Source organism: Streptomyces spongiicola (genome assembly GCF_003122365.1).
Classification (GTDB): domain Bacteria; phylum Actinomycetota; class Actinomycetes; order Streptomycetales; family Streptomycetaceae; genus Streptomyces; species Streptomyces spongiicola.
In genome coordinates, this window is sequence record NZ_CP029254.1 from 1,255,001 (window position 1) to 1,309,990 (window position 54,990).

The 54,990-nt window shown below is 73.0% G+C and carries 58 protein-coding genes (2 of these 58 only partly in view); 27 read left to right on the forward strand and 31 right to left on the reverse strand.

The features are described 5' to 3' along the window. From DDQ41_RS05385 to DDQ41_RS05395, 3 genes are all read left to right on the forward strand, one after another. On the forward strand, window positions 1-560 hold the 3' portion of the coding sequence (locus DDQ41_RS05385; RefSeq protein ID WP_109293443.1) for a sporulation protein. It extends 223 nt beyond the left edge of the window; 560 of the gene's 783 nt are visible here — the last part of the coding sequence; its start codon lies off the left edge, out of view; its stop codon occupies window positions 558-560. Window positions 561-627: 67 nt separating this feature from the next. Continuing rightward, the gene (locus tag DDQ41_RS05390) at window positions 628-1,161 is read left to right on the forward strand and encodes a YbhB/YbcL family Raf kinase inhibitor-like protein (RefSeq protein WP_109293444.1); all 534 of its coding nucleotides are present in this window, start codon (window positions 628-630) and stop codon (window positions 1,159-1,161) included. A gap of 174 nt (window positions 1,162-1,335) precedes the next feature. Further along, window positions 1,336-1,878, forward strand: coding sequence for an HNH endonuclease (locus tag DDQ41_RS05395; protein WP_109293445.1), 543 nt, complete (start codon window positions 1,336-1,338; stop codon window positions 1,876-1,878). Window positions 1,879-2,033: 155 nt separating this feature from the next. Here DDQ41_RS05395 and DDQ41_RS05400 read toward each other — a convergent pair whose 3' ends face one another. The 4 genes from DDQ41_RS05400 to DDQ41_RS05415 form a co-directional block, all read right to left on the reverse strand. Continuing rightward, on the reverse strand, window positions 2,034-2,804 hold the full coding sequence (locus DDQ41_RS05400; protein ID WP_109293446.1) for a sulfite exporter TauE/SafE family protein: 771 nt from the start codon (window positions 2,802-2,804) through the stop codon (window positions 2,034-2,036). A gap of 85 nt (window positions 2,805-2,889) precedes the next feature. Next, window positions 2,890-3,870 (reverse strand): SPFH domain-containing protein, encoded by a 981-nt coding sequence (locus DDQ41_RS05405; RefSeq protein ID WP_109293447.1) that lies wholly within the window; start codon window positions 3,868-3,870, stop codon window positions 2,890-2,892. A gap of 115 nt (window positions 3,871-3,985) precedes the next feature. After that, entirely contained in the window at window positions 3,986-4,414 is a 429-nt protein-coding gene (locus DDQ41_RS05410) for an NfeD family protein (protein ID WP_109293448.1), read from the reverse strand. A gap of 55 nt (window positions 4,415-4,469) precedes the next feature. Next, window positions 4,470-5,261, reverse strand: coding sequence for an ABC transporter ATP-binding protein (locus tag DDQ41_RS05415; RefSeq protein WP_109293449.1), 792 nt, complete (start codon window positions 5,259-5,261; stop codon window positions 4,470-4,472). A gap of 127 nt (window positions 5,262-5,388) precedes the next feature. Between DDQ41_RS05415 and DDQ41_RS05420 the strand changes: the two genes are divergently transcribed. Beyond that, window positions 5,389-6,186, forward strand: a complete 798-nt coding sequence (locus DDQ41_RS05420; RefSeq protein WP_109293450.1) for a hypothetical protein — start codon at window positions 5,389-5,391, stop codon at window positions 6,184-6,186. Between the two features lie 175 nt (window positions 6,187-6,361). Here DDQ41_RS05420 and DDQ41_RS05425 read toward each other — a convergent pair whose 3' ends face one another. From DDQ41_RS05425 to DDQ41_RS05435, 3 genes are all read right to left on the reverse strand, one after another. Further along, window positions 6,362-6,604: a chaplin gene (locus DDQ41_RS05425; RefSeq protein ID WP_109293451.1), complete on the reverse strand. Its 243-nt coding sequence runs from the start codon at window positions 6,602-6,604 to the stop codon at window positions 6,362-6,364. 209 nt (window positions 6,605-6,813) lie between these two features. After that, window positions 6,814-7,512, reverse strand: coding sequence for a response regulator (locus DDQ41_RS05430; RefSeq protein WP_394342125.1), 699 nt, complete (start codon window positions 7,510-7,512; stop codon window positions 6,814-6,816). After that, on the reverse strand, window positions 7,505-8,650 hold the full coding sequence (locus tag DDQ41_RS05435; RefSeq protein ID WP_109297552.1) for a GAF domain-containing sensor histidine kinase: 1,146 nt from the start codon (window positions 8,648-8,650) through the stop codon (window positions 7,505-7,507). Before DDQ41_RS05435 ends, DDQ41_RS05430 begins: the two co-directional genes overlap by 8 nt. 205 nt (window positions 8,651-8,855) lie before the next feature. Between DDQ41_RS05435 and DDQ41_RS05440 the strand changes: the two genes are divergently transcribed. From DDQ41_RS05440 to DDQ41_RS05450, 3 genes are all read left to right on the forward strand, one after another. Then, a complete protein-coding gene (locus DDQ41_RS05440) occupies window positions 8,856-9,554 on the forward strand; it encodes an SDR family NAD(P)-dependent oxidoreductase (protein WP_109293452.1) in 699 nt (232 codons plus the stop codon). After that, the gene (locus DDQ41_RS05445) at window positions 9,551-10,702 is read left to right on the forward strand and encodes an S-adenosylmethionine:tRNA ribosyltransferase-isomerase (RefSeq protein ID WP_109293453.1); all 1,152 of its coding nucleotides are present in this window, start codon (window positions 9,551-9,553) and stop codon (window positions 10,700-10,702) included. Before DDQ41_RS05440 ends, DDQ41_RS05445 begins: the two co-directional genes overlap by 4 nt. 298 nt (window positions 10,703-11,000) lie before the next feature. Then, window positions 11,001-11,753, forward strand: a complete 753-nt coding sequence (locus DDQ41_RS05450) for a transglycosylase SLT domain-containing protein (protein WP_109293454.1) — start codon at window positions 11,001-11,003, stop codon at window positions 11,751-11,753. A 280-nt stretch (window positions 11,754-12,033) separates the two neighbouring features. Here the strand turns inward: DDQ41_RS05450 and DDQ41_RS05455 are convergent, their stop codons facing one another. Together DDQ41_RS05455 and DDQ41_RS05460 are read right to left on the reverse strand one after the other, a co-directional pair. After that, window positions 12,034-14,634 (reverse strand): FHA domain-containing protein, encoded by a 2,601-nt coding sequence (locus DDQ41_RS05455; RefSeq protein WP_174720260.1) that lies wholly within the window; start codon window positions 14,632-14,634, stop codon window positions 12,034-12,036. Between the two features lie 74 nt (window positions 14,635-14,708). Further along, entirely contained in the window at window positions 14,709-15,410 is a 702-nt protein-coding gene (locus tag DDQ41_RS05460; protein WP_109293456.1) for a helix-turn-helix domain-containing protein, read from the reverse strand. A gap of 96 nt (window positions 15,411-15,506) precedes the next feature. Between DDQ41_RS05460 and DDQ41_RS05465 the strand changes: the two genes are divergently transcribed. Both DDQ41_RS05465 and serB read left to right on the forward strand, forming a co-directional pair. Beyond that, window positions 15,507-16,925: an MFS transporter gene (locus DDQ41_RS05465; RefSeq protein ID WP_109293457.1), complete on the forward strand. Its 1,419-nt coding sequence runs from the start codon at window positions 15,507-15,509 to the stop codon at window positions 16,923-16,925. Between the two features lie 525 nt (window positions 16,926-17,450). After that, window positions 17,451-18,665, forward strand: coding sequence for a phosphoserine phosphatase SerB (gene serB, locus DDQ41_RS05470; protein ID WP_109293458.1), 1,215 nt, complete (start codon window positions 17,451-17,453; stop codon window positions 18,663-18,665). 243 nt (window positions 18,666-18,908) lie between these two features. On the opposite strand, the gene DDQ41_RS05475 is transcribed toward serB, so the two are convergent. From DDQ41_RS05475 to DDQ41_RS05500, 7 genes are all read right to left on the reverse strand, one after another. Then, window positions 18,909-19,427, reverse strand: a complete 519-nt coding sequence (locus tag DDQ41_RS05475; RefSeq protein ID WP_109293459.1) for a SixA phosphatase family protein — start codon at window positions 19,425-19,427, stop codon at window positions 18,909-18,911. 108 nt (window positions 19,428-19,535) lie between these two features. Beyond that, entirely contained in the window at window positions 19,536-19,949 is a 414-nt protein-coding gene (locus DDQ41_RS05480) for a hypothetical protein (protein ID WP_109293460.1), read from the reverse strand. 173 nt (window positions 19,950-20,122) lie between these two features. Continuing rightward, window positions 20,123-20,239: an SGM_5486 family transporter-associated protein gene (locus DDQ41_RS32260; protein ID WP_262508362.1), complete on the reverse strand. Its 117-nt coding sequence runs from the start codon at window positions 20,237-20,239 to the stop codon at window positions 20,123-20,125. A 164-nt stretch (window positions 20,240-20,403) separates the two neighbouring features. Beyond that, window positions 20,404-20,736 carry a hypothetical protein gene (locus tag DDQ41_RS05485; RefSeq protein ID WP_109293461.1) on the reverse strand — a complete coding sequence of 111 codons (333 nt, stop codon included), beginning with the start codon at window positions 20,734-20,736 and terminating at the stop codon, window positions 20,404-20,406. A gap of 206 nt (window positions 20,737-20,942) precedes the next feature. Beyond that, window positions 20,943-21,713, reverse strand: coding sequence for an enoyl-ACP reductase FabI (gene fabI, locus DDQ41_RS05490; RefSeq protein ID WP_109293462.1), 771 nt, complete (start codon window positions 21,711-21,713; stop codon window positions 20,943-20,945). Between the two features lie 4 nt (window positions 21,714-21,717). Continuing rightward, entirely contained in the window at window positions 21,718-22,437 is a 720-nt protein-coding gene (gene fabG / locus DDQ41_RS05495) for a 3-oxoacyl-[acyl-carrier-protein] reductase (protein ID WP_109293463.1), read from the reverse strand. A gap of 178 nt (window positions 22,438-22,615) precedes the next feature. After that, the gene (locus tag DDQ41_RS05500; RefSeq protein ID WP_109293464.1) at window positions 22,616-23,059 is read right to left on the reverse strand and encodes an ATP-binding protein; all 444 of its coding nucleotides are present in this window, start codon (window positions 23,057-23,059) and stop codon (window positions 22,616-22,618) included. A gap of 207 nt (window positions 23,060-23,266) precedes the next feature. On the opposite strand from DDQ41_RS05500, the gene DDQ41_RS05505 reads away from it, so the two are divergent. From DDQ41_RS05505 to tyrS, 6 genes are all read left to right on the forward strand, one after another. Continuing rightward, window positions 23,267-24,124 carry a helix-turn-helix domain-containing protein gene (locus tag DDQ41_RS05505; protein WP_109293465.1) on the forward strand — a complete coding sequence of 286 codons (858 nt, stop codon included), beginning with the start codon at window positions 23,267-23,269 and terminating at the stop codon, window positions 24,122-24,124. Further along, complete coding sequence (locus DDQ41_RS05510) at window positions 24,121-24,321, forward strand: DUF397 domain-containing protein (RefSeq protein ID WP_109293466.1); 201 nt, start codon at window positions 24,121-24,123, stop codon at window positions 24,319-24,321. The genes DDQ41_RS05505 and DDQ41_RS05510 overlap by 4 nt, the downstream gene beginning before the upstream one ends. 25 nt (window positions 24,322-24,346) lie before the next feature. Beyond that, complete coding sequence (locus tag DDQ41_RS05515; protein ID WP_109293467.1) at window positions 24,347-24,541, forward strand: DUF397 domain-containing protein; 195 nt, start codon at window positions 24,347-24,349, stop codon at window positions 24,539-24,541. A gap of 181 nt (window positions 24,542-24,722) precedes the next feature. Continuing rightward, the gene (locus DDQ41_RS05520; protein ID WP_109293468.1) at window positions 24,723-26,246 is read left to right on the forward strand and encodes a TldD/PmbA family protein; all 1,524 of its coding nucleotides are present in this window, start codon (window positions 24,723-24,725) and stop codon (window positions 26,244-26,246) included. Next, a complete protein-coding gene (locus tag DDQ41_RS05525) occupies window positions 26,243-27,634 on the forward strand; it encodes a metallopeptidase TldD-related protein (protein ID WP_109293469.1) in 1,392 nt (463 codons plus the stop codon). Before DDQ41_RS05520 ends, DDQ41_RS05525 begins: the two co-directional genes overlap by 4 nt. 271 nt (window positions 27,635-27,905) lie before the next feature. Beyond that, window positions 27,906-29,174: a tyrosine--tRNA ligase gene (gene tyrS, locus DDQ41_RS05530; protein WP_109293470.1), complete on the forward strand. Its 1,269-nt coding sequence runs from the start codon at window positions 27,906-27,908 to the stop codon at window positions 29,172-29,174. A 127-nt stretch (window positions 29,175-29,301) separates the two neighbouring features. On the opposite strand, the gene DDQ41_RS05535 is transcribed toward tyrS, so the two are convergent. Further along, window positions 29,302-29,577, reverse strand: coding sequence for a GlsB/YeaQ/YmgE family stress response membrane protein (locus tag DDQ41_RS05535; RefSeq protein WP_109293471.1), 276 nt, complete (start codon window positions 29,575-29,577; stop codon window positions 29,302-29,304). Between the two features lie 221 nt (window positions 29,578-29,798). Here DDQ41_RS05535 and DDQ41_RS05540 point away from each other — a divergent pair, with 221 nt between their 5' ends. Continuing rightward, window positions 29,799-30,221: a DUF3099 domain-containing protein gene (locus DDQ41_RS05540; RefSeq protein WP_109293472.1), complete on the forward strand. Its 423-nt coding sequence runs from the start codon at window positions 29,799-29,801 to the stop codon at window positions 30,219-30,221. Between the two features lie 268 nt (window positions 30,222-30,489). After that, window positions 30,490-30,750 carry a hypothetical protein gene (locus DDQ41_RS05545; RefSeq protein WP_109293473.1) on the forward strand — a complete coding sequence of 87 codons (261 nt, stop codon included), beginning with the start codon at window positions 30,490-30,492 and terminating at the stop codon, window positions 30,748-30,750. Here DDQ41_RS05545 and moaA read toward each other — a convergent pair. The 3 genes from moaA to DDQ41_RS05560 all read right to left on the reverse strand — a co-directional run bounded on the left by moaA (window position 30,733) and on the right by DDQ41_RS05560 (window position 33,905). Continuing rightward, window positions 30,733-31,722, reverse strand: a complete 990-nt coding sequence (gene moaA / locus DDQ41_RS05550) for a GTP 3',8-cyclase MoaA (protein ID WP_109293474.1) — start codon at window positions 31,720-31,722, stop codon at window positions 30,733-30,735. The genes DDQ41_RS05545 and moaA overlap by 18 nt on opposite strands. A gap of 186 nt (window positions 31,723-31,908) precedes the next feature. Further along, window positions 31,909-33,543: a solute symporter family protein gene (locus DDQ41_RS05555; protein ID WP_109293475.1), complete on the reverse strand. Its 1,635-nt coding sequence runs from the start codon at window positions 33,541-33,543 to the stop codon at window positions 31,909-31,911. Beyond that, window positions 33,540-33,905, reverse strand: coding sequence for a DUF485 domain-containing protein (locus DDQ41_RS05560; protein WP_109293476.1), 366 nt, complete (start codon window positions 33,903-33,905; stop codon window positions 33,540-33,542). Before DDQ41_RS05560 ends, DDQ41_RS05555 begins: the two co-directional genes overlap by 4 nt. Before the next feature lie 386 nt (window positions 33,906-34,291). Between DDQ41_RS05560 and DDQ41_RS05565 the strand changes: the two genes are divergently transcribed. Beyond that, entirely contained in the window at window positions 34,292-35,830 is a 1,539-nt protein-coding gene (locus tag DDQ41_RS05565; RefSeq protein WP_109293477.1) for a S8 family peptidase, read from the forward strand. A 150-nt stretch (window positions 35,831-35,980) separates the two neighbouring features. Here DDQ41_RS05565 and DDQ41_RS05570 read toward each other — a convergent pair whose 3' ends face one another. Next, window positions 35,981-36,415: a MarR family winged helix-turn-helix transcriptional regulator gene (locus DDQ41_RS05570; protein ID WP_394342126.1), complete on the reverse strand. Its 435-nt coding sequence runs from the start codon at window positions 36,413-36,415 to the stop codon at window positions 35,981-35,983. A gap of 113 nt (window positions 36,416-36,528) precedes the next feature. Here DDQ41_RS05570 and DDQ41_RS05575 point away from each other — a divergent pair, with 113 nt between their 5' ends. Beyond that, the gene (locus DDQ41_RS05575; protein ID WP_109293478.1) at window positions 36,529-37,653 is read left to right on the forward strand and encodes an NADH:flavin oxidoreductase; all 1,125 of its coding nucleotides are present in this window, start codon (window positions 36,529-36,531) and stop codon (window positions 37,651-37,653) included. A gap of 872 nt (window positions 37,654-38,525) precedes the next feature. On the opposite strand, the gene DDQ41_RS05580 is transcribed toward DDQ41_RS05575, so the two are convergent. Then, window positions 38,526-39,197 (reverse strand): VIT1/CCC1 transporter family protein, encoded by a 672-nt coding sequence (locus tag DDQ41_RS05580; RefSeq protein ID WP_109293479.1) that lies wholly within the window; start codon window positions 39,195-39,197, stop codon window positions 38,526-38,528. A 210-nt stretch (window positions 39,198-39,407) separates the two neighbouring features. Here DDQ41_RS05580 and DDQ41_RS05585 point away from each other — a divergent pair, with 210 nt between their 5' ends. From DDQ41_RS05585 to DDQ41_RS05615, 7 genes are all read left to right on the forward strand, one after another. Continuing rightward, window positions 39,408-40,034 carry a TetR/AcrR family transcriptional regulator gene (locus DDQ41_RS05585; RefSeq protein WP_109293480.1) on the forward strand — a complete coding sequence of 209 codons (627 nt, stop codon included), beginning with the start codon at window positions 39,408-39,410 and terminating at the stop codon, window positions 40,032-40,034. A gap of 198 nt (window positions 40,035-40,232) precedes the next feature. Then, window positions 40,233-41,216 (forward strand): DEDDh family exonuclease, encoded by a 984-nt coding sequence (locus tag DDQ41_RS05590; protein WP_109293481.1) that lies wholly within the window; start codon window positions 40,233-40,235, stop codon window positions 41,214-41,216. Window positions 41,217-41,517: 301 nt separating this feature from the next. Next, complete coding sequence (locus tag DDQ41_RS05595; protein WP_109293482.1) at window positions 41,518-42,330, forward strand: SURF1 family cytochrome oxidase biogenesis protein; 813 nt, start codon at window positions 41,518-41,520, stop codon at window positions 42,328-42,330. A gap of 185 nt (window positions 42,331-42,515) precedes the next feature. Further along, the gene (locus DDQ41_RS05600) at window positions 42,516-44,312 is read left to right on the forward strand and encodes a glycoside hydrolase family 15 protein (RefSeq protein WP_109293483.1); all 1,797 of its coding nucleotides are present in this window, start codon (window positions 42,516-42,518) and stop codon (window positions 44,310-44,312) included. A gap of 4 nt (window positions 44,313-44,316) precedes the next feature. After that, window positions 44,317-45,072, forward strand: coding sequence for an SDR family oxidoreductase (locus tag DDQ41_RS05605; protein ID WP_109293484.1), 756 nt, complete (start codon window positions 44,317-44,319; stop codon window positions 45,070-45,072). A gap of 526 nt (window positions 45,073-45,598) precedes the next feature. Then, a complete protein-coding gene (locus tag DDQ41_RS05610; protein ID WP_245991251.1) occupies window positions 45,599-46,501 on the forward strand; it encodes a universal stress protein in 903 nt (300 codons plus the stop codon). Between the two features lie 242 nt (window positions 46,502-46,743). Then, window positions 46,744-47,397, forward strand: a complete 654-nt coding sequence (locus DDQ41_RS05615) for a universal stress protein (RefSeq protein ID WP_109293486.1) — start codon at window positions 46,744-46,746, stop codon at window positions 47,395-47,397. 231 nt (window positions 47,398-47,628) lie between these two features. Here the strand turns inward: DDQ41_RS05615 and DDQ41_RS05620 are convergent, their stop codons facing one another. The 6 genes from DDQ41_RS05620 to DDQ41_RS05645 all read right to left on the reverse strand — a co-directional run bounded on the left by DDQ41_RS05620 (window position 47,629) and on the right by DDQ41_RS05645 (window position 50,552). Beyond that, window positions 47,629-47,820 carry a DUF6381 family protein gene (locus DDQ41_RS05620; RefSeq protein WP_026165441.1) on the reverse strand — a complete coding sequence of 64 codons (192 nt, stop codon included), beginning with the start codon at window positions 47,818-47,820 and terminating at the stop codon, window positions 47,629-47,631. Between the two features lie 352 nt (window positions 47,821-48,172). Continuing rightward, window positions 48,173-48,751, reverse strand: a complete 579-nt coding sequence (gene amaP / locus DDQ41_RS05625; protein WP_109293487.1) for an alkaline shock response membrane anchor protein AmaP — start codon at window positions 48,749-48,751, stop codon at window positions 48,173-48,175. 5 nt (window positions 48,752-48,756) lie between these two features. Further along, on the reverse strand, window positions 48,757-49,431 hold the full coding sequence (locus DDQ41_RS05630) for a DUF6286 domain-containing protein (RefSeq protein WP_109293488.1): 675 nt from the start codon (window positions 49,429-49,431) through the stop codon (window positions 48,757-48,759). After that, window positions 49,428-49,871: a hypothetical protein gene (locus DDQ41_RS05635; RefSeq protein ID WP_394342127.1), complete on the reverse strand. Its 444-nt coding sequence runs from the start codon at window positions 49,869-49,871 to the stop codon at window positions 49,428-49,430. Before DDQ41_RS05635 ends, DDQ41_RS05630 begins: the two co-directional genes overlap by 4 nt. A gap of 6 nt (window positions 49,872-49,877) precedes the next feature. After that, window positions 49,878-50,069: a hypothetical protein gene (locus DDQ41_RS05640; protein ID WP_109293490.1), complete on the reverse strand. Its 192-nt coding sequence runs from the start codon at window positions 50,067-50,069 to the stop codon at window positions 49,878-49,880. Window positions 50,070-50,093: 24 nt separating this feature from the next. Further along, window positions 50,094-50,552, reverse strand: a complete 459-nt coding sequence (locus DDQ41_RS05645) for an Asp23/Gls24 family envelope stress response protein (RefSeq protein WP_109293491.1) — start codon at window positions 50,550-50,552, stop codon at window positions 50,094-50,096. Between the two features lie 113 nt (window positions 50,553-50,665). On the opposite strand from DDQ41_RS05645, the gene DDQ41_RS05650 reads away from it, so the two are divergent. Beyond that, window positions 50,666-51,727 carry a hypothetical protein gene (locus DDQ41_RS05650; RefSeq protein WP_109293492.1) on the forward strand — a complete coding sequence of 354 codons (1,062 nt, stop codon included), beginning with the start codon at window positions 50,666-50,668 and terminating at the stop codon, window positions 51,725-51,727. Window positions 51,728-51,963: 236 nt separating this feature from the next. Here the strand turns inward: DDQ41_RS05650 and DDQ41_RS05655 are convergent, their stop codons facing one another. The 3 genes from DDQ41_RS05655 to DDQ41_RS05665 form a co-directional block, all read right to left on the reverse strand. Continuing rightward, window positions 51,964-52,755: an enoyl-CoA hydratase/isomerase family protein gene (locus tag DDQ41_RS05655; RefSeq protein ID WP_109293493.1), complete on the reverse strand. Its 792-nt coding sequence runs from the start codon at window positions 52,753-52,755 to the stop codon at window positions 51,964-51,966. Window positions 52,756-52,894: 139 nt separating this feature from the next. Further along, window positions 52,895-53,116: a helix-turn-helix domain-containing protein gene (locus DDQ41_RS05660; RefSeq protein ID WP_017948860.1), complete on the reverse strand. Its 222-nt coding sequence runs from the start codon at window positions 53,114-53,116 to the stop codon at window positions 52,895-52,897. A gap of 602 nt (window positions 53,117-53,718) precedes the next feature. Continuing rightward, window positions 53,719-54,990: the 3' portion of an ABC-F family ATP-binding cassette domain-containing protein gene (locus DDQ41_RS05665; protein ID WP_109293494.1), read on the reverse strand. Its footprint extends 327 nt past the window's final position; only the last 1,272 of its 1,599 coding nucleotides appear in the window; its start codon lies beyond the right edge, outside the window; it ends in the stop codon at window positions 53,719-53,721.

The window sequence follows — 54,990 nt, forward strand, 5'->3', positions numbered from 1 at the left end:
GGCAGCGGCTCGGAGGCGCCTTCGAGGTGCAGGCCGGCGCCGTGCACGTGGTGCCGTTCGGGCTGGAGATCCCCTGGGAGACGCCGATCACGTCGATCGCCGGCCAGCGGCTGCGCGGTATGGACATCGGCGTGACGACCGAACTGGAGATCGCACGCGCCGTGGACTCGGGCGACCTGGACCCGATCCACGTGCACCCGCTGCCGGCGCAGCAGGCCGTTCTCGACGCGTTCATCCAGCTGGGCTTCCGCTTCAAGAGCGCGGACATGGAGCGCGGCCACATCCGCGGGACGCGCCAGCGGCTGCCCTTCTACCAGGAGATCGAGTTCTTCGCGCCGCAGCAGTACCGGGGGCTCAACCAGGTCGAGGTCACCTTCATCGCCGACGACCGCGAGATGGACGTCGTGCTCGAGATGGACAAGAAGCCGGGACTGTTCAGCGAGGGCAGCGACTCGTACCGGGCGTTCACGGTGGACCTGCACGACTTCCGGGGGACGGACCACGCCGCCTACCTCAACCAGTGGCTCGCTGAGGTCGGCGGCCGCCGCAACTGGCTGTAGGGCTCTAGTCTCGGAACCGCAAGCGCGCGATCGCAAGCGCAGGACTCCCGAGTACGGAGGTTCAGACGTGTCCGAGGCGAAGAGGGCTCCGCTGCCTCATGACTTCCATCCGCAGGTGCCGTCGTTCACCGTGACGAGTGCCGACGTCGAGGACGGCGGTGTCCTGCGGGACGCCCAGGTGCACTCGGCGGGCGACACGTCCCCGCAACTGCGGTGGGAGGGCTTCCCGGCGGAGACGAAGAGCTTCGCCGTGACGTGCTTCGACCCCGACGCCCCGACGGGCAGCGGGTTCTGGCACTGGGTGCTGTTCGACATCCCGGCGTCGGTGACCGAGCTGCCGGCCGGTGCGGGGAGCGGGAAGTTCGAGGGTCTGCCCGAGGGCGCCGTGCACGTCCGCAACGACTACGGGACGAGGGACTTCGGCGGCGCGGCCCCGCCGCCCGGTGACGGTCCGCACCGCTATGTGTTCACCGTGTACGCGGTGGACTCCGGGAAGCTGGGTCCCGGTGAGGACGCGTCGCCCGCGGTGGTGGGCTTCAATCTGCGGTTCCACACACTGGCCCGTGCCCAGCTGATCGGCGAGTACGAGAACTGCGGCTAGGGCCGCGTCGGCGTCAGCCCGTTGTTTGCCCGCTCCCGGTCTTGGAGAGATCAGGAGCGGGCATCTTTCGTGATGCGCGGATATTGCGTTGTCCGTCACGGGGCGTCCGGCCAGAGTTGGTCCAGGCCCAGCGCCCGGCACAAGGGCCGGCCGGCACACGGGAGGTGGGGCACCATGCGGGACACACTGGTACTGAACGCGAGCTTCGAGCCGCTGTCGACGGTGACGCTGAACCGGGCGGTGGTGCTGGTCCTGCAGGACAAGGCCGTCGTCGAGCAGTCCCACCCCGCGCTGCGGGTGCGCGCGGCCGCGGTGGAGCTACCGGTGCCGCGGGTGATCAGGCTCTGCAGATACGTACGGGTGCCGTTCCGAAGACAGGCTCCGTGGTCGAGACGGGGTGTGCTGGTACGGGACCAGCACCGGTGCGCCTACTGCGGGAGGCGGGCGACGACCGTGGACCATCTGGTGCCGCGGTCGCGGGGCGGTGCGGACAACTGGCTGAACACGGTCGCCTCCTGCGCCGAGGACAATCACCGCAAGGCGGACCGCACCCCGGAGCAGGCCGGGATGCCGCTGCTGCACGAGCCGTTCGTGCCGACGCCGGCGGACGCGATGCTGCTCGCGCTCCGGGCGGGTGAGCGGTCGTCGCTGCCGGAGTGGCTCGGGCTGCACGGCGGTCACGCGGCAGAGCGGCCCCCGCTGACGTCGGCGGCCTGAGACGGCACCCCTGAGAGGGCGCCCGGGCCGGTACCCGGAACGGCGGGAGAGCCGGCTCGGACAGCACCGGGGGCCGGGCGCGGAGGCCACCCGGCCCCGGGTGGCTCACCGGTGAGCGGGAAGCCCGCCTCCTCGTGGCGGGCGTCCGTGCGCCCTCAGCGGAGGACGAGCTGGACGACGGCCGCCGTCCCCACGATCACGATGAAGGTCCGCAGTGCCACGGGCGGGAGCCGGCGGCCGATCCTCGCGCCGACCTGGCCGCCGATGGCGGAACCGACCGCGATGAGCAGGACGGCGGTCCAGTCGAAGTGGGCGACGAAGAGGAAGAAGAGCGCGGCCACGGAGTTGACGATCGCCGCGAGGACGTTCTTGGTGGCGTTGATCCGCTGCAGGCTGTCGTCGATCAGGATGCCCATGAGGGAGAGGTAGATGATCCCCTGGGCGGCGGTGAAGTAGCCGCCGTAGACGCTGGCGGCCAGCAGGGCGGTGAGGAGGAGGGGGCCGCCGTCGGAGTGCGGTGCACCGGTTCCGCGGCGTTCACGGCGGCGCTGGACGGCGGCGGAGATCCGGGGCTGGAGCACGACGAGCACCAGGGCGAGCGTCACGAGGACCGGGACGACGGTCTCGAAGGCCGTCGGCGGCAGCAGGGTCAGCAGCATCGCGCCCGCGAGACCGCCGGCCAGGGCGGCGAGGCCGAGGCGGAGGATGCGGCGCCGCTGGCCGGCGAGTTCGGCGCGGTAGCCGATGGCTCCGCTGATCGACCCCGGTATCAGGCCGAGGGCGTTCGAGACGGTGGCCGTGACGGGCGGGAGCCCGGTGGCCAGGAGTACCGGGAACGTGATGAGGGTTCCGGAGCCGACGATCGTGTTGATCGTGCCCGCCGCCGTGCCCGCCACGAAGATCGCGACCGCTTCCCAGATGGACAAGGCCGTCTCCTCACATGTTCGGTGCGTCGCCTCCCCGCCGTCGAGGTCGAGGGGCCGCACCGATCATGCACGACCGGCCGGGCGGTCAGTCGATCGGGGGCTGCTCGCGCCGCTCCGTGCCACCGCTCTGGCGGGGGAGGCCGCTGCCGCCGGTGCCTGCCGCGCCGTTGCCGCCGCCGTTGCCGGAGAGGGGTCCGCCGAAGCTGCCGATGGCGCCGGAGAGGCCCTTGAGCGCGTCGCCGATCTCGCTGGGCACGATCCAGAGCTTGTTGGCGTCGCCCTCCGCGATCTTCGGGAGCATCTGGAGGTATTGGTACGACAGCAGCTTCTGGTCCGGGTCCCCGGCGTGGATGGACTCGAAGACCGTGCGGATCGCCTGGGCCTCGCCCTCGGCGCGCAGGGCAGCGGCCTTGGCCTCGCCCTCGGCGCGGAGGATGGCGGACTGCTTCTCGCCCTCGGCGGTGAGGATCTGCGACTGGCGGATGCCCTCGGCGGTGAGGATGGCGGCGCGCTTGTCGCGGTCCGCGCGCATCTGCTTCTCCATCGAGTCCTGGATGGAGGTGGGGGGTTCGATGGCCTTGAGTTCCACGCGGTTGACTCGGATGCCCCACTTGCCGGTGGCCTCGTCGAGGACGCCGCGGAGGGCGGCGTTGATCTCCTCGCGGGAGGTGAGGGTGCGCTCGAGGTCCATGCCGCCGATGATGTTGCGGAGGGTGGTGACGGTCAGCTGCTCGATCGCCTGGATGTAGCTGGCCACCTCGTAGGTCGCCGCGCGGGCGTCGGTCACCTGGTAGTAGATGACGGTGTCGATGTTGACGACGAGGTTGTCCTGGGTGATCACCGGCTGGGGCGGGAACGGGACCACCTGTTCACGCAGGTCGATCCGGTTGCGGATCGAGTCGATGAACGGCACCACGATGTTCAGCCCCGCGTTGAGGGTGCGCGTGTAGCGGCCGAACCGCTCCACGATGGCGGCACTGGCCTGGGGGATGACCTGGATCGTCTTGATCAGGGCGATGAAGACCAGCACCACCAGAATGACCAGAACGATGATGATCGATGGCATCGTGCTTCCCGTGCCCTTCGCTGCCGGATGAGTCTCTGATGATCGAGTTTCCCAGACCGCTGGCGGTCATGGGTGAGGTTACGTCACATGATCATGATGAACCGTCACCCGGGTGTCACATCACCACGGCCGTCGCACCGTCGATCTCGACCACGTCCACCTGCTCCCCCGGCTCGAAGGCCCGGGAGGCGTCGAGGGCCCTCGCCGACCAGATCTCGCCGGCGAGCTTGATCCGGCCGCCGTCTCCGTCCACCCGTTCCAGCACGACCGCCTGACGGCCTCTCAGCGCGTCGACCCCGCTGGCGAGATGGGGGCGCTGTTTGCCGTGGCGTGCGGCGATGGGCCGTACGACGGCGATGAGCGCGACCGAGACGGCCGCGAACACCACCACCTGCGCCACCACGCCGAAGCCGAGGCCGGCGGTGACGGCTCCCGCGACCGCGCCGACGGAGAGCATCCCGAGTTCCGGCATGGCGGTGATCACGAGGGGGATACCGAGCCCGACCGCCGCGACGAGCCACCACACCCATGCGTCGATGTCCACGGGGCCATGGTAAAGGGGCGAACGCCGCCCCGACAGGGCGCTGTCGGGGCGCCTGTCAGGAGAGCGGCAGCCCCCGGGCGGTCCAGCGCTCGTCGTTGCGCTCGACGAGGAGCGGGAGCCCGAAGCAGAGGGAGAGGTTGCGGGAGGTCAGCTCGGTCTCCATCGGGCCCGCGGTGAGCACCCTCCCCTGACGGATCATCAGAACGTGGGTGAAGCCCGGCGCGATCTCCTCGACGTGGTGGGTCACCATGATCATGGAGGGGGCGTACGGATCGCGGGCGAGCCGGCCGAGGCGGCGGACCAGGTCCTCGCGGCCGCCGAGGTCGAGGCCGGCGGCGGGCTCGTCGAGCAGCAGCAGTTCGGGATCGATCATCATCGCGCGGGCGATGAGCGTGCGCTTGCGCTCGCCCTCGGACAGGGTGCCGAACGTGCGGTCCAGGTAACCGGACATGCCGAGGCGGTCGAGGAAGGCCCGGGCGCGCTGCTCGTCGACGGCGTCGTAGTCCTCGTGCCAGGTGGCGGTCATGCCGTACGCGGCGGTGAGGACGGTCTGCAGGACGGTCTGGCGCTTGGGGAGCTTGTCGGCCATGGCGATGCCGGCCATGCCGATGCGGGGGCGGAGCTCGAAGACGTCGACGCCGCCGAGCCGGTCGCCGAGGATGGTGGCGGTGCCGGTGGTGGGGAACAGGTAACTGGAGGCGAGGTTGAGGAGGGTGGTCTTGCCGGCGCCGTTCGGGCCGAGGATCACCCAGCGCTCGCCCTCCTTGACCGACCAGGAGACGTCGTCCACCAGAGCACGTCCTCCGCGGACCACGGATACGTCCACCAGCTCCAGTACATCGCTCATGAGCGCGTTGTCTCCCCATTCGGTCGTCGGGTCTCGGGCTCTGCCCGCCTGTGGGCACGGCTCCCCAGGTAAACCTACGCCACCCGCCCGGTGCTCCTGCCCCGGGTCCGGTACCTAGGCTGGGTCCATGCTCTCGGAACCACGTTCAGGACGCCTGGCCGCCTGGGGTAACGCCCTCTCGGCCGGATTCGTATCGCCGGACGACGCAGCGACCGCGATCGTCGGGGAGGACGCGGTGCACCGCGTGGCGGGACTCCCCGGCGAGAACGGACCGGTGGGGCTCACGCTGGCGCTGGGGCGGCTGCGCGCGGCCGGGGTGCGGGGGTTCCGGGTGGCCCTGCCCGCGCCCGGGCATCCGCTGGGGCTGAGCGGGCCGCCGGAGTTCAACGCGCGGGCGCTGGAGGCGCGGGAGGCGGTGGTCTGCCACGGGGCGGCGTACGGCCTGGTGCCCGAGGTGCGCGAGGCCGGTCCGGACGGCGATGTGCACGCCGATGTCGTCTGGCACTGCCTGCCGGTGCGGGAGGCCCCGCCCGCCGACGTCCCCTCCCTCGGCGAGGCGGAACGGGAGCTCGCGGAAGGGCTGCGGGAGGCTGCGGAGGTGCTGTCGCGGCTGGACGTGGCGGCCTCCGGGCCGGTGGCCGAGGCGGCGCTCGGCGCGTACCGGGCGCGGGCCGAGCCGCGGGCTGCCCGCGAGGTACTCGCGCCCGGGTACCCGTCCCGGGCGGCGCGTGTGCTGGAACTGGCCGAGCGGATCGGTCTACTGCTGTCCCTGGCGTACGGCAACGGTCACGGCGGGGCGATGAGCGCGTCGGAGATGTCGGCCCGGGGGGCGGCTCTGCGTCCGGTGGAGCGGGTGGCGCGGCGCGCGCGGGTGGCGGCGTACAACGCCTATGTGGAGGACCTGGAGCGCCGGGCGGATCGCTGACGGAAGCGGCCGGAAGCCGCTGGAAGCCGCCGGGTGTGCTCCCGGTCCGGGAGCGGCGCGGCGGGGCCCGGCGCGATGGCGGCCCGTTGGCGGGGCGCGGCGGGGCCGGGCGCCCGACGGACCCCGGGCACGGTCCGGGGTCCGTCGGGCGCTGCCGGAGAGCCGGGCGGCGCGCTCAGCCGTTGACGCCCGTGTTGCCGAAGGCCGGGTTCAGGACGCCGATGACGTTGACCGTGTTGCCGACGGCGTTGACCGGGACGTGGATCGGCGCCTGGATCAGGTTGCCGGAGCCGACGCCCGGGGAGTGCGTGGCGTGGCCGTCCGCGTGCGCGCTGGTGGCGGACGCGACTCCGGCGCCTGCGGCGACGATGCCGCCGGCGACCACGGAGACGGCGAGGGCCTTCTTCAGGTTCTTCACTTCGGGATCCTCCTAGGCGTCACCGCGGCGGGACCGCCGCGGCTCGCCCTGGAGAACGCCCGGGACGCGTCCGGGATACGCCGTGTGGGCGACATACACACGACGGTATGAATCTCACACCGGAGGGCACCGGACCGGTTCCCCGCTCGGACGCCCCGTCGAGCGACCCGGCCGGGTGACCTGCCGAAACGTTCCGATCAGCCCGGTTCTCAGCCGGAGAGGCCATGCCGGACGGCCCAGAGCGCCGCCTGGGTGCGGTCCACGAGATCGAGCTTCATCAGGATGTTCGACACATGGGTCTTCACCGTCTTCTCGGACAGGACCAGGGTCCGGGCGATCTCCCGGTTGGAGCGGCCGTCGGCGATGAGCCCGAGCACCTCCCGCTCCCGCTCGGTGAGCGAGGTGCCCCTCCCCTGCCCGCCGCCCGGCTCGTCCTGGGCCAGCAGCACGCCCGCCACCTCCGGCTGGAGGAGCACATGCCCCGCGTGCACGGAGCGGATCGCCGCGGCGAGCGCGTCGGGGTCGACGTCCTTGTACACATAGCCCGAGGCGCCGGCGCGCAGCGCGGGCACGACCGTGCGCCGCTCGGTGAAACTCGTGACGACCAGCACCTTCGCGGCGCTGTCGAGCGCGCGCAGCTTGCGCAGCGCCTCGATCCCGTCGGTGCCGGGCATCCGCACGTCCATCAGCACGACGTCGGGCAGCAGTTCCCCGGCGCGGGCCACTCCCTCGTCCCCGTCCCCCGCCTCGCCGACGACCTCAATGCCGTCCTGCACCTCGAGGAAGGTGCGCAGCCCCCTGCGCACCACCTGGTGGTCGTCCACCAGCAGCACGCGGATCGCCCGCCCCTCCGCCGGCGCCGCCCCGCCGCCCGGACGCGCCGGGTCTCCGCTCTCCCGCTCAGCCACCGGGGACCTCCATCTCGACCGTGGTGCCCATGCCGGGCGCCGATTCCACCGTGAGTCTTCCGCCGACCCCGCTCGCCCGGTCGCGCATGGAGACCAGGCCGAGGTGGCGACCGGCCGTGCGGACCGCCCCGGGCTCGAAGCCGCTGCCGTCGTCGGTGACGCTGAGGACCGCGCCCCGGCCGCGGCGGGCGAGGCTGACCGCGACCCGTGGCGCGCCCGAGTGCCGCAGCGCGTTGTGCAGGGCCTCCTGGGCGACCCGGAGCAGGGCCTCCTCCTGGGCGGCGGGCAGGGCGCGGACCCCGCGGCTGTCGAAGGTGACATGGGCGCTGTGGGCGCGGTCGAGTACCTGGACCTGGGTGCGGAGGGTCTCGGCCAGGCCGTCCTCGTCCAGGGCGGCGGGGCGCAGTTCGACGACCGCGGCACGCAGTTCGTCGGCGGCCTCGGCGGCGAGCGCGGCCACCTGCTGCAGCTCGCCCTTGGCCCGGCCCGGGTCGCGGTCCACCAGGCGGGCCGCGGCCTGTGCGGTCAGCCGGAGGGAGAACAGCTTCTGGCTGACGGCGTCGTGGAGTTCGTGCGCGAGGCGGGAGCGCTCCTCGGCGATGGTGAGTTCACGGCTGCGCTCGTACAGCCGGGCGTTGGTGAGGGCGATGGCCGCGTGCTGCGCGAGGATCGACAGCAACTCCTCGTCCTCCTCGGTGAACCCGCACACGCCCTCGGGCTTGGGGCACCGCTTGTTGGCGAGGAAAAGCGCTCCGATCGTCTCGTCGCCGTCCCTGACGGGCAGGCCCAGGAAGTCGGCCATCTCGGGATGGGCGGCGGGCCAGCCCCCGAAGCGGGGGTCCTTGCGCACGTCCGCGAGCCGCTCGGTCCCGGCGTCCCTCAGCATCGCGGCGAGGATGCCGTGCTGGCGCGGGAGCGGCCCGATCGCCCGCCACTGCTCGTCGCTGACGCCGTCGACGACGAACTGGGCGAAGCCCCCGTGGTCGTCCGGGACGCCGAGCGCCGCGTACTCCGCGCCGAGCAGCTCGCGAGCCGACGCGACGATCGTCTTGAGGACGTCGCGGACCTCGAGGTGCCTGCTCATCGCGAGCAGCGCGGTGCTCACGGCGGCCAGGCCGGAACTCGGTCGATGGCTCATGGGATCACCGTACCGGGGTGCCGTGACGGTGCGTATCGGCCTGTGGACGGCGGCGGGACCGGTCCCGGGGCCTAGGTCGAAGTGCCCGGGGCGGTAGGGGCGCGGGAACGAGGCGCCGGAGCCGGTGGCCGGGACAGCCTGGACGGCATACGGAAGGTCGGCGCGGTGTCGGTAACGGCGCCGCGGGACGAGTGAGGGGTGTGCCATGCCGGTCGCGATCATCACGGGGGCTTCGAAGGGGCTCGGGTACGCGCTGGGGGCCGCGCTCGCGCGGCGCGGCTGGGATCTGGTGCTGGACGCGCGGACGGCACCGGTCCTGGAGGCGTCGGCCGGGGAGCTGCGCCGGTACGGGACGCGGGTGGCGGCGGTGCCCGGGGACGTCACCGACCCGGGGCACCGCGCCGGGCTGGTGTCCGCGGCCCGCGAACTGGGCGGTTCCCTCGATCTGCTGGTCAGCAACGCCAGTGCGCTGGGTGCCGAGCCGCTGGTGCGGCTGGAGGAGTTGCGGCTGGACGCTCTGCGGGCGGCCCTGGAGACCAATGCGGTGGCGGCGCTGGGGCTGGTACAGGAGGCGCTTCCGCTGCTGCGTGCCGGTGCGCCGGGCGCGGTGGTCGCGGTCTCGTCGGACGCCGCGACCGGTGCGTACGAGACCTGGGGCGGTTACGGGGCGTCGAAGGCCGCGCTCGACCGGCTTGCGGCCGTGCTGGCGGTGGAGGAGCCGGAGCTGCGGGTGTGGGCGGTCGACCCGGGCGACATGCGCACGGATCTGTACGCGGCGGCGGTGCCGGGCGACGACGGCCCGAGGCCCGCGCCGGACGAGGTGGTGCCGGGGTTCCTCCGGCTGCTGGACGAGCGGCCGCCGAGCGGCCGCTACTCCGCCGCGGTGCCGGCGGCCGGGCGATGAACGTGCTGGAGGCCCTGCGGGTGCCGGACGGGCTGTCGGCGCGGGTCCCGGCGGAGGAGCGCGGGGCGGGACGGGACGACGTGCGGCTGATGGTGTCGCGCGGCACGGCCGTGGCGCACCACGCGTTCCGCGAGCTGCCCGGGCTGCTGCGGGCCGGGGACGTGCTGGTGGTGAACACCTCGGCGACCCTGCCCGCGGCGGTGAACGCGCGGCTGGGCGGGGAGCGCCTGGTCGTCCACTTCTCCACGCGGGGTGACGCGGGGCCCTCCGGGGCGGCCTCGGAGGGCGGGCTGTGGGCGGTGGAGCTGCGGTCGCCGGACGGGGCGGGCAGCACGCTGCCGAGGGCGGGAGGCCCGGCGGGGGCGCGCATACGGCTGCCCGGGGGCGGGGTGCTCGTGCCGCGGGAGCCGCTGGTCGAGGGCTCACCCCGGCTGTGGTGGGCGGTGGTGTCGGTGGACGTGCCCACGCTGCTGGCACGCTACGGCCGGCCGATCCGGTACCGCTACACCGAGCGGGACCAGCCGCTCTCCGCGTATCGGACGGTGTTCGCCCTGCCGGCGCCGGACGGGTCCGGCTCGGCCGAGATGCCGAGCGCGGCGCGCCCCTTCACCGAGGGCCTGGTGGCGGAGCTGGTGCGGCGGGGGGTGCGGTTCGCCCCGGTCACGCTGCACACGGGGGTGGCTTCGGCGGAGGCGCACGAGCCGCCCTACCCGGAGCGCTTCGAGGTGCCGGCGGCCACGGCGTGGCTGGTGAACGCGGCCCGTGCGGGCCGGCGGGCCGACGGGGGCGCGGGCAGGGGCGGAGACGGGAGCGGGGGCCGGGACGGGTGCGAGGGCGGGGGCGGTCGGATCGTGGCGGTCGGCACGACGGCGGTGCGTGCGCTGGAGTCGGCGGCCGGGCCGGACGGCGCGGTGCGTGCGGCGGCGGGCTGGACGGATCTCGTCGTCACACCCGCGCGGGGGGTTCGCGTGGTGGAGGGCCTGCTGACCGGCCTGCACGAGCCCGCGGCCTCCCATCTGCTGATGCTCGAGGCGGTCGCCGGACGCGAGGCGCTCACCCGCAGCTACACGGAGGCGCTGCGGCACCGCTACCTCTGGCACGAGTTCGGCGACGTCCATCTCCTCCTCCCGAGCGAGGACACTCACTGAACGCATTGCGGAAGCAACGGATGGTGAGAGTGCCGGGGGTGCGGTGTGACCCCGCACATAGGACCCACATCACTTACGAAGCACGCTAGTGGCTACATAAAGGACATGTGAGCAGGCCAGAGTGTGCAGACTGCGCAACTTGTCCGATTTTGGGTCTTCCAGCTCCACTACCCGGGGTCGTACGTCACACCGTTGCCACAGGATTTTGCTGCCGCTAAGAATTGCGTCCGTCGCCGCCGAGCAGGCGCTGCGCCGCCCGGCCGAAGCGACTTCCGCTATTCGAAGAGGTACGTCTCGCATGTCCGCGTCCCGCACCCCCGGCTCCCGCCGCATGTCCAAGACCCACAAGTTCTCGATCGCCGGTATCGCCGCCGCAGGCGCCTCCGCCCTCGCGTTCTCGCTCGTCCCGGGCAGCGCCGTCGCCGGTACCGGGACGCAGGCCGCACCGGCCTCCGAGGTCACCTGGTCCGCGGCCGTCGACCCCGCCAAGGCCGCCGCTCTGCAGACCGGCATCGCCGAGCAGAACGCCTTCACCGCGGCCCAGGCCAAGGCGGTCGCCGCCAAGGCCAAGGCGGTCGCCGCCGAGGCCGAGGCCGCCGCGAACGCCAAGACCGCCCAGGTCAAGGCCGCCGCCCAGGCGAAGGCGGTCGCCGCCAAGGCCGAGGCCGCCGCCAAGGGGCGCGCCCTGGAGCAGGCCGCCAGCCGCGCCGCCGCCCGCAAGCCGGTCTACGCCAACAACCTGGACGGCTGGATCCGCGAGGCCCTGGACATCATGAAGAAGCACAACATCCCGGGCACCTACCACGGCATCTACAAGAACGTGATGCGTGAGTCGAGCGGCAACCCCCGCGCGATCAACAACTGGGACATCAACGCCGCCAACGGTGTCCCGTCGAAGGGCCTGCTCCAGGTCATCAAGCCGACCTTCGACGCCTACCACGTCCCCGGCACCGCCAAGGACCAGTACGACCCGGTGGCCAACATCGTCGCCGCCTGCAACTACGCGGCCGACCGCTACGGCTCGATCGACAACGTCAACAGCGCCTACTGACGGACGCGGGCCGGGCCGCACCCGCGCCACCGATACGCCGGAGGGCGGCACCCGCTGCGGGTGCCGCCCTCCGGCGTCGTCCCTGCCCTGCGCGCCCCGGTAAAGCCCGGTGAAGCCCGCGCCGCCGGCGCCGCGCATCCCGCGCGGGACCACCGGTCCCGCCACACCGCCGGTCCCGCGCGGGACCACCGGTCCCGCCACACCGCCGGCACCGCCACGCATTCCACCGCCGCCACGCGTTCCACCGGTGCGGCGTGGACACCCGGGCCGCGGGAGCCCGCTACTTGCGCATGACCTCCGGCTCATGGCGGCGCAGGAAGCGGGCCACGAGGAAGCCGCACAGCGCGCCGAGCGCCAGCAGCGCCGCCATGTCCAGGCCCCAGGCCCCGGCCTCGTGGTCCCAGAGCGGGTCGGTGTTGCCGGGGTCGTCCTGGTCGGGCCTGATCCTGTTGAGGTCCAGGGTGGCGCCGGCCGCGGCGACCGCCCAGCGGGACGGCATCAGATACGAGAACTCGTTCACGCCGATGGTGCCGTTGAGGGTGAACAGGCAGCCGGTGAACACGAGCTGGACGACCGCGAACATCACCAGCAGCGGCATGGCCTTCTCGGCGGTCTTCACCAGCGCCGAGATGACCAGGCCGAACATCATCGAGGCGAAGCCGAGCGCCATGATCGGCAGCGAGAGTTCCAGGAGCGTGGCCGAGCCGAGGACCAGCCCCTCCTCGGGGATCTCCCGGGCGGCGAAGCCGATGGCGCCGACCAGGGCGCCCTGGAACACGGTGATCATGCCGAGGACGATCACCTTGGACATCAGATACGCGGAGCGTGACAGGCCGGTCGCCCGCTCCCGCTCGTAGATCACCCGTTCCTTGATCAGCTCGCGGATCGAGTTGGCGGCGCCGGCGAAGCAGGCGCCGGCCGCGAGGATCAGCAGCACCGTGGTGGCCGTGCCGTTCGGGACGATCCTGCCGGTCTGCGGGTTCACGCCGTTGGGCAGCATCCCCTTGTCCAGATCGATGAGCAGGCTCACCGCGCCGATGACCGAGGGCACGAGCACCGACAGCGCGAGGAAGCCCCGGTCGGAGGAGATCACCGAGACATAGCGCCGCATCAGGGTGCCGAGCTGGGAGAACCACCCCTGGGGCTTCGGCGGCCGCATCGCCTGGGGAGGCGGCATGTGCACCGACTGGGCGGCGACGGCGTCGATGTCCGCGGCGTACACCTGGAAGTGCTGCGAGCCCTTCCAGCGGCCCGCCCAGTCGTAGTCGCGGTAGTTCTCGAAGGCGGAGAACACATCGGCCCAGGTCTCGTAGCCGAAGAAGTTCAGCGCCTCCTCCGGCGGCCCGAAGTACGCCACCGAGCCGCCCGGCGCCATCACCAGCAGCTTGTCGCACAGTGCCAGCTCGGCCACCGAGTGGGTGACCACCAGGACGGTGCGTCCGTCGTCGGCGAGGCCGCGCAGCAACTGCATGACGTCGCGGTCCATGCCCGGGTCGAGGCCGGAGGTCGGCTCGTCCAGGAAGATCAGCGACGGCTTGGTCAGCAGTTCCAGGGCGACGGAGACGCGCTTGCGCTGGCCCCCGGAGAGGGAGGTGACCTTCTTGCCCTTGTGGAGGTCGAGCTTCAGCTCGCGCAGGACCTCGTCGACGCGGGCCTCGCGCTCGGCCGCCGTGGTGTCCGCCGGGAATCGCAGCTTGGCCGCGTAGGTGAGGGCCTTCATGACGGTCAGCTCCTTGTGCAGGATGTCGTCCTGCGGGACCAGACCGATGCGCTGGCGCAGCTCGGCGAAGTGCTTGTACAGGTTCCGGTTGTCGTAGAGCACATCGCCCCGGTCGGCGGGGCGGTAGCCGGTGAGGGCCTTGAGCAGGGTCGACTTCCCGGACCCGGAGGGGCCGATGACCGCGATGAGCGACTTCTCCGGGACGCCGAAGGAGACGTCCCCGAGGATCTCCTTGCCGCCGTCGACCGTGACGGTGAGATGACGGGCGGAGAAGGTCACCTCGCCGGTGTCGACGAACTCCTCCAGGCGGTCGCCGACGAGGCGGAACGTGGAGTGGCCGACGCCGACGGTGTCGTTCGGGCCGATGAGCGCGGTGCCGGACTTGGCGAGCGGCTGGCCGTTGACGTAGGTGCCGTTGTGCGAGCCGAGGTCGCGGATCTCGAAACGGCCGTCGGGCGTCACGTGGAACTCGGCGTGGTGGCGGGAGACCTGGAGGTCGGAGACCACCAGGTCGTTCTCCAGCGCACGGCCGATGCGCACCACCCGGCCAAGGGACAGCTGGTGGAACGTGGTGGGGCTGCGGTCGCCGTGCGCCGGCGGGGCTCCCGCGGGGCCGGACGGCGCTTCACGGGCCTGGTGGCCGCGGGGACCCTGCTGGTGCGGCACCTCGGCGGCGGACGGCCGCCGCCGCTGCGCCTGCTGCGCCTGCTGCGCCTGCTGCCGAGCCCAGCCCTGGTGGGCGGGGTCCTGGTGGGCGGGGTCCTGGTGGGCGGGGTCCTGGTAGGCGGGGTGGGCGGGGCCCTGCTGCCCCGACGGGGCGGTACCGGCCTGCTGCGGAGCGGCTCCGTGTGCGCTGTACGCGCCGGCCTCGACGCCGGACAGGCTCAGCCGCGGGCCGTCGGTGGCGTTGCCGAGGTGCACCGCGGAGCCGGGGCCGAGCTCCAGCCGGTGGACACGCCGGCCCTGCACATACGTGCCGTTGGTGCTGCCGTGGTCTTCGAGGAACCAACTCCGTCCGCTCCGGCTGATCGTGGCGTGCCGCCACGACACCCGGGCGTCGTCGATCACCACGTCACCCTGAGGGTCCCGCCCCAGGGTGTACGACCTGGACGGATCGAGGGTCCAAGTCCTTCCGTTCAATTCCAGTACGAGTTCCGGCACTCCATGCCCCACCTAGTTGTCCCCCGAGCTGCCCCCGTCGACGGGCATCCGGGGATGGCGAACGTCGTGAGGAACTATTCCAGGGACGGTCCCGTATCCGAAAACCGGGCCTGGTGAAGGCGGCCCTCGTCCTCCGGGCCGTGGGGCGCCGGCGTGGACGGTCCGGCGCGCATGACGGCCTGGTCTCCTCGCGGACCGAACAGGTGCAGGATCTCCACGCTGGTCGCGTCCGCGGGGCCGAACCAGTGGGGCTCGGTGGTGTCGAACTCGGCCACTTCGCCGGGCCGCAGTGTGAACTCCTCGGACCCGAGGATGAGGCGCAGCCGACCGGCGAGGACGTAGAGCCATTCGTATCCCTCGTGGACGACCGGTTCCGGCGGGCGGGGGGCCAGTACCTGCTTGAAGACCTGCACTCGGCCCGGGTACTGCGTCAGGGGCACGAGGACGCTCCCGCGCTCCCGGTGAAGGGGCCGCAGGTGCACCCGGGGGTCACCGCTGGGCGGTGCCGCCACCAGCTGGTCGAGTGCGACGCGGTGCGCCCGTGCCAGCGGGATGAGCAGGTCCAGAGTCGGGCGCCGCTTGCCCGACTCCACCCGGGACAGCGTGCTGACCGAGATGCCGGTCGTCGCGGCGAGTGCCTCGAGCGTGAGCCCCCGTTCCCGGCGCAGCCCGCGCAACCGGGGCCCGATGCCGTCGAGAATCCGCGCCAGCTCCGTTCCGTCCCCCTGCCGGCCTTCCCCGTGCCCGTGCCCGCCGTCCCTGGATCCCGTGGTCATGGATGAAGTTTTGCAGTCCCCGCAAAGTCGGTGGGCGGCGGCCGTCGCCCGGGCCGATCCTTGCCGGGCCCTGTCCCCGCACGTCAGAGGAAGACCGTGACCGCGACGACACACCCCGTCCGTACCGTGCCGAGTGCGCGCAGACGCTGGACCGTACTGGCCGTCTGCTGCCTGAGCATGTTCCTGGTGGGCCTGGACACCACCATCGTCAATGTGGGGCTGCCGGCCATCGGGCGCGGCCTGGACGTCGGCACCCGCGGTCTCGAATGGATCGTGGACGCCTACACCCTCGTCCTGGCCGGTCTGCTGATCTCCTCCGGCGCACTGGCGGACCGCTTCGGACGCCGCCGGGTGTTCCAGTGCGGGCTGGCCGTGTTCGGCGCGGCCTCACTGCTGTGCGCGCTCGCCCCGTCGGCGGGAGTGCTCGTCGCGGCCCGCGCCCTGCAGGGCGTCGGAGCCTCGATGCTCAGCCCCGTGGCGCTCGCGATCGTGGTGAACGCGATGCCGGACCCCAGGGAACGGGCGCAGGCGATCGGCATCTGGGCGTCGGTGTTCGGGCTGAGCCTGGCGGCCGGTCCCGTGACGGGCGGCGCGCTGCTCGCAGCGCTCGACTGGCGGGCGCTGTTCTGGATCAACGCGCCCGTCATCGCGGCCGCCCTGCTGCTCAGCGCGGTGTTCGTGCCGGAGTCCCGGGCACCGCGGGCCCGGCGGCTCGACCTGCCGGGCCAGGTCCTGCTGGCCGTGGTCCTCGCCGTCACGGTCGGCGTCCTGATCGAAGGGCCGCGCATCGGCTGGACGTCGCCCGCGGCACTGGCGGGGTACGCATGCGCTGCCGTGGCGACAGCCGGATTCGTGTGGGTCGAGTCGCGCCGGCGCGAGCCGCTGATGGATCTGCGGCTCTTCGGGAACCCGGCGTTCAGCGGTGCCGTCGTGGGCGCGGTGTCGGTCTTCGTCGCCCTCGGCACGACACTGCTGCTCAGCACCCTCTACCTGCAGCAGACCCGGCAGTGGACGCCGCTGGCCGCCGGATCGGCGACCTTGCCCCTGGCCGTCGGCGCGACCGTCTGCGCCCCCTGGTCCGGCCGGATGGTCGGCCGCACGGGCCCGAGGCTGCCGCTGCTCCTCGCCGGTGGATTCCTCACGGCCGGCGGGCTCTGCCTGGTCGGGCTCACCCCGCACACCGACGTGCGCGTGCTGCTGGCCGCGTACGCGCTCATCGGCATCGGGTTCGGATTCGCCAACGCCCCGATCACCAACGCCGCGGTCAACGGACTGCCACCCGCCCGTGCCGGGGTGGCCGGGGCGATCACCTCCACCGCGCGGCAGCTCGGCTCCGCCCTCGGCATCGCTCTCGCCGGCGGCCTGGTCACGGCCGCCGGGCCGGCGGAGCTGGCACACGCGTCCCGCCCCGGCTGGATCCTCGTCGCCACCTGCGGCGTGGTGCTCCTCCTCGTCGCCCAGGTGTCGCGGCCGAAGGACGCCGCCGCGGGCCGCGCCTCCCACCGGCCCCGGTGAGCCGCGTGACGCGCCTCACGCACAGCGACGCACAGCGGTCCGGGGAGCGGTCCGGGGAGCGGCGCCTCCGCCGCGTCGAGCACTGCCGAACCCGCGGGCCCGTGTGGTCACGTCAGCCCGTGTGGTCACGTCGACCCGTGTGGTCACGTCAGCCCGTGTGGTCACGTCGCCGCTGGGACGGGCGTCTCCCGGGCCCGCGGGTCGAAGGAGGTGGACCGATGACGCAGATCGGCCGGGCCGTGCCCCATGGGGCACGGCGCTCCCGCGGGCGGGAGGTGACCGCTCGGGCAGCCGCCGGGCGTTCGTCGCGCCAGCGTGCTCACACCCGCCGTCCCCTGTGCCCTCATACCCGCCGCCCCCCGTCCCCCCGTCCTCCGTCCCCCCGTACGGCGGCCGTCGGGCCGTCGGCCACTCGGCGACCCCGGCGCCGCCCGCGCCCCGCCTCGGCCGGGAGGGCCGCCGGCTGTCCGGTACGCGGGACGGGGCGGCGCATGGCACGGAGTGCCCGATACCGTGGGGAGCACCATGAGCGCATCGCAGCCCCCGCAGACGTCCGAGGTCCCCACCCTGCTGGTGAAGATCTTCGGAAAGGACCGCCCCGGCATCACCGCCGGGCTCTTCGACACCCTCGCCGCCTTCTCCGTCGACGTGGTCGACATCGAGCAGGTCGTCACACGGGGGCGCATCACCCTGTGCGCACTCGTCACCGAGCCGGCCCCCGGCACCGAGGGCGAGTTGCGGGCCACCGTGCACGGCTGGGCGGATTCGCTGAAACTCCAGGCCGAGATCATCTCGGGCCTCGGCGACAACCGGCCGCGTGGCAGCGGCCGCTCGCATGTGACCGTGCTCGGGCATCCGCTGACCGCGGAGTGCACGGCCGCCATAGCGGCCAGGATCACCGGGACGGGCGGCAACATCGACCGTATCCACCGGCTCGCCAAGTACCCGGTGACCGCCGTGGAGTTCGCGGTGTCGGGCTGTGAGACGGAGCCGCTGCGGACCGCGCTGGCGACCGAGGCGGCGGAGATCGGGGTGGACGTCGCGGTCGTCTCGGCCGGACTGCACCGCCGGGCGCAGCGCCTGGTGGTGATGGACGTCGACTCCACGTTGATCACCGACGAGGTCATCGAGCTGTTCGCGGCCCACGCGGGCTGCGAGGCCGAGGTCGCCGGGGTCACGGCCGCCGCGATGCGGGGAGAGCTGGACTTCGAGCAGTCGCTGCACGCCCGGGTCGCACTGCTGGCGGGCCTGGACGCGTCGGTGGTGGACAAGGTGCGCACGGAGGTACGGCTCACCCCGGGCGCGCGCACGCTGATCCGTACGCTGAAGCGGCTGGGCTTCCAAGTCGGTGTGGTCTCGGGCGGGTTCACCCAGGTCACCGACGACCTGAAGGAGCGCCTGGGCCTCGACTTCGCCTCGGCCAACACCCTGGAGATCGTGGACGGCAGGCTCACCGGCCGCGTCACCGGCGAGATCGTGGACCGGGCGGGGAAGGCCCGGCTGCTGCGGCGCTTCGCGGCGGAGGCGGGGGTGCCGCTCGCGCAGACCGTGGCGATCGGGGACGGGGCCAACGACCTGGACATGCTGAACGCGGCCGGGCTGGGGGTGGCCTTCAACGCCAAGCCCGTGGTGCGCAGGGCCGCCGACACGGCCGTCAACGTGCCCTTCCTGGACGCGGTGCTCTATCTGCTCGGGATCACCCGCGAGGAGGTCGAGACCGCGGACGCCCACGAGGGCTGAGCGGGCGGACGGCGGCATCCTCCGCGGTCTGGGCCCGTCGGATGGCGCGCAACGCCTGCGCCCGGAGCGTCGGACGGCACGCCCGTGCCGTCGGGTGGGGCGGCACGGGCGGTGGCCCGCCGGGTGGGCAGGCCGCCGGGTGGGCAGGCCGCCGGGTGGGCAGGCCCGGTGCGCGCCGGGCCTGCCGGCCGGGCGCACCGGGGACACCGGGGGCACCGGGCCGCTCCCGGCGGCGAAGGCCGGTCAGTCGTGCGGGGCCCAGTAGTCGAGGAGCGTGCCCACGCCGTGCTCGACGGACTTCCAGGAACCGGAGAAGCCGATCACGGCATACGCCGCGGTCGGGAAGCCGCCGCGGCTCATCCGCCGCAGGGTGTCGCCCTCCCCCCGGTCCGAGAGGGCGTCGGCGAGGGCGTGCATCCCGGGGTTGTGACCGATGAGCAGCAGGTCGCCGACCTCGTCCGGGGTCTCGTTGAGCAGCGCGAGAAGGTCTCCGAGGGATGCCTCGTAGAGCCGCTCCTCGTACACGGTCCTGGGCCGCTCGGGCAACTCCTGCACCGCGAGCTTCCAGGTCTCGCGGGTCCTCGTGGCGGTCGAGCACAGGGCGAGGTCGAAGGGGATGCCGGTGTCGGCGAGCTTGCGGCCGGCGACGGGGGCGTCCATGCGGCCCCGGTCGGCGAGCGGCCGCTCGTGGTCGGACACCTGAGGCCAGTCGGCCTTCGCATGGCGGAGTAGGGCGATCCTTCGCGGTGTATCGGCGCTCATGCTCCCCAGCTTCGCATGAAATCAGCCACCGGTCGCCGGGTGTTGAGGGGTGACCGTACGAAGGGGGAGCAGATCGCGGGGCCCGGCGGGGCGGGCGAGGCGCCCGGTTCAGAAACCGCTCAGGGCCAGCTGGATCCAGCCGAGGAAGGACAGCGGTGAGGGGGGAGCGGCCGCCTGCGCCTGCCCCGCCCCGGTCATGAGCAGGAACAGTACGGAGAAGCCGACCACCGGCAGGACGACGGACCACCACCGCAGTCCGGTGCCGCCTGCCCTCGGTCCGCCCGATCTCAATCCGGCAGCCCTCAGCCCGCCTGACCTCGGTCCGCCCGGCCTCGGTCCGGCAGCCGCACCCGGCGGCAGGGTGGCCACGGCCGTCGGCCCGGTGGTCACGGTCCTCGGCACGGTGGCCGCACCACGAGGCACGGTGGCCACGGCCCTCGGTCCGCCACCGTCGCTCCTCGCCCCGGCGTCGCCGCCGATGGCGTCCGGAGCGTGCTGCCGGGGGTGCGTACGGGCCGACATGGCCGCCTCCGTGAGGTCCGAAGCTGGGCTCCCGTTGAGCTGCCTCCAACCTACGGATCATGGCCCCGGCCGCACATCCGTCGGGCCACCCACTTCCCCCTGACACCCACCCCCTAGGGGACCGTGGGCACGGTGGGCACGGTGGGCACGGTGGGTGCGGTCCGCCGGGGCGGTCAGGGCGAGGCGATCGAGGCGATGACTCCGATGATCACCGTGATGCCGATCATCGCGCCGAAGACGAGCAGGAGCTTCTTCTGGCCGTTCGGGGGGTTCGGGTCGAGCACAGGCATGGAGTCAGTGTCGCATCCCGGCCTCGTCCCCGATCGCGCGGTCCCGGCCCGCGAGGACGCCCCCGCCGTTCAGCAGTCCCGCAGTCCCGCAGCCCGGCAGTCCCGCAGCCCGGCAGCCCCGCAGCCCGGCAGTCCCGCAGCCCGGCAGTCCCGCAGCCCCGCAGTCAGCGCCGCAGATGGCTCACCCGCACACTGCGGATCTCCTTCCAGCAGCGTTCGGCGAGCGTGGCGCGGCCGGTCGGGCCGAGGTCGACGGGTGCGCTGTCCGCGTCCACGTCCCACCAGCGTTCGCACTCGACGTGCAGCTGCACCCGGTCCGTGTCCAGATACGGGTTGTGGCAGTGTGCCGTGGCCCTGGAGCCCTCGACGTAGACACTGCAGGAGGCCCCGAAGGGCCGGGGCGCGGGCTCGTACGGCCCGGAGACGGCCGCCGTGGGGGCGGCGGGCCACACCAGCAGCCCGAGCACCCCGAGCACCGACGCGGATCGCCACGGCATACCCACAACCAGGACCTCCTCGGCCGTACTGCGGCATGCGCCGCTGCTGCACCACAAGGGAGGGATTGCCTCTCCAGGGTCACCCGGCCGGGTGCCGGCCCGCCCGCTGCGTTGGCCCGAACGGGCGACGCCCCGGCCGCCCGCACACAGCGGGTGACCGGGGCGTCGAAAGCGACCGGGTGACGGCCGTCCGGAGTGACGCTGTGTTACGCGCCCATCATGTGCACGCCACCGTCGACATGGATGATCTCGCCCGTGGTCTTCGGGAACCAGTCGGACAGCAGCGCGACGATGCCGCGGCCGGCCGGCTCCGGGTCGGCCATGTCCCACTCCAGCGGGGAGCGGTGGTTCCAGACGTCCGCCAGTTCGGTGAAGCCCGGGATGGACTTGGCGGCCATGGAGCCGATCGGTCCTGCGGAGATCAGGTTGCAGCGGACGTTCTGCTTGCCGAGGTCGCGCGCCATGTAGCGGCTGGTGGCCTCCAGCGCCGCCTTGGCCGGGCCCATCCAGTCGTACTGCGGCCAGGCGAACTGGGCGTCGAAGGTCAGACCGACCACCGAACCGCCCTCGTGCGGGAACAGCGGCAGGCAGGCCATGGTCAGCGACTTCAGCGAGAACGCCGAGACGTGCATCGCGGTCGAGACGGACTCGAACGGGGTGTTCAGGAAGTTGCCGCCGAGGGCGTCCTGCGGGGCGAAGCCGATGGAGTGGACGACGCCGTCCAGCCCGCCGAGCTCTGCCCGGACGATCTCCTCCAGCCGCCCCAGGTGCTCGTCGTCGGTGACGTCGAGCTCGACGACCCTGGTCGGCTCGGGAAGCTTCCTGGCGATGCGCTCGGTCAGCGTGGGCCGGGGGAACGCGGTCAGGATGATCTCCGCACCCTGCTCCTGGGCCAGCTTCGCGGCGTGGAAGGCGATGGAGGACTCCATCAGCACACCGGTGATGAGGATGCGCTTGCCGGCGAGGATTCCACTCATGTGATCAGTGACCCATGCCCAATCCGCCGTCAACCGGGATGACGGCTCCAGTGATGTACGAGGCGTCGTCGGAGGCGAGGAACCGCACGGCGGCGGCGATCTCCTCCGGCTGCGCGTAACGGCCGAGCGGGACCTGCGAGACGATGCCCGCACGCTGCTCGTCGCTGAGCACCTTGGTCATGTCGGTGTCGACGAAGCCGGGCGCGACGACGTTGAAGGTGATGTTCCGCGAGCCGAGCTCCCGGGCGAGGGACCGGGCGAAGCCCACCAGTCCGGCCTTGGAGGCGGCGTAGTTGGCCTGGCCGGCCGAGCCGAGCAGCCCGACCACGGAGGAGATCAGCACGACGCGGCCCTTCTTGGCCCGCAGCATGCCGCGGTTGGCGCGCTTCACGACACGGAACGCGCCGGTGAGGTTGGTGTCGAGGACGGAGACGAAGTCCTCCTCGGACATCCGCATCAGCAGCTGGTCCCGGGTGACGCCGGCGTTCGCGACGAGCACCTCCACGGGGCCGTGCTTCTCCTCGATCTCCTTGTAGGCCTGCTCCACCTGTTCGGCGTCGGTGATGTCGCAGCGGACGGGCAGGAAGCCCAGCTCGGTGAGCTCCGCCGGCGGCTCGCCGGACCGGTACGTGATCGCGACCTTGTCTCCGGCCTCGGCGAAAGCACGGGCGATGGCGAGGCCGATGCCCCGGTTTCCTCCGGTGACGAGAACCGAGCGGCTCAACGGATCACCCTTTCGATAGCGGTCTGATACTGCGAGAACCTATCGGTACCGGCCCCCGTACCGAGGGATCGACCCCTGACAGTGGCGTCGCGGCTGCACTGTCGGGTCCCTACAGTCGCCCTGGTTCCCGGTGTCCGCGCGACCGGCGCCCCGCGGGGCAGCGGAAGACGATCTTCGACTAGGCCCGGACCGGGCATGCCTGACGCGGATCACCCGGTACGGGGACCGCGCACTCCGCCCACACCGTCTTGCCCGGCCCCTGCCGGTCGTCGACGCCCCAGCGCGCGGCGACGGCCGCGACCACGAGCAGTCCTCGGCCGCCTTCCGCATCCGCGGGCCCCGGAGCCGCCGTCCCGCAGAGCCCGGGCCGCCCGGGGTGGGTGTCGGACACCTCGACGCGGACGACGCCGGCCGAGCGGTCGTAGCCGAGCCGCAGTTCGAAGTCGCGCCCGGGGACGCGGCCGTGCAGGGCCGCGTTGGCCGCGAGTTCGGCGACGACGAGGGCGACGGTGTCGGACGCGGTACCGCCGTACGGCAGGTGCCACAGGTCCAGGTGGTGCGTGGCGAGCCGGCGGGCGAGACGGGCCCCACGGCGCGTGGCGGAGAAGCGCTGCACGAACACACTTACGGTAACGGCCTCTTGGGCGGGTGACGCTGGCATGCGCCCAGCGTTCCCGGCCCGCCACCCGCCCCAACAGGTACGACACCCATACACATGTCGCTGTACCAGTGCACACTCTGGACCGGGTGGGTCACCGTGCGTGACCCTGGACGGGTTGGGCGGGGTCGGGCGGGGCGCGAAAGCATGGGCACGGGAGGCGCGGCGGCGATGAGGACGGACCACGGCGGAGGCGGCGGCGGTACGAACGGCGGTGAGGCGGAGCTCTCCGACAGCCTGAGGACCTTCGGTGTCGTCCTGAAGGCACTGCGGGAGGAGTCCGGCCTGACGCAGGAGGAGTTCGCGCGACGGGTGCGGTACTCGGCCGCGTATGTCGCCAAGATCGAGCAGGGCAAGCGGTTCCCCCCGGCGGACCTGCCCGCACGGGCGGAGGAGGTACTGGGACCGGTCGCGCTCAAGGTCCTCACCGCGGCGGCGAAGAGCCTGACGCGGAGGGCGGGGCTGGCGTCGTGGTTCCGGCAGTGGGCGGGGGTCGAGGAGGAGGCGATCTCCCTGTACGCGTACGAGTGCCGGGCGGTACCGGGGCTGCTGCAGCCGGAGGGGTACATCCGGGCGGTGTTCGAGCGCAATCTGCCGCCGCTCTCACAGGAGCAGGTCGGGCGGCAGGTATGCGCGAGGCTGGAGAGGCAGGACCTCCTGACGACTCGGCCGAACACCGCCTTCAGCTTCGTCATCGAACAAGGCATTCTGGAACGGCGTGTTGGAGGATCCACCGTCGCGAGAGAAGTCATCGATCATCTTCTCCACGTTGGGCAGCGGCACAACATCGAGATCCAGGTCATGCCGCTTCGGCAAGAGGACCACTGTGGTGTGGAGGGACAGATGTACCTGGCCGAGACGCCGTCCCACCAGTGGATCGGCTACACCGAAGGGCAGCGGTCCAGCAACCTGATCACTGCCCCGAACGACCTGAGTGTCCTCCTCCAGCGCTATGGCACACTGCGTTCCCAGGCCTTGGACTGCCGGGCTACTGCGAGCCTGCTGAAACGGATGCGAGGAGCACTATGAGCACCACTGATCAGCTGCGCTGGTTCAAGAGCAGCTACAGCGGCGGCGAGGGCGACAACTGCGTCGAGATCGCCCTGCGTCCCCAGACGGTCCACATCCGCGACTCCAAGGACACGCGCATCCGCCCCCTCGTCGTCACGCCGACGGCATGGACGGCGTTCACCACACTTGCTGCGCGCTCATACCCGGCCCGCTGAGCCGGCGCCGAACTGATCAGACGCCATGAGCACCGAACTGGCCTGGTTCAAGAGCAGCTACAGCGGCAGCGAGGGCGACAACTGCGTCGAGATCGCCCTGCGTCCCCAGACGGTCCACATCCGCGACTCCAAGGACACGCGCATCCGCCCCCTCGTCGTCACGCCGACGGCATGGACGGCGTTCACCGCACACACGGCGGGCGCCTACCCGGCCCGCTGAGCCGGCTGGGCAGACACCGAGCCGATCGATCGCGCGGGCGGGCACGGAAGCTGGTTCCGTGCCCGCCCGTTTCGTGCTCCCGCTCGCGGATTTCCCGGCGTTCAGGTCCCCGGGTCCGTGATTCACTTCCGCTGACAGTGACAGCCCATCGCCGCTGAGCTTCCCGAAGGGACCCCCGGTCGTGCCCCATGAGATCGATCAGTCATTCCTGGCGCTACCGCTGCGGGCGCTCGCCGACGCGGCGCTGGCGCGGGCGCGTTCCCTCGGCGCCCAGCACGCCGACTTCCGGCTGGAGCGGGTGCGCAGCGGCTCGTGGCGGCTGCGGGACGCGAAGCCGGCCGGCTCGTCCGACACCACCGATCTGGGGTACGCGGTGCGGGTGGTGCACGGCGGGGCCTGGGGGTTCGCGTCCGGTGTCGATCTGACGCCGGACGGCGCCGCCAGGGTGGCCGGGCAGGCCGTGGCGATGGCCAGGCTGTCGGCGAAGGTGATCGCGGCGGCCGGCTCGGACGAGAGGGTCGAGCTGGCCGACGAGCCGGTGCACGCGGACCGCACCTGGGTCTCCTCCTACGAGACCGACCCGTTCGGCGTCCCGGACGAGGAGAAGTCCGCGCTGCTCGCGGACTGGAGCGCGCGGCTGCTGCGGGCGGACGGCGTGGCGCACGTGGACGCCTCGCTGCTGACCGTGCACGAGAACAAGTTCTATGCCGACACGGCGGGCACGGTCACCACTCAGCAGCGGGTGCGGCTGCATCCGCAGCTCACGGCGGTCGCGGTGGACGAGACGACCGGCGAGTTCGACTCCATGCGCACCATCGCGCCGCCGGTGGGCCGCGGCTGGGAGTACCTGACCGGCACCGGCTGGAACTGGGAATCGGAGCTGGAGGAGATCCCGGAGCTGCTGGCCGCCAAGATGCGCGCGCCGAGTGTCGAGGCGGGGACGTACGACCTCGTCGTGGACCCGTCGAACCTGTGGCTGACGATCCACGAGTCGATCGGGCACGCCACCGAGCTTGACCGGGCGCTGGGCTACGAGGCGGCGTACGCGGGCACCTCGTTCGCCACCTTCGACCGGCTGGGGAAGCTGCGCTACGGCTCGGCGGTGATGAACGTGACCGGGGACCGGACCGCGGAGCACGGGCTGGCGACGGTCGGGTACGACGACGAGGGCGTGCAGGCGCAGAGCTGGGACCTGGTGCGCGACGGCACGCTGGTCGGCTACCAGCTCGACCGGCGGATCGCGCGGCTGACGGGCCTCGGCCGCTCCAACGGCTGCGCCTTCGCCGACTCGCCGTCGCACGTCCCGGTGCAGCGGATGGCGAACGTGTCGCTCCGTCCGGAACCGGGCGGACTGTCGACGGAGGACCTGATCGGCGGGGTGGAGCGGGGCGTCTACGTCGTCGGGGACCGGTCCTGGTCGATCGACATGCAGCGGTACAACTTCCAGTTCACCGGCCAGCGCTTCTACCGCATCGAGAACGGCCGGCTGGCCGGGCAGCTGCGCGATGTCGCCTACCAGGCGACGACGACCGATTTCTGGGGGTCGCTGGAGAAGGTCGGGGGCCCGCAGACGTATGTCCTGGGAGGCGCCTTCAACTGCGGCAAGGCCCAGCCGGGCCAGGTCGCGGCCGTCTCGCACGGCTGCCCGTCCGCGCTGTTCCGCGGCGTCAACATCTTGAACACCACCCAGGAGGCCGGCCGATGAGCCCCGTCAGCAAGCCGCACGAGATCGTCGAGCGTGCGCTGGACCTGTCCACGGCGGACGGCTGTGTCGTCATCGCCGACGAGCACTCCTCGGCCAATCTCCGCTGGGCCGGGAACACCCTCACCACGAACGGCGTGACCCGGGGCCGCACCCTCACCGTGATCGCGACGGTGGACGGGACGCAGGGCGCCGCGTCCGGTGTGGTGTCCCGGTCGGCGGTGACGGTCGCGGACCTCGAGCCGCTGGTTCGGGCGGCCGAGGCCGCCGCACGGGCCGCGGGCCCCGCCGAGGACGCGCAGCCACTGGTGAGGGGCGTCCCGGTGGCGGGTGACTTCACCGACGCCCCGGCGGAGACCTCCTCGGCCGTGTTCGCCGACTTCGCTCCCGCGCTGGGCGAGTCCTTCGCCCGGGCCCGCTCGGGCGGCCGTGAGCTGTACGGCTTCGCCAACCACGAGCTGACCTCCACGTACCTGGGGACGTCCACGGGGGTGCGGCTGCGCCACGACCAGCCCAACGGGACGCTGGAGCTGAACGCGAAGTCACCGGACCGCAGCCGCTCGGCCTGGTCGGGGCGCTCGACCCGGGACTTCAAGGACGTCGACCCGGCGGCCCTGGACGCCGAACTCGCGACCCGGCTGGGCTGGGCGCGGCGCCGGATCGACCTGCCGGCGGGCCGGTACGAGACGCTGCTGCCGCCGACCGCCGTCGCGGACCTGCTGATCTACCAGCTGTGGTCGTCCTCGGGCCGGGACGCGGTCGAGGGCCGCACGGTCTTCTCCAGGCCCGGCGGCGGCACCCGTGTCGGCGAGCGGCTGTCGGAGCTGCCGCTCACCCTCCGCAGCGACCCGGACGAGCCGGGTCTCGAGTGCGCTCCGTTCGTGATCGCGCACTCCTCCGGCGGCGACGCCTCGGTGTTCGACAACGGTCTGGCGGTTCCCGCGACCGAGTGGGTGCGCGACGGCACGCTGGAGCGGCTCACCACCACGCGGCACAGCGCGCGTCTGACCGGGCTGCCGGTCTCCCCCGCCGCGGACAACCTGATCGTGGACGCGGGCGGTGGGCGCTCGCTGGAGGAGATGGTGGCGTCGACCGGGCGCGGCCTGCTGCTGACCTGCCTGTGGTACATCCGGGAGGTCGACCCGGCCACGCTGCTGCTGACCGGGCTGACCAGGGACGGGGTCTATCTCGTGGAGAACGGCGAGGTCACCGGGGAGGTGAACAACTTCCGCTTCAACGAGTCACCCGTCGACCTGCTGTCGCGGGCCCAGGAGGCCGGGCGGACGGAGAAGACGCTGCCGCGGGAGTGGGGCGACTGGTTCACCAGGGCGGCCATGCCGGCGCTGCGCGTCCCGGACTTCAACATGAGCTCGGTCAGCCGGGGCGTCTGAGACCGGGCCGGGGCGTCCGGAGCCGGTGGGAGGTCCGAGGCCCGGGGCGTCCGAGCGCTCGGGCTCGGGCCGCCCCGCGCGGGGACGCCCGGGGGCGCGCACTCCCCCACCAGGGACGGCCGGGGGCGCGTACTCCCCCCGTCGGGGACGCCCGGGGCTCCGTACTCCCCGTGCCGGGGAGTCAGGGGCCCCGGGGGCAACCCATAGACTGCTGGGTGCCGCCCCGGGGCGGCCATCACCTTCATTCCACTGTTCGAGGAGAACCGGAACCGTGACGGACATCGTCGACGAGCTGAAGTGGCGCGGGCTGTTCGCCCTGTCCACCGACGAGGACGCTTTGCGCAAGGCGCTCGCGGACGGTCCCGTCACGTTCTACTGCGGCTTCGACCCGACCGCGCCCAGCCTGCACGTCGGCCATCTGGTGCAGGCGCTCACCATGCGCCGGCTCCAGCAGGCGGGGCACCGCCCGCTTGCGCTGGTGGGCGGGGCCACCGGCCAGATCGGCGACCCCAAGCCGACGGCCGAGCGCACCCTGAACGACCCGGAGACCGTCGCGGCCTGGGTGGACCGGGTCCGCGCCCAGATCGAGCCGTTCCTGTCCTTCGAGGGCGACAACGCGGCGGTCATGGTCAACAACCTGGACTGGACGGCGGGCATGTCCGCCATCGAGTTCCTCCGGGACGTCGGCAAGCACTTCCGCGTCAACAAGATGCTGACGAAGGACTCGGTCGCCCGCCGGCTCGAGTCCGACCAGGGCATCAGCTACACGGAGTTCAGCTACCAGCTGCTGCAGGGCATGGACTTCCTGGAGCTGTACCGGCGCCACGGCTGCACCCTTCAGCAGGGCGGCAGCGACCAGTGGGGCAATCTGACCGCCGGTCTGGACCTGATCCACCGCCTGGAGCCGCACGCGAACGTGCACGCGCTCGCCACGCCGCTGATGACCAAGGCGGACGGCAGCAAGTTCGGCAAGACCGAGGGCGGCGCGGTCTGGCTGGACCCGGAGATGACGACGCCGTACGCGTTCTACCAGTTCTGGCTGAACGTGGACGACCGCGATGTCTCCCGGTACATGCGGATCCTCAGCTTCCGCAGCCGTGCGGAGCTGGCGGAGCTGGAGCGGCTCACCGGGGAGCGGCCGCAGGCCCGCGCCGCTCAGCGGGCGCTGGCCGAGGAGCTGACGACCCTGGTGCACGGCGCCGGCCAGTGCGCCGCCGTCATCGCCGCGTCGAAGGCGCTGTTCGGGCAGGGCGACCTGGGTGAGCTGGACGAGGCGACCCTCGCCGCTGCGCTCTCCGAGCTGCCGCACGCGCGGGTGGCGGAGCCTCTCGCGGTGGCGGACCTCTTCGCGGAGGTCGGGCTGGTGGCGAGCAAGTCGGCCGCCCGCCGCACCATCAAGGAGGGCGGGGCCTACGTGAACAACGTGAAGGTGGCCGCCGAGGACGCCGTCCCGGCCGCCGGTGAACTGCTGCACGGGCGCTGGCTGGTGCTGCGCCGCGGCAAGAAGAACCTGGCCGCGATCGAGGTCGCGGGCGGCTGAGGCCCGCCCGGGGCACCGGCCGCGGCGCCACACGATCCGGCGGCCGGACGGGGCGCGCTCCCGTCCGGCCGCCGCGGGCCGCTCGCTCCGGGTGTCCGGAGGCGCGGCGGGCGCAACGGCTCGTCCGTCAGGCCACCTTCTTCCTGCCCCGGACGGCGATGTACAGCATGTCGCCGACGCCGACGACGACCAGGGCGGCGATGATCTGCAGGGCATGGCGGCCCCAGTCGATTCCGGGGGTCGCCGCGATCCCGAAGGCTCCCGCGAGGGCGTTTCCGATGATGCCGCCGATGATGCCGAAGATCGTGATGAGCCAGAGCGGACTGTGCTGCTTTCCCGGCAGGATCGCCTTGGCGATCAACCCCAGCACGAATCCGACGATGATCGCCCACAACCAGCCCATGGCTGCCTCCCGCATTCGGATCGACGTGATCGGTCACGGACAGTTTCGACGCATCCGTCACACGGCGCATGTCGGACCGCGACGCGTGCGGTACGGGTCCCCGTGTCCGGCCGGCGGCCGGACACGGGGGCCCGGGCTCGAAAGCGGCGGAACCGCGGCGTACGGTGGAAGAAGGTGCGCGCCGGGGAGGGCCCGGCGCGGCGGCTGAGCGGCGGAACGACATGCGGAACCACAAGGAGACCGAGGTCTTCCGGATCACCGGCGCACGGCAGGGTCTGGCCGACGACGTGCGCGGACGCCAGCGCCGGTATGTGATCTCCATGTCGGTCCGCACCCTCGCGGTGATCCTGGCCGCGGTCCTGTGGAACGTCGAACGCCATGTGGCGATCGTGGCGCTCGTGCTGGGAGCGACCCTGCCCTACATCGCCGTGGTGATCGCCAACGCGGGCCGGGAGAGCGCCCCGAGGCCCCTCGCCACGTTCGTGCCCGCGCCCACCCGGCAGGCGCTCGAGAGCGGCCCTCCCGCGTCGCGGCCTGCGCCGGAGGAGGCGGAGCACCCCGCTCACGAGGAGCGGACACCCGCCGAGGGCGGCGCCGGGGGCCGGGCGCAGGATGCGCCGGAACGGGAGTACCGGCGCGGGTGAACCGCCCGGGCGGACGGCGCGGGTGAACGGCCCGGGCGGACGGCGCGGCCGAGGCACGCGCGCCGGGAAGCCCGGAAGGAGCCCGGGAACCCCGACCCCCGGAACCCCGGGAAAAGCTTCAGACCAATCATGAAGTTCCGGTGCACCACGGACCGTTCCGCGTGACATACTGCCAGTGCGCTCCGCATCCCCCGTCGGAGCGACGGACCGACGCCGGGCAGCTCCCCCCGTGGCTGCTCGGCGTCGCGGCGTTGTGGACAATGATCCGGTGACTACCGACCCGGTGAGCGCCGAGACCCCCGTCTGCTCCGCGAAGGGCTGCCGAGCCGCCGCCGTGTGGGTGCTGGCCTGGAACAACCCGAAGCTGCATCCGCCCGAGCGCCGCAAGACATGGCTGGCCTGCGAGGAGCACCGCGAGCATCTGTCCGCTTTCCTCGGGGTGCGCGGCTTCCTCAAGGACGTGGTGACGCTCGGCGAGTGGGAGAGCCCGCCGCCCGGCGAGGGGCCCGGCTCAGCCGCCGATGGCTGACATCGGGCGCTGCGGCTGAAGGAACTCCGGGTCGTCCAGCCCCGAACCCGCCTTCTTGCCCCACATGGCCTCCTTCCAGATCCGGGCGATCTCCTCGTCCGGTGCGCCGGAGCGCAGCGCGCCGCGGAGGTCGGTCTCCTCTCGTGCGAACAGGCAGGTGCGGACCTGGCCGTCGGCGGTGAGGCGGGTGCGGTCGCAGGCGCTGCAGAAGGGGCGGGTGACGGAGGCGATGACTCCGACCCTATGCGGGCCGCCGTCCACCAGCCAGCGCTCCGCGGGTGCGGAGCCACGCGCCCGGTCGCCCTCGGGTGCGAGGTCGAAGCGGGTGCGCAGCGACTCCAGGATGTCGTCTGCGGTGATCATCCCGTCGCGCTTCCAGCCGTGCTGTGCGTCCAGCGGCATCTGCTCGATGAAGCGCAGCTCGTAGGCGTGCTCCACGGCCCAGGCCAGCAGCTCGGGTGCCTCGTCCTCGTTGAGCCCGGGCATCAGCACCGTGTTGACCTTGACGGGGGTGAGGCCGGCGTCCCGGGCGGCCCGCAGGCCGTCGATGACGTCGTGGTGGCGGTCGCGCCGGGTGAGCGTCCTGAAGACGTCGGGGCGGAGCGTGTCCAGCGAGACGTTGACCCGGTCGAGCCCTGCGGCCCTCAGGGCCGTCGCGGTGCGCTTCAGGCCGATGCCGTTGGTGGTGAGCGACAGTCTGGGGCGGGGCCGCAGCGCGGCGCAGCGCTCCACTATCCCGACGAGCCCCGGCCGCAGCAGCGGCTCGCCGCCGGTGAAGCGGACCTCGGTGATCCCGAGCGTGGTCACCGCGACGCGGACGAGCCGGACGATCTCGTCGTCCGTCAGCAGGGTGGACTTCGAGAGCCACTGCAGGCCCTCCTCCGGCATGCAGTACGAGCAGCGGAGATTGCAGCGGTCGGTGAGCGAGACCCGCAGGTCGGTGGCCGCTCGGCCGTAGGTGTCGATGAGCACTGTGAGGCCCCCTCCCCCGTGTCCGGAAGTCGTGCCGGCACTCGTCCGGCGAGTGATGACGCGTACTACTGGTGAGCCTACGCGAGACCTCCGACAACGGCAGGTGCCGTTTGCCACGAGGTACGGCACGGCCGCGTCGTAGGAGCCTACGACGCGGCCGCGTAAGGGCGTACGGCGGTTTCCTCCTCAGTGGGCGCCGACGCCCGTGAGGGACTTGACCTCCAGCTCCGCGTACTTGCCCCGGTCCGGCTCGTCCTTCGACAGCAGGGAGCCGGCCCAGCCGAGCAGGAAGCCCAGCGGGATGGAGACGAGTCCGGGGTTCTCCAGCGGGAACCAGGCGAAGTCCGCCGAGGGGAACATGGACGTGGGCTTGCCCGAGACGACCGGGGAGAACAGCACGAGCACCACCGAGGAGAGCAGGCCGCCGTAGATCGACCACAGGGCGCCGGAGGTCGTGAACCTCCTCCAGAACAGGCTGTAGAGGATCGTCGGCAGGTTCGCCGAGGCGGCGACCGCGAAGGCGAGCGCCACCAGGCCGGCCACGTTCAGGTCGCGGGCCATGGCCCCCAGGGCGATGGAGACGACGCCGATGAGGACGGTCGCCCAGCGGGCCGCGCGGACCTCCTCCTTCTCGGTGGCCTGCCCCCTGCGGATGACGTTGGCGTAGATGTCGTGCGCGAACGACGAGGAGGAGGCCAGGGTGAGCCCGGCGACGACGGCGAGGATGGTGGCGAACGCCACCGCCGAGATCACGGCCAGCAGGATCGCGCCGCCGGCGGTGTCGGCGCCGCCGACGTGCAGGGCGAGCAGCGGTGCCGCCGTGTTGCCGGCCTTGTTGGAGGCCGTGATCTCCTCCGGGCCGACCAGGGCGGCCGCGCCGAAGCCCAGCGCGATCGTCATCAGGTAGAAGGAGCCGATGATGCCGATGGCCCAGATGACCGACTTTCGGGCGGCCCTGGCGGTGGGCACGGTGTAGAAGCGGATCAGGATGTGCGGCAGGCCGGCGGTGCCGAGCACCAGGGCGATGCCGAGTGACAGGAAGTCCAGCTTGGAGGTGCCGGTGGCGCCGTACTTGAGACCGGGTTCCAGGAAGGCCGCGCCCTTGCCGCTCTGCTCGGCCGCGGTGCCGAGCAGAGCGGAGACGTCGAAGTCGAACTTCCACAGCACCAGGAAGGTGATGAGCAGGGTGCCCGCGATCAGCAGGACCGCCTTGACCATCTGCACCCAGGTGGTGCCCTTCATCCCGCCGACGGTGACGTAGAGGACCATCAGCACGCCGACGAGGCCGACGATGGCGATCTTCCCCGCGTCGCTGGTGATGCCGAGCAGCAGGGAGACCAGCACGCCGGCGCCCGCCATCTGGGCGAGCAGGTAGAAGATCGAGACGACGATGGTGGAGGTGCCGGCCGCGGTGCGGACGGGCCGCTGCCGCATGCGGTAGGCGAGGACGTCGCCCATGGTGAACCGGCCGGAGTTGCGCAGGGGTTCGGCCACCAGCAGCAGGGCGACCAGCCAGGCCACCAGGAAGCCGATGGAGTACAGGAAGCCGTCGTACCCGAAGAGGGCGATGGCGCCGGCGATGCCGAGGAAGGACGCGGCGGACATGTAGTCGCCGGAGATGGCGAGTCCGTTCTGGAAGCCGGTGAACTGGCGCCCGCCGGCGTAGAAGTCGGCGGCGTCCTTGGTCTGCCGCCCGGCCCAGACCGTGATGAACAGCGTCGCGACGACGAAGGCCGCGAACAGGGTGATGATCAGCGGGCGGTGCGCGCCGGCGTCGCCCGCCGCGGCGAGCCCGGCGGCCTGGAGTGCCGTGCCGCTCATGCGCCCTCCTCCATACGGGACTTGATCGCGTCCGCCCGGGGGTCGAGCTTCCCGGCCGCGTGCCGGGCGTAGAACCAGGCGATGAGGAAGGTGGTGGCGAACTGGGCGAGGCCGAGGGCGAAGGCCACGTTGACGTTGCCGAGGAGCCGGGTGCCCATGAAGCCGCCCGCGTAGTTGGACAGCAGGACGTACAGCAGGTACCAGAGGATGAAGGCGGCGGTCAGCGGGAAGGCGAAGGACCGGTGTGCGCGGCGCAGTTCGGCGAACTCCGCGCTGTCCTGCACCTCGACGAATCGTTCGGTCGTGAGCCGGTCGGGACCGAGGTCCCTGCTCCCGGCGGGCGGCGGTGCGTCGGTGGTCACGGACTCTCCTCGCGCCGCGGGTGCGGCGAGACATCGACCGGGCGGTCGGGGCGGGTGGGGCGGGTGGGGACTTGCGGGAGGGGTGGGGTGGGTGTGGCCGGGACAGGTGGGAGGCGGGTCGGGAACAGGTGGGGGGCGGGGCAGGGCAGGGGACGGAAGCGCGTACGGGAGCGGGGAGTTCGCCCCTCTCCTGCAACAGAGGCACGGCGCCCACCGCGGAGCGGTTCACCTCCCGGGTGGTTCGCGCTCCCCGTTCTGCCCGGTTTCCGGAACCGGGTTCCCGAAATCGTTGAAGTGCCCGTGTGATCGGCGATAGCTTCACTCGTCATGTACCCGCCCATAGGCACCGGGTGCCTGGGCGGCCGACCGGATGATGTGGAGATCCCATGGCTCATCTGCGATCCAGACGAACGCGCGCGATAGCACTGCCCGCGGGTCTGGCGCTCACGGCCTCGCTCGGATTCCTGCCCGCGGGGGCGGCGACCGCGGCCCCCGCCGACGACGCACCCGCCGCCGTCTCGGCGGACGGCCCGGCGCTGTCGTACGTCGTCAACGTGGACGGCGGCCGATCGGCCGTCGCCAAGGTGAAGCGGGCGGTGGCGAGGGCCGGCGGCACGGTGGTGATCGCCTACGACAGGATCGGCGTCATCGTCGTCCACTCGCAGAACCCCGACTTCGCCGGGCAGATGAGGACGGTGAAGCACGTCGCCTCGGCGGGCGCCACACGCACCAACCCGCTGGTCCCCCAGCGGGACGACGCCATCGACGCCGAGCAGCCGCTGACGGCCGAGCAGGCGGAGGCCGCGGCGGCCAGGGCGACCGACGACCAGGACCCGCTGGAGCCCCTGCAGTGGGACCTGCCGGCCATCAAGGCCGACAAGGCCCACCAGCGTTCGCTGGGCAGCAGCAAGGTCACGGTCGCCGTCCTGGACTCCGGGATCGACGACACCCACCCGGACATCGCGCAGAACTTCGACCGCCGGGCGTCCGCGAACTGCGTCAGCGGCGTGCCGGTCACCGAGAACGACGCGTGGCGTCCGGCGGCGGGCGAGAGCGACCACGGCATGCACGTGGCGGGCACCATCGCCGCCGCCAAGAACGGCTTCGGCGTCACCGGCGTGGCCCCCGGTGTGAAGGTGTCCAGCCTCAAGGTGGCGAACCCGGACGGGTTCTTCTACACCGAGGCCGTCCTCTGCGGATTCATGTGGGCCGCGGACCACGGCGCCGACGTGACCAACAACAGCTACTACGTCGACCCGTGGCTGTACAACTGCAAGGCCGACGAGGACCAGAAGGCCCTGGTCGAGACCCTCACCCGGGCCACCCGGTACGCGGAGCGCAAGGGCGTGGTGAACGTCGCCTCGGCCGGCAACTCGCGGACCGACCTCACCTCCGGGGAGGTCACCGACACGACGAGCCCGAACGACACCACACCGGTCACACGGGTCGTCAGCCCGCTCGAGTGCCCGGACATCCCGGCCATGCTGCCGGGTGTGGTGACGGTGTCGGCGACCGGGGCGAAGGGCCTGAAGTCCTCGTACTCGAACTACGGCCACGGGGTCGTCGACATCGCGGCGCCGGGCGGCGACTCCACCGCCTTCCAGCCGCCGGACGCGCCCGCCACCAGCGGGCTGATCCTCTCGACCACGTTCAGGGGCGGCCACACCTGGAGCTACAAGGCGGGCACGTCGATGGCCGCCCCGCATGTGGCGGGTGTCGCCGCGCTGATCAAGTCGAAGCACCCGTATCTGCCGGCGGCCGGGGTGAAGGCGCTGCTGTACGCGCAGGCCGACGACCGCGCCTGCACCAACCCGTACGACATCAACGGCGACGGCACGGTCGACGCGGTCTGCGAGGGCGGCAAGGGCAGGAACGGCTTCTACGGGGCCGGGATGGTCGACGCGCTGGACGCGGTGCGCTGGTAGCCGGACGCCCGCGCCCGGCAGGCGGTCCGCCTGCCGGGCGCGGGCGAGCACCGGTGAGGGGCCCGGGTGTGGGGATCACGCCCGGGCCCCGGTGTGTCACGCGGGCACCGCGGGTGCAGACTGCGGCCTCGGCCGGCGCCCCTTCACCGGTCAGGCGCCGGGCCGGGAGACGAAGACCCGTTCCAGCAGGGCGTGGAGGCGGTCGCGGTCCTCGCCGCCGAGCCTTTCCAGGCCGTCCCGCGTGGTGCGCATCTTCGCGCGGATCGCGTCGGTGACCCGCTCCCCCTCGGCCGTGAGGACGACGTTCTTGACGCGCCGGTCGGATGCGCCGGCCTCGCGGCGCACCAGGCCGCGCTTCTCCAGCCGGTCGACGATCCCGGTCACGTTGGAGGCGTCGCAGGCCATGTTCTCGGCCAGGGCACGCATCGCGGCGGGCCCCTGGCGCAGCACGGTGAGCGTCTTTCCCTGGCTCGCCGTGAGGTTCTCGCTCGCCGCCGCGGCGGTGAAGTCGCCGTAGAAGGCACCGAGGGACACCGAGAGCAGCTCCATGAGCTGGGCCGTGTCGACGCGGGGGGCTTCTGCCATGGGGAACACCCTAGCCGGAGAAGCTTGACTATTTCAAGCAATCGCCTCTACCGTCGCCATTGCCTGAAGTTCTCAAGCATCAAGGTTGTCAAGTAACCACGAGGAGTGTTCCCGTGATCACCGCGTCCCCCACCTCCCGCGCGGCCGAGATCCTGTCCCGGCCCGTCGCGCTGAACGGCCTGACCGTCCCGAACCGCATCGTGATGGCGCCGATGACGCGCAGGTTCTCCCCCGACGGCGTTCCCGGTGAGGACGTGCGCTCGTACTACGCCCGCCGCGCCGCCGCCGGCGTGGGCCTGATCGTCACGGAGGGGACCTACGTCGGCCACGAGTCGGCCGGGCAGAGCGACCGGGTGCCGCGCTTCCACGGCGAGGAGCAGCTGGCGGGGTGGGCGAAGGTCGCCGCTGCCGTACACGAGGCGGGCGGCACCATCGTGCCGCAGCTGTGGCACGTCGGCATGGTGCGCAAGCAGGGCGACGCGCCGTACGCCGACGCCCCCGCCGTCGGCCCCTCCGGGATCCGCGTCGACGGCACCGAGGGCACCGGCAGGGCGATGACCCGCGGCGACCTGGACGACGTGATCGGCGCCTTCGCCGAGGCCGCCGCGGCGGCCGAGCGCATCGGCTTCGACGGCGTCGAACTCCACGGGGCCCACGGCTACCTCCTGGACCAGTTCCTGTGGGCGCGGACCAACCGCCGGACCGACGCCTACGGCGGCGACCCCGTGGCCCGTACGAGGTTCGCGGCCGAGATCGTCGCCGCGGTCCGCGCCGCCGTCTCGCCCGGCTTCCCGGTGATCTTCCGCTACTCGCAGTGGAAGCAGGAGGCCTACGACGCTCGGCTCGCCGAGACCCCGCAGGAGCTGGAGGCCATCCTCGCCCCACTCGCCGCGGCCGGTGTCGACGCCTTCCACGCCTCCACCCGCCGCTACTGGCTGCCGGAGTTCGACGGCTCGGGTCTGAACCTGGCCGGCTGGACCAGGAAGCTCACCGGCAGGCCCGCCATCACCGTCGGTTCGGTCGGGCTCGACGGCGACTTCATCCGCGCGTTCATGGGCGAGGGCGCCGCACTGGGCAGCCTCGACAACCTTCTCGACCGCATGGAGCGCGACGAGTTCGACCTGGTCGCCGTCGGCCGGGCGCTGCTCCAGGACCCTGACTGGGCCGCCAAGGTGCTGGGGGGCCGTACCGGCGAGCTGAGGCCGTACGACGCGGCGGCGCTGAACACGCTCGGCTGACGGCCTGCCGGAAGGCGGCAACGTGATCGCCTTCTGGTCCTCCGGTCCTCGGGTCCTCCGGTCCTCGGGGGCCGACCGCTTCCGCGCCGGTCCGCGGCTGCGCCGGTCCGCGCAGGGGGAACGCGGCAGCAGGGCGGCAGGCACCGGGGCGGGCCTCGGCGCGGGGATCGACCACAGCACGAGAGAGGAGCCGCGGGCCCGGGGCTCGGCTCCGGGCAGCGGCTCCGCGGAGGTCGTCACCCGGCAGGCTCCCGGGCGACAGCCGGACAGCGGGGACAGCGGGGGACAGCGGGGGACGGCGGGAGAAGTCCAAACCCGCCCGCGCCCCGGCACACGGCCACGAGCGGGCCCGGCGCGAAGCCCGGCGCGGAGGCCAGCGCGGGGCCCGGCGCCGTGAACGGGCCTGGACCGGCGGCCCGCGGCGCGGGGATCGACCACAGCACGAGAGAGGAGCCGCGGGCCCGGGGCTCGGCTCCGGGCAGCGGCTCCGCGGAGGTCGTCACCCGGCAGGCTCCCGGGCGACAGCCGGACAGCGGGGACAGCGGGGGACAGCGGGGGACGGCGGGAGAAGTCCAAACCCGCCCGCGCCCCGGCACACGGCCACGAGCGGGCCCGGCGCGAAGCCCGGCGCGGAGGCCAGTGCGGGGCCCGGCGCCGTGGACGGGCCTGGACCGGCGGCCCGCGGCGCGGGGATCGACCACAGCACGAGACCGGACAGGCCGGACGGCCTGCGGGCACCGCGGGCACCGCGGGTGGGGCGGGTGTTCGGCCGGACGGTTGGCGGCAGATGCGTGAGACGGCCGCCGTACGGTTCCGGCGGCCTCCGCCGGGCGGCGCCTCGCTGGCACCCTCCGGGGCGCGGACGGGTGACGTCAGACGCCGGCGGCCCCCAGCAGCGAGCCGGCCGCGTACGTCACCCCCATGGCCAGCGCGCCCCCGCACACGTTGCGCACCATCGCCCGGCCGGCCGGTGCCGTGCCGAGGCGGGCACTCCACCAGCCGGTGAAGGCCAGGGCGACGAGCACGGACACCACGGTCACCGGCAGCCGGGCGGGGGACGGCGGCAGGACGATGGCGAGCAGCGGCAGCAGCGCGCCCGCGGTGAAGGCCAGGAAGCTGGCACCGGCCGCGTGCCAGGGGTTGGCGAGTTCGTCGGGATCGATGCCGAGTTCGACCCGGGCGTGGGCGCGGAGCGCGTCGCGTGCGGTGAACTGCTCCGCCGCGGCTCGGGCGACCTCGCGGGAGAGGCCGCCGGCGGCCAGCAGGGAGGTCAGTTCGTCGAGTTCGGCCGCGGGCTCCTCCTTGAGCTCCCGCTTCTCCACCGCCAGCGCCGCCTTCTCCGAGTCGCGCTGGGTGGAGACCGAGACGTACTCGCCCGCAGCCATCGACATGGACCCGGCGAGCAGCCCGGCGAGGCCGGCCGTGAGCAGCGCCGCGCTGTCGCTCGTCGCGCCCGCCACACCCACCACGATGCCCGCGGTCGACACGATGCCGTCGTTGGCGCCGAGGACCGCGGCGCGGAGCCAGTTGAGCCGGGTGCCCATGGATGCGCCGTGGGGCTCGTGGTGGGGCGTGGGTCGCGTCACACCGGGAGCGTCCCACTCCCGGCGCCCCTGGCACAGCCGCCACACGGGCAGGAGAGGGGACCGGTGCGGACGGGCGGCCCGGTATCGCCTGTAACGCAGTTACACTGCTTGCCGATGGAGGTCCAAAGGCCGCTCCCCGCAAGGGAGTCGACCGGAGATGGGGGTTTCATGTCCCGTACCGTGCTGACCCGCGAGCAGGTGCTGGAGGCCGCGGACGACCTCGTGCGGCAGCACGGCCCCGACGCCCTCACCATGCGGGGGCTCGCCGCCCGGCTCGGCACGGCCGTGACCTCCATCTACTGGCACGTCGGCAATCGCGAGTCACTGCTCGACGCGCTCGTGGAGCGGACCGTGGAGGAGATGGGGGCGATACAGCCGACCGGCCGCACCCCGGCCACCCGGATCGTCTCGGTCGCCCGGCGGCTCCGCGGTGAGCTGCACGCGCGGCCGCATCTGATCGCGATGGTCCATGAACGCGGCCTGACCGAGCGGGTGTTCCTGCCCGCGCAGCGCGCGCTGGTCCGGGAGGCGCATACCGCCGGACTGCGCGGAGCGCGCGCCGCCGAGGCGGTGCGCGCGGTGCAGTTCCAGGTGGTCGGCTTCGTCCTGGTCGAGTGCGCACGCGGACTCGCCCCGGCCGAGACGCCCGGACGGGAGCGGCCGCGGAAGACCGCGAGCACGAGGAAGGACCCGGCCCTCGCCCGCGCGCTGGCGCGCCCCGCCGACCCGGACCGGCTGTTCACCGCGTCCATGCGGGCGCTGGTCAAGTCCCTGCTGGCGCAGGGGGGCACCTGACCCGGGGAGTGCGACCGCTTCCGTCGCGACACGGGACTCGGGACGCACCGGACGGGATCCGCGCCGGTCGGCCGCGGCGAACTGCGCGGTTCGGGTGAGGGGCTGACGGCGGCCCAGTGAGGCGCCCCGCCGCCGGGGGCCGGGCCCTCGCGGCACAAGGGTCCCCGCCGGCCGTGTCAGTGGCGGCCCGTAAGCTCTGTGACCATGCTCGACGACCGTACGACAGCACCGGCGTGGCCGGCCGCGTATCCACAGGGGTACGCGGTCGTCGACGTGGAGACCACCGGCCTCGCCCGTGACGACCGGATAGTGTCGGCTGCCGTCTACCGCCTGGACGCGCAGGGGAACGTCGAGGACCACTGGTATTCCCTGGTCAACCCCGAGCGGGACCCCGGCCCGGTGTGGATCCACGGGCTGACGAGCGGCATGCTGGAGGGTGCGCCGCTCTTCGGCGACATCGCCCACGAGTTCGCGCACCGGCTGGACGGCCGGGTGCTCGTCGCGCACAACGCCGTCTTCGACTGGTCCATGATCGCCAGGGAGTACGCACGGGCCGAGCACCTCGCGCCCGTGCGCCAGCGGCTGTGCACCATCGCGCTGTCCAAGGAGCTGTCGCTGCCGCTGCCCAACCACAGGCTGGAGTCGCTCGCGGCGCACTTCGGCGTGGTCCAGCGCCATGCGCACAACGCCCTGGACGACGCCCGGGTGCTGGCGGAGGTGTTCCGCCCGAGTCTGCACACCGCGGCCGCGCGGGGTGTGCGGCTGCCGCTGCTGGAGTGCCGCCCGCTCACCGAGTGGTCCACGGCTCCGTCGGCGCCGCGGATCGGCCGGCAGGCGCCGGGCGCCTCGTACCGTCCGAACGGCTGGCGCCCGTCGCGCAGGCGGCCCCCGTGCCCGTACCCGAACCCGGGACGTTACACATCGGGCAAACCGCTCAAACAGGGCATGCGGGTAGCCTTTTCGGGCGACACCTCGATCGAGCGGGAGCTCCTGGAGGACCGTGCCGTGGAGGCCGGCCTCCATGTCGCGACCAGTGTCTCCCGGCTGACCAGCCTCCTGGTCACCAACGATCCGGACGCGCCCACCTCGAAGACGGCCAGAGCCAGGTCGTACGGGACACCGATCGTCGACGAGGCCGCGTTCACCCACCTGCTCAGGGACGTGGCACCGGCCGAGGAGTGACGGGGCCACCCGGCCCCGTGGAAACAACCACCGCGCGACCGGGGCGGACCTCCGGCTCCGCACGCGCGCCCGCGGCCGCCGTGCGGAGACCGGGTGACCGGGCGGGCCCCGCACAGACCCGACACCCCGCGCAGACCGCGAGGCCCCGCGCAGACCATGAACCCAGCGCAGACCACGACACCCCGCGCAGACCGCGAGGCCCCGGGGCGGGCGGTGGACCGGGACATACGGGCACGCTTCCGGGCCGCGCCCGAAGGACCCTGCCGCCGGGCATCCCGCGACCGAGTTGTACCGTCGTGGGGTGTACCGCTTCCTGTTGTCCCGGCAGTGGGTGATCCTCACCCTCGTCAGCCTCGTCCTCATCCCCGTGATGGCCGAGCTGGGCTTCTGGCAGCTGCACCGGCACGAGCGCCGCGTCGCGCAGAACAGGCTGATAGAGGACAACCTCGCGGCACGGCCCGTGCCCGTCACCGGGCTGACCTCCCCGGGGCACACGGTCCCGCGCGCCGACTACTGGCGGCACGTCACGGCCACGGGCACCTACGACAGCGCCCACGAGGTCGTCGTGCGCCGCCGTACCGACAACGACGAGCGGGTGGGGGTGCACGTCCTCACCCCGCTGGTCCTCGCCGACGGCCGCGCCGTCCTGGTCAACCGCGGCTGGGTGCCCGCCGCGGCCGACCAGGCCGCGTACCCCGCCGTGCCGCCGGCGCCCCGGGGCGAGGTGACCGTCACCGGCCGGCTCATGGCCGACGAGACGACCGAAGCGAGCGGGATCAAGAACCTCAGCGGGCTGCCGCCGCGTCAGATCATGCTGATCGACAGCGAGCAGCAGGCCGGGCGCCTCGGCCGGCCCGTGCTGGGCGGCTACCTCCAGCAGACCGCCCCCGAGCCGGCGGGCGGCACCCCCGAGCTGATCGCGGAACCCGACCACGAGTCCATCGGCGCGCACATGGCGTACGCGGTGCAGTGGTGGCTGTTCGCGGCCGGTGTGCCGGTGGGCTGGGTGGTTCTGGTGCGCCGCGAGAAGCACGACCGGGCCGGGCGGGCCGCCGCACCGGCCGCGCCGGCCGCCGAGGAGACACCCGCAGCGGCCGGCGCGCCGCTGGGCTGAGCCGCCGCCCGGGCCGGGTCGGATCCGGTGCCCCCGGCGGCAGCGGGTGCTCCGCGGCAGGAGACCCGGCACGGCCGCCGAGGCCCCTCGCAGGGCGCCCGGACCGCCTCCGCCGCGCGACGCCCGTCCACGTCGCGCGCAACACGACCGCATAGGCGGCCTCCCGCAAGGGAAAGCGGCATGTCGTGACCCAACGCATCGAGGACTACGCCCTGATCGGCGATCTGCAGACCGCGGGTCTGGTGGGCAGGAACGGCTCGGTCGACTGGCTGTGCCTGCCGCGCTTCGACTCCGGCGCCTGCTTCGCGGCACTGCTCGGCGACGAGGACAACGGACACTGGCGGCTCGCCCCCAGGGGCGCCGGGAACTGCACCCGCCGCCGCTACATCCCGGGCACACTCGTCCTCGAGTCGTTCTGGGAGACCCGGACGGGGACCGTCAAGGTGACCGACTTCATGCCGCAGCGCGACCGGGCCCCCGACGTCGTGAGGATCGTGGAGGGCGTCAGCGGCAGCGTCGAGATGGCCGCCTCCCTCCGGCTGCGCTTCGACTACGGTTCGGTCGTCCCGTGGATGCGGCGGACGAACGGCCACCGGGTCGCGGTCGCCGGCCCCGACTCGGTGTGGCTGCGGCTGGAGAACCCGGACTCCGTGCCGGTGAAGACCTGGGGGCAGCAGTTCAGCACGCTCTCGTCGTTCACCGTCGGCGCGGGCCAGACCGTGGCGTTCGTCCTCACCTGGCACCCCTCGCACGAAGCGGCCCCCCGGCCGGTCGACCCCTTCGAGGCGCTGGCGACGAGCGTGGACGGCTGGCGGGAGTGGTCGGGGCGATGCACCTACGAGGGTCCGTACCGCGACGACGTGGTCCGTTCGCTGATCACCCTGAAGGCGCTGACGTACGCCCCGACGGGCGGCATCGTCGCCGCCCCCACCACCTCCCTCCCCGAGGACCCGGGCGGCGTACGGAACTGGGACTACCGCTACTGCTGGCTGCGCGACTCCACACTGGCCCTCGGCGCGCTCCTGTCCACCGGTTACCTCGAGGAGGCCGCCGCCTGGCGCGACTGGCTGGTGCGCGCGGCGGCCGGCGACCCTTCCGACCTCCAGATCATGTACGGGGTGGCCGGGGAGCGCCGGCTGCCCGAGGCGGAACTGCCCTGGCTGCGCGGCTACGAGAACTCCGCCCCGGTGCGGATCGGGAACGGCGCCGTCGACCAGCTCCAGCTCGACGTCTACGGCGGGGTCATGGACTCGCTGCGGCTGGGCCGCGAGGCCGGTCTGGAGTCCGCGCCGCACGCCTGGAACCTCCAGCTGAGTCTGCTGGGATTCCTGGAGTCGACCTGGCGGGAGCCCGACGAGGGCCTGTGGGAAGTGCGGGGGCCGCGGCGCCACTTCGTGCACTCCAAGGTGATGGCCTGGGTCGCGGCCGACCGGGCCGTGCGGACGCTGGAGGACGACCCGTCCCTGCCGGGCGATGTGACCCGATGGCGGGCGATGCGGGACGCCGTGCACCGGGAGGTGTGCGAGAAGGGCTTCGACGCGGAGCGCAACACCTTCACCCAGTACTACGGTTCGGACGAGCTGGACGCCGCGGCGCTGCTCATTCCCCGGGTGGGCTTCCTCCCGCCCGGCGACCCCCGGGTCGTGGGCACGGTCGACGCGGTGCGGGCGGGGCTGGGCCGCGACGGGCTGGTCAACCGCTACAGCACCAAGGGGCCGTCCGTGGACGGGCTGCCCGGCCGTGAAGGAACGTTCCTCGTCTGCTCGTTCTGGATGGTCGACGCCCTTCGCGCGACCGGCCGGACGGAGGAGGCCAAGGACCTGTTCGAACGGCTGCTGGAACTGCGCAACGACGTGGGGCTGCTGGCGGAGGAGTACGACCCGGTGGCGCGGCGGCAGCTCGGCAACTTCCCGCAGGCGTTCAGCCATGTGGGACTGGTGGGCTCCGCCCTGGCTCTGGCCGCACGCGGCGCGGCAGGATAGGGCCATGGATCTTGGACTGAAGGACCGTGCCTACGTCGTGACGGGCGCGACCCGCGGACTGGGCAACGCCGCCGCCCGGGCACTCGCCGCCGAGGGCGCGAAGCTGGTCGTCACCGGGCGGGACGGGGAGGCGGCCGCGGCCGCGGCCGCGGAGATCGCCCCGGACGCCGTCGGTGTCGCGGCCGACAACGCCGCCCCCGGGACCGCCGAGCGGCTGATCGGGGCGGCCAGGACGCACTTCGGCCGCCTCGACGGCGTACTGATCAGCGTCGGCGGCCCCCCGCCGGGGTTCGTCGCCGACAACACGGACGAGCAGTGGCAGGCGGCGTTCGAGTCGGTGTTCCTGGGAGCGGTCAGGCTGGCCCGGGGCGCGGCGGCGGCGCTGGGCGAGGGCGGGGTCGTCGGTTTCGTGCTGTCCGGCTCGGTCCACGAGCCGATTCCCGGCCTGACCATCTCGAACGGCCTCCGCCCCGGCCTGGCCGGTTTCGCCAAGTCGCTCTCGGACGAGCTGGGACCGCGCGGGATCCGCGTGGTGGGGCTGCTGCCCGCGCGCATCGACACCGACCGGGTGCGCGAACTCGACGCGCTGTCGGGGGACGCGGACGCCGCCCGTGCCGCGAACGAGTCCCGGATCCCGCTGCGGCGCTACGGCACTCCGGAGGAGTTCGGGCGCACGGCGGCGTTCATGCTCTCGCCGGCGGCGTCGTACCTCACGGGGGTGATGCTGCCGGTGGACGGCGGGGCCCGATCCGGTTTCTGACCCTCGCCGCACGACCGGTGGACGGCGGGGCCCGATCCGGTTTCTGACCCTCGCCGCACGACCGGTGGACGGCGGGGCCCGATCCGGTTTCTGACCCTCGCCGCACGACCGGTGGACGGCGGGGCCCGATCCGGTTTCTGGCCCTCGCCGCACGACCTGCGTGACGACACGGCCGGATCCGGTTTCTGACCCTCGCCGCACGGCCGGTGGACGGCGGGGCCCGATCCGGTTTCTGACGCGGGCCGCACGACCTCCGTGACGGCACGACGCCGTCCAACCCGCCCGTTCACCCCGTCCCGGGTCCGCCGCGCTGCCGTCCGGCCACCCGGGGGATGCACCGCCCTCCGCGTTGGCGCTTCGCACACATATGGACAAGTGTGACGAACAAGGAGGAGGTGCACATGGTGATCGCTGGTGGTGCCGTAGGACCGGCCGCCCGGCAAGCCGGCACGGCGTGCCGGACGTGGACCGGCAGCAGCACCTCCCACGGCAGACGCGAGCCGTGGCGGAAGTCCGGGGGCCGGCCGTGAGCGGGCCCCCGGCGAGCGGGCCGGTCGTCGTCGGCGTGGACGGCTCACCGTCGAGTCTGGACGCGGTCTCGGCGGCGGCCCGTGAAGCGCGGCTGCGCGGGTGCGGGCTGAAGGTGGTGCACGCGTTCGTCTGGCCCGCGATGCATGTGCCGCTCGGGCCGTCGCCGCTCGGGCCCGCCGACGGCGGGATGCGGGACATGGTCGGACGGCTGGTGGCGCAGGCGGTGGAGCGTGCGCGCTCCGTGGCCCCCGAAGTGGAGGTCGGCAATGCGGTGGTGACCGGTGAGGCGCTGTCGGTGCTGGAGGCCGAGTCGCACACGGCACCGCTGGTGGTGGTCGGCAGCCGGGGGCTGGGCGGGTTCGGCGCGCTTCTGCTGGGTTCGACGGCGGTGCACCTGGCCGCGCACGCCCGCTGCCCGGTCATGGTGGTGAGGGGCCGGGTCGACGACACCCGCCCGGTCCTGCTGGGCGCCGATGGCTCACCGTCCGGTCGGGGGGCGGTCGAGTTCGCCTTCGAGGAAGCCGTCCTCCGCGGCACCGGCGTGGTCGCCGTGCACGCGTGGACGCCGTGGAGCGTGGCCGTCACCCCGCCGCAGGATCCGTCGATGCCCAATGCGCTGGAGCCGGACGTACTCGCGGCCGGCGAGGAACGCGTACTGGCCGAGACCCTCGCCGGCCGGCGGGACGGGCACCCGGATGTCGCGGTCGAGCACTCCGTCGTACGGGGCGGCGCCCGCGAGGCGCTGATCGAGGCGAGCAGGGACGCCGGGCTGATCGTCGTCGGTGCCCGCGGCCGCGGGGGGTTCGCCGGCCTGCTCCTCGGATCGGTCAGCCAGGCCCTCCTTCATCACGCGCACTGCCCGGTCGCCGTCGTCCGGGCAGCCGATGTCCGGCGGTGAGGCTCCCGGTGCACCGCCCCGACGGCCCCGCGGGCGACGCGCGCCGCGGACCGCCCGCCCGCCGACGCTCCGTCACCCCGCGCCGGGTGGTACCGGACCACCCGCCCCGCACCACGGCCGCAGTCGTCGCGTCAGACACGGCCGGCCGCCCTGGCAGCGGACCGGCTCTCCCCGCCCTGCTCCGCAGGAGCTTCGTTTCCTCCCCCGGCTGAAGCCGGGGGTATCCCCGAAGGAAGGCCCCGATGAGTGATCTCGCTTTCGTCCTCGTCGTCGTGGGAGCATGGATCGCCATCGGCCTCGTCACCGCCTGGTGGATGGCCCGGCGCGGCTACCACCACTGGGGATGGCTGCTCATGGGTGCCGTCTTCGGGCCGATCCTGACCATCGTCGCCAGTGAGCGCATCCAGCCGCGCCGGGTGGGGCCGCTGGCGCGGATGGAAGTCGGTGCGCCCGGGCCGGGCGGCCTGCGGGTGCTGGTGGGCGTGGACGGCTCCGAAGCATCGCAGGCCGCGCTGGACCTGGCCGTCGAACTGCTGGGGCCGTACGCGAAAGCGCTCGTCGCGGTCGAGGTGGTGGGGTACGACGCGGCCGACGACGAAGCGGACCCGAGCATCGCCGCGGCGAGGAGCCGTCTGGCGGCGGTCGCCGAGCGCGGCGGCGGACGGGTGACCGAATGCGACATCATCCCGGGCCCGCCTGCGCAGGCTCTGGTGGACTACGCCGGACAACAGGGCTTCGACCTCATCGTGGTCGGCACGCACGGAAGGGGCCTGTCCCGTCGCCTGCTCGGCAACGTGGCCCGGGAACTGGTGCGTCAGCACACCGTTCCCGTTCTCGTGACCGGCGAGCGCCGACGCGAGTCCCCCGAGGAGCCCCCGGGTGAGGCGCCCGGGTGAGGCGCCGACGCGCACCCGGCGGGGCACCGCCGCAAGGTCCCGGGGCACGGAGCACGACCCCTCCCGGGCCCGGCGCGGGAACCCCGCCCCGATGGCCTCCTGGCCCCGGCTTCCCGCCTCGGCTTCCCGCCTTGGCTTCCCGTCCCGGCGCCGGGCCGGCCGGCGCGGGTCCGTGCACGCTCCGGCCGGTGACATGTGCCGTCACCGGCCGGAGCGAACGGGCGCGGAGTGTCACTCCATGGGGTAGACGTCCCCGGACCCCATCGCACTCTCCTGCTCGCTCTGCTCCTGGAGCCTGCGCGCCTTCTCCTTGAGCCGCCGGCTCTCCTCGGGATCGTTCACGCGTTCCGCGGCCTGCTTCAGTTCCTCGGCCTTCTGCCGCATCTGCCGGACCCGGCCGCCGACTTCGTCTGACATGCTCATGACCTCCTCGATGTCGCTTCCAGCGGGCCACTCTCAGCGAACCAGTGCCCCCGGCAACGCGCATCCCGAACGCCGCAGGCACTCGACACGGAGGGCATCCGGAACGCCGACGAAGGGGTTTCGCCCATGCTCGCACCCGGCGGCACGCTCGCGGAACCGGAACCGGAACCGGAACCGGAACCGGAACCTGAGCAGGAGCAGGAGCAGGAGCGACCGTAACGGAGGCGGAACCAGCACCGGCCCCGGAACCAGACCCAGACCCAGACCCAGGACCAGACCCAGCCCCGGAACCGCAGCGGCGAGCGCGGGCGCACTCCGCCGGGGGCCTCCCGCCCCGCGACCGCCGCCCCGCTCACGTCACTCGCTTCGCCCGGTGCTTCTGGGCCCGCAACCGCACCTCCGCCGGCAGCGCCACCAGCCCCGCCGAGTCCCGCGCGTGCGTCAGTGCCTCGGCCGAGAAGCGGTGCAGCGTCCGGCCGGGTGACGCGAAGGGCTCGAGCAGGAGACGCACACGGGCCGCCGGGGCGGTGCGGCGGCCGTGCAGGACGACCTGGGCCCGGGCCACTCCGTCCAGGTCCTCGGCCTCTCGCGCGAGCACGGCCTCCATGGCGCGGCCCCGCAGCAGCGCCCCCTCCCCGTCGCCGCTGTCCACCAGCACCTCGCCCAGCCGAGAGCGGCGGAACTGCGCCAGCAGCCACCAGAGGGCGAGGAGGACGACGACCGCCAGCGAGGCGATCACGACGGGCCACCACCATCCCTGGTCCTCCCACCGCTGCCGGCGCGCCTCGCCGAGCAGTACGGCCTCGGTTCCCCGCCACGGCCACCAGGAAGGCACCGGCAGCCCGAGCCCCGCCGCCAGCACCGCTCCGCCCAGCAGGAGGAGCAGCAGACCGGCCAGCCCGGCCAGTGTCCGGTTGACGATCCGGAGCATTCCCCTCACCCCTTCTTCGCCGGACGGCGCACCCGCACGGACAGGGCCGGCCGCCGTACCAGCCCGAGTTCGCGGATACCCTCGCCCAACGCGGTGTCCAGATCGGACCGGACCTCGTCGAGTTCGCGGAAGTGGGACACCGCCCGCACCGTGACCCGGGACCGCCTCACCCGCACTCGTACGGACTGGACCCCGGACACCTCCACCGCCCGGTCCCGCAGCACCAGCTCCGCGGCGTCCCGGTCGAGTCCGGCCCGTACGTCGGCGTCGTCCGCCCGGCGCCGCATGGGCAGCAGATTCCGCAGCCCCGGTGTCACCGCGAGCACCAGCAGCCACGCGCCGACCAGGACGGCCGCAGCGGCACCGGCCAGCACCCACACGTCGTCCACCGGTCTGCTCGCCAGTTCGCCGGCGAGCGACCGGCGCCAGGGCATCCCGGGCCGGCCGGCGCGTACCGAGGCGATGTCGAACAACAGCAGTCCCGCACCGGCCGCCACCACCAGTGCGAGCAGTCCGGCGGGAACCCGCCGCCGTGACCAGAAGCGTCCGCCGGCGCCGTCGTCCCCGGCGGTCGCGGGCAGCGGCCGGAACGCGGCACCGGGGGCCGACCGGTCCGGTCGCCGTTCGGGCGGGCCGACCGGTTCGCCCTCCCGCACCGGTTCCTTCACCGGTTCGCTCATCGGAGCCTTCCCTGGGCAGCCCGGCGCGTGTGGACGGAGTGCAGCCGCTCGACCCGCACGGCGACCTCCGGCACCACCATTCCCGCCAGCGCCTCCACCCGCTCGGCGACCCGGCGGCGCACGGCCCGGCACTGGCCGCCGATGTCGCACGGGTAGTCGAGTTCGAGGCTGATCCTCACCCGGGCGTGGCCTTGGTGCACGGCGACCGCCGCATGCGGGGCGGAACCGCCCTCCGGCACCCGGGCGAGTGCCTCACGGGCCGCCTGGGCGGCGATCTTCGCGACCACGCGGTCGGCGATGGCGGTCGCCCCGCGCTCGCACGCGGGAATCCCCTTCTCTCCGGGGTACGCGATCGCTCCGGGCTCCGGGGATGCCGCCGCGGGCGGTACCGGGGGCGGCACCGATGGCGGTACCGGGGGCGGGGGCGTCCGGGCGGCCACGCCGGGTCACCCCCGCCGGTCGCCGCGGCCGCGGCCCCGGAGGAAGTCGCCCGGTTCGAGGTCGCCGTCGAGGATCCGCCCGACGACGAACCCGACCGCCCCCAACGCCGCCACCAGCAGGAACGCCGCGAACCCGCCGAAGTATCCGGCGAATCCGAGCGCCATCCCGGCCAGCAGGCCGGCAACCGCCATGCTCATCCCGGGCTCCTCTCGTGAGTTCCGCTACTGGATCCGCGGTTCCGTCTCTTCGTCTTCCTCGTCCGGCAGCTTCACATCGCCGACGGCGATGTTGACCTCGACGACCTGGAGACCCGCCATCCGCTCCACCGCGGCGACGACGTTCTCCCGCACGGCGCGGGCCACGTCCGCGATCGCGACCCCGTAGTCGACGACGATCTCCAGGTCGAGCGCGGTCTGCTTCTCACCCACCTCGGCCTTCACCCCCCGGGTGACGGGTGGTTTGCCTCCGGGCACCCGGTCGCGCACCGCGCCGAAGGTGCGGGACAGGCCGCTGCCCATCGCATGGACACCGACCACGTCGCGGGCCGCGAGTGCGGCGATCTTCTCCACGACGCCGTCCGCGATGGTGGTACGGCCCCGGGTACCCGGGGCGCCGCCGCCCCGCCGTACCGCGGCGGCCGATTCCTTGCTCACACTGACATCCGTGTCGGTCATCGCCATGCGTACCTTTCCGAGCGGAGGTGAACTCCCGACTACGCTGACCACACTAAGTCTCCTTGCCCGCTCCCGCGCCGGACGATGCGGCAGGCTGGGGCAATGACAAGGCGACACGGATGACGGCGGCCGAAGGCTGGACCGAGGCCGTACGGGCCCGGCTGCGACCGGGCAGACTGCTACCGCTCGGTGCTCCGGAGGACGGCGCCTGGCTGGCGGAACAGGCCGCCGAAAAGGTGCTGCGGCAGACCGCCGAGAGAGTGCCGGGCGTGGTACCGGGCCGTATCCGGGTGGGGCTCGCCGACCCGGGCCGGGCCGGGGCTCCGGCCGTCCCGCCTCCCCCTGCCGCGCTGCCACCGGGGCCGCTTCGGATCGAGGCCGAGTTCGCGGTCATCGGCGCGGTGCCCCTGGCCGAGCCGGCCGGGCTGCTGCGCAGGGCGCTGTTCGCCGCCGCCGGGGAGCGGCTCGGGCTGCGGGTCGCGGCGGTTGATCTCCGGATCACGGATCTGCTGGACGTGTCTCCGGAACCGGCCGGAGAGCGGACGCCGACGGCTGACGGCACACCCCCGGTCACCGGCCCGATGGCCGCCGGTCCGCGCGAGGCGGGTACGGACACGGCGGGCACGGCCGGCACGGGCGAGGCCGGCACCGGCGCGGCGGGCACGGACGCGGCGAGCACCGGCGCGGCGGGCACGGACGCGGCGAGCACCGGCACGGCGGGCACGGACACAGCAGGCACCGACACGGCGAACACCGACACAGCAGGCACCGACACAGCAGGCACCGACACGGCGAGCACGGACACAGCAGGCACCGGCACGGCGCGGGCCATGGATTGCGCGCGGGAGCCAGGGCAGACGGCCGCCACCGGGCCGTCCGGCACGGGAGGCACCCGGGAAGGGCTCCCGGGTGCCGGTCCCGGAACGGATTCGGCGGCGCCGGCCGGTGCCGTCGCCGTCGTCGCCGCCGCCGCGGCCGCCGCTCCGGGGGTCGCCCGGCTCACCGGCGCGCTCGGGGCGGCCGTACGGGCCGACGAGTCGTCCGTGCGGGTCGAGTGCGCGACGGCGCCGGGTCATCGTCCCGTGGAGGTGGCCCGCGCGGTCCGCGCCGCGGTCGTCTCGGCGCTGCCGTCGCCGCTTCCCGTGACGGTCCTCGTCACGGAGGTCGGTCTCGGCGAATGAGCGCCGGCCGGCCACCGGGCACGCCGCGTACCGGTATGCCGCGTACCGATAGCGCCACCTACCGGGTACGCCACGTACCGGGTACGCCACCTACCGGGTACGCCACCTACCGGGTACGCGTGCCGGGCAGGGGGCGGCGAACGCCGTTCGCGTCTCCGCGCGCCGCCACACCCTGCTCACGTTCCGACCGTCGCCCGGGCGCCGACGGGCCGGCCGCGGCCCGCAGCCCGAGCCGGTCAGTCCGCGAGGCCCGCCAGATCGCGCAGGCGGCGCGCCTGAGCGGCGCGTTCGGCGGTGCGCTGCTCCTCGTACGTGCGGGACCCGGCGCCGCGCAGCAGCGCCTTGGTCTCGACCACGGCGTCACGCGGCGCGGAGAGCAGCGCTGCGGTCAGGTCCCGGACCGACGCGTCGAGGTCCTCCGCGGGCACCACGAGGTTGGCGAGCCCGATCCGCTCCGCCTCGTCGGCCCGGACATAGCGGCCCGTGGCACAGATCTCCAGCGCACGGGCATAGCCGACGAGTGAGACGAGCGGGTGCGTCCCGGTGAGGTCGGGAACCAGGCCCAGGCTGGTCTCACGCATGGCGAACTGCACGTCCTGCGCGACGACCCGCAGGTCGCAGGCGAGGGCGAGCTGGAACCCGGCACCGATGGCATGGCCCTGGACCGCCGCGACGGACACGATGTCGTTGCGGCGCCACCAGGTGAACGCCTCCTGGTACTCGGCGATGACGGCGTCGAGCTCGGCGTCCGAGCCGCGTGCGAGGTCGATGAACGACGGCTCGCCGTCGAATCCCTCCGGCGTGAAGGCCTGCCGATCGAGCCCCGCGGAGAAGGACTTGCCCTCGCCGCGCAGCACGACCACCCGCACGGTACCCGGCAGCGACCGCCCGGCCTCGGCCAACGCCCGCCAGAGAGCGGGAGATTGGGCATTGCGCTTGGTCGGGTTGGTGAGGGTCACCGTGGCCACCGCGTCATCGACGGTGAGCCGTACGCCGTCCTTGTCGAGCACAGAGTCCAGCGAAGTCATGAGGTGCCTCCGGTTCCGGTGCGGCGAGTGCAGCAAGAGTCAAGTGACTGCACAGTAACCACCCGGTCGACCGCGAGATCAGCCGGGTGGCCGGCACCGGAGACCGGTCGGCCTCAGACCACGCTCGGTGACTGGGACGTCAGGTCGACGCGGCCTTCTTGCCCCGCGTCGCCCCGCCGCGCCCACGCAGCGTGACTCCGGACTCGCTGAGCATCCGGTGGACGAATCCGTAGGAGCGGCCGGTCTCCTCGGCCAACGCCCGGATGCTCGCACCGGAGTCGTACTTCTTCTTCAGGTCTGCCGCGAGCTTGTCGCGCGCGGCGCCGGTCACCCGGCTGCCCTTCTTCAGAGTCTCGGCCACCCGTGCCTCCTCATGGGAAGTGCGCTCTGGACTCTCATGATCACCCCTACCGGGCTTCATGGCCACCCATTCGACAAGGTCCGTACGACGAGCTTCGGCGGCCGTACACGCCCGAGCACGGCCGGAACGCCATATTCCGATGATCGCCGACGGGGCGTTTCGGCGGCCCGGAGGCCGAAATTCCAGGTCAGCGGCACCCTTGTCGGCACTGCCGGGCAAGGGGGGCGGCGCACCGCCACCGCGGACCGCCACGCCGTGGTACGAGACGCACTCACTCAGATGAAGGATCAGAACTGAGCCGAATGATCCATACGGAGTGGATCAGTCCGGATGGATCCTCCCGGTTCCGCCCCACCCGGGGCCGGGCCCGCGCGGTGCCGGAAGCGCCCCCGGGGTCCTGCTCCCCCGGCTGCCCCTCGCGGCGGCCCCTGGCGGCGGCCCGGAGCCGTGTTCCCCGCTCCGGTGCGGGGCAGGAAGGCTTCCCCGGGCCGAGCGGCCCGGCCCGCCCGGCGCCGCCAGCACGATCACCACCGCGCCGCGCCGCGACCGGCGGCGGACCGCCCGTCACCGGGCCGATCGACGTCCATGGGCGGTACGGCCGGCTAGGCCAGCGCGACGAGGTCCGCGTAGTCCTTGCCCCACAGGTCCTCGACCCCGTCCGGCAGCAGAATGATCCGCTCCGGCTGGAGGGCCTGGACCGCGCCCTCGTCGTGGGTCACCAGGACGACCGCTCCCTTGTACGTGCGCAGCGCTCCGAGGATCTCCTCGCGGCTGGCCGGGTCGAGGTTGTTGGTCGGCTCGTCGAGCAGCAGGACGTTCGCCGAGGAGACCACCAGGGTGGCCAGCGCCAGCCGCGTCTTCTCCCCGCCCGACAGCACTCCGGCCGGCTTGTCGACGTCGTCGCCGGAGAACAGGAAGGACCCCAGCACCTTGCGGACCTCGACGAGGTCGAGGTCGGGCGCGGCGGAGCGCATGTTCTCCAGGACCGTGCGGTCCTGGTCGAGCGTCTCGTGCTCCTGGGCGTAGTAGCCGAGCTTCAGCCCGTGGCCCTCCAGGACCTCGCCGGTGTCGGGCTTCTCCACCCCGCCGAGAAGCCGCAGCAGGGTGGTCTTGCCGGCGCCGTTGAGACCGAGGACGACCACCCGGGAGCCCTTGTCGACGGCCAGGTCGACGTCGGTGAAGATCTCGAGCGAGCCGTAGGACTTGGACAGGCCCTCCGCCGTCAGCGGGGTCTTCCCGCAGGGCGCCGGCTCGGGGAAGCGCAGCTTCGCGACCTTGTCGGAGAGGCGCACCTCCTCCAGACCGGACAGCAGCCGCTCGGCACGGCGGGCCATGTTCTGGGCGGCGACGGTCTTGGTGGCCTTGGCCCGCATCTTGTCGGCCTGGGCGTTGAGCGCCGCGGCCTTCTTCTCCGCGTTCTGGCGCTCGCGCCTGCGGCGCTTCTCGTCGGCCTCGCGCTGCTGCTGGTAGAGCCTCCAGCCCATGTTGTAGACGTCGATCGTGGAGCGGTTGGCGTCCAGGTAGAAGACCTTGTTGACGACGGTCTCCACGAGGTCGACGTCGTGGGAGATGACCACGAAGCCGCCGCGGTAGGTCTTGAGGTACTCGCGCAGCCAGACGATCGAGTCGGCGTCGAGGTGGTTCGTGGGCTCGTCGAGCAGGAGCGTGTCGGCGTCCGAGAACAGGATCCGCGCGAGTTCGACACGGCGCCGCTGACCGCCGGAGAGGGTGTGCAGCGGCTGTCCCAGCACCCGGTCGGGCAGGTTGAGCGCGGCGGCGATGGTGGCCGCCTCGGACTCGGCCGCGTACCCGCCCTTGGTCAGGAACTCGGTCTCCTGGCGCTCGTACTGCCTGAGCGCCTTCTCGCGGGTGGC

What these genes read in the sequence shown, in the direction of transcription:
- DDQ41_RS05395 (WP_109293445.1), top strand. Translation starts at nt 1,336, where the DNA reads ATGCGGGACACACTGGTACTGAACGCGAGCTTCGAGCCGCTGTCGACG.
- DDQ41_RS05405 (WP_109293447.1), bottom strand. Translation starts at nt 3,870, where the DNA reads ATGCCATCGATCATCATCGTTCTGGTCATTCTGGTGGTGCTGGTCTTC.
- DDQ41_RS05415 (WP_109293449.1), bottom strand. Translation starts at nt 5,261, where the DNA reads ATGAGCGATGTACTGGAGCTGGTGGACGTATCCGTGGTCCGCGGAGGA.
- DDQ41_RS05420 (WP_109293450.1), top strand. Translation starts at nt 5,389, where the DNA reads ATGCTCTCGGAACCACGTTCAGGACGCCTGGCCGCCTGGGGTAACGCC.
- DDQ41_RS05435 (WP_109297552.1), bottom strand. Translation starts at nt 8,650, where the DNA reads ATGAGCCATCGACCGAGTTCCGGCCTGGCCGCCGTGAGCACCGCGCTG.
- DDQ41_RS05440 (WP_109293452.1), top strand. Translation starts at nt 8,856, where the DNA reads ATGCCGGTCGCGATCATCACGGGGGCTTCGAAGGGGCTCGGGTACGCG.
- DDQ41_RS05445 (WP_109293453.1), top strand. Translation starts at nt 9,551, where the DNA reads ATGAACGTGCTGGAGGCCCTGCGGGTGCCGGACGGGCTGTCGGCGCGG.
- DDQ41_RS05450 (WP_109293454.1), top strand. Translation starts at nt 11,001, where the DNA reads ATGTCCGCGTCCCGCACCCCCGGCTCCCGCCGCATGTCCAAGACCCAC.
- DDQ41_RS05460 (WP_109293456.1), bottom strand. Translation starts at nt 15,410, where the DNA reads ATGACCACGGGATCCAGGGACGGCGGGCACGGGCACGGGGAAGGCCGG.
- serB (WP_109293458.1), top strand. Translation starts at nt 17,451, where the DNA reads ATGAGCGCATCGCAGCCCCCGCAGACGTCCGAGGTCCCCACCCTGCTG.
- DDQ41_RS05475 (WP_109293459.1), bottom strand. Translation starts at nt 19,427, where the DNA reads ATGAGCGCCGATACACCGCGAAGGATCGCCCTACTCCGCCATGCGAAG.
- DDQ41_RS05480 (WP_109293460.1), bottom strand. Translation starts at nt 19,949, where the DNA reads ATGTCGGCCCGTACGCACCCCCGGCAGCACGCTCCGGACGCCATCGGC.
- DDQ41_RS32260 (WP_262508362.1), bottom strand. Translation starts at nt 20,239, where the DNA reads ATGCCTGTGCTCGACCCGAACCCCCCGAACGGCCAGAAGAAGCTCCTG.
- DDQ41_RS05485 (WP_109293461.1), bottom strand. Translation starts at nt 20,736, where the DNA reads ATGCCGTGGCGATCCGCGTCGGTGCTCGGGGTGCTCGGGCTGCTGGTG.
- fabI (WP_109293462.1), bottom strand. Translation starts at nt 21,713, where the DNA reads ATGAGTGGAATCCTCGCCGGCAAGCGCATCCTCATCACCGGTGTGCTG.
- DDQ41_RS05505 (WP_109293465.1), top strand. Translation starts at nt 23,267, where the DNA reads ATGAGGACGGACCACGGCGGAGGCGGCGGCGGTACGAACGGCGGTGAG.
- DDQ41_RS05510 (WP_109293466.1), top strand. Translation starts at nt 24,121, where the DNA reads ATGAGCACCACTGATCAGCTGCGCTGGTTCAAGAGCAGCTACAGCGGC.
- DDQ41_RS05515 (WP_109293467.1), top strand. Translation starts at nt 24,347, where the DNA reads ATGAGCACCGAACTGGCCTGGTTCAAGAGCAGCTACAGCGGCAGCGAG.
- DDQ41_RS05525 (WP_109293469.1), top strand. Translation starts at nt 26,243, where the DNA reads ATGAGCCCCGTCAGCAAGCCGCACGAGATCGTCGAGCGTGCGCTGGAC.
- DDQ41_RS05535 (WP_109293471.1), bottom strand. Translation starts at nt 29,577, where the DNA reads ATGGGCTGGTTGTGGGCGATCATCGTCGGATTCGTGCTGGGGTTGATC.
- DDQ41_RS05540 (WP_109293472.1), top strand. Translation starts at nt 29,799, where the DNA reads ATGCGGAACCACAAGGAGACCGAGGTCTTCCGGATCACCGGCGCACGG.
- DDQ41_RS05555 (WP_109293475.1), bottom strand. Translation starts at nt 33,543, where the DNA reads ATGAGCGGCACGGCACTCCAGGCCGCCGGGCTCGCCGCGGCGGGCGAC.
- DDQ41_RS05565 (WP_109293477.1), top strand. Translation starts at nt 34,292, where the DNA reads ATGGCTCATCTGCGATCCAGACGAACGCGCGCGATAGCACTGCCCGCG.
- DDQ41_RS05570 (WP_394342126.1), bottom strand. Translation starts at nt 36,415, where the DNA reads ATGGCAGAAGCCCCCCGCGTCGACACGGCCCAGCTCATGGAGCTGCTC.
- DDQ41_RS05580 (WP_109293479.1), bottom strand. Translation starts at nt 39,197, where the DNA reads ATGGGCACCCGGCTCAACTGGCTCCGCGCCGCGGTCCTCGGCGCCAAC.
- DDQ41_RS05585 (WP_109293480.1), top strand. Translation starts at nt 39,408, where the DNA reads ATGTCCCGTACCGTGCTGACCCGCGAGCAGGTGCTGGAGGCCGCGGAC.
- DDQ41_RS05605 (WP_109293484.1), top strand. Translation starts at nt 44,317, where the DNA reads ATGGATCTTGGACTGAAGGACCGTGCCTACGTCGTGACGGGCGCGACC.
- DDQ41_RS05615 (WP_109293486.1), top strand. Translation starts at nt 46,744, where the DNA reads ATGAGTGATCTCGCTTTCGTCCTCGTCGTCGTGGGAGCATGGATCGCC.
- DDQ41_RS05620 (WP_026165441.1), bottom strand. Translation starts at nt 47,820, where the DNA reads ATGAGCATGTCAGACGAAGTCGGCGGCCGGGTCCGGCAGATGCGGCAG.
- amaP (WP_109293487.1), bottom strand. Translation starts at nt 48,751, where the DNA reads ATGCTCCGGATCGTCAACCGGACACTGGCCGGGCTGGCCGGTCTGCTG.
- DDQ41_RS05630 (WP_109293488.1), bottom strand. Translation starts at nt 49,431, where the DNA reads ATGAGCGAACCGGTGAAGGAACCGGTGCGGGAGGGCGAACCGGTCGGC.
- DDQ41_RS05640 (WP_109293490.1), bottom strand. Translation starts at nt 50,069, where the DNA reads ATGAGCATGGCGGTTGCCGGCCTGCTGGCCGGGATGGCGCTCGGATTC.
- DDQ41_RS05645 (WP_109293491.1), bottom strand. Translation starts at nt 50,552, where the DNA reads ATGGCGATGACCGACACGGATGTCAGTGTGAGCAAGGAATCGGCCGCC.
- DDQ41_RS05650 (WP_109293492.1), top strand. Translation starts at nt 50,666, where the DNA reads ATGACGGCGGCCGAAGGCTGGACCGAGGCCGTACGGGCCCGGCTGCGA.
- DDQ41_RS05655 (WP_109293493.1), bottom strand. Translation starts at nt 52,755, where the DNA reads ATGACTTCGCTGGACTCTGTGCTCGACAAGGACGGCGTACGGCTCACC.